The sequence below is a fragment of the Microcoleus sp. MON2_D5 genome, from assembly GCF_036701905.1.
Lineage (GTDB): Bacteria > Cyanobacteriota > Cyanobacteriia > Cyanobacteriales > Microcoleaceae > Microcoleus.
In genome coordinates, this window is the sequence record NZ_JAUBRM010000037.1 from 1 (window position 1) to 57,671 (window position 57,671).

A 57,671-nucleotide genomic window follows, 5' to 3' on the forward strand; every position below is an offset into this window, starting at 1 on the left:
TGCACCTTACTTGCTCTCCATTTTTGGACACCATACCTAATTTACCACTATTTGAGCCTTAACTGAACCGTATTGATCTAAAATCTAAAATCTAAAATCTAAAATCACTCGATCGCGCCCTTTGTCTTTAGCTTGATAAAGCGCGCGGTCTGCCGCTGCAATCAAGTTTTTTTGTGCAGTGGACGATCGAGGAACCGTACTCGCTACCCCCATACTCAGCGTCACGGAAGAACACACCTCCGAATTAATGTGTTCTATTTCTAGTTCTTTTATCCACAGTCGAATTTTCTCTGCAATCGAGACAGCTATTTCAGGTGAAGTCCGAGGCAAAATCACTGCAAATTCTTCGCCTCCGTAACGAGCTACCAGAGTCTCCCCCGAAACTTCGCCTGTTGAGTAATTTACAGCCTCAACAATAGTTTTCGCTACCTGTTGCAAACAAGCGTCTCCCGCTTGATGTCCGTAAGTATCGTTGTATTGTTTAAAAAAGGCAATATCGCATAAAATTAAAGATAGTTCTGCTGCTTCTTGTCCCAATTCCTGCCATTTTTTCTCGAAGTATTCGTTAAAACAGCGGCGGTTCGCCACCTGAGTTAACCCATCTGAGTTCGCAAGGCGATACAATTCGGAATTAGCTGATTTTAATTGAGAATTAGCTGCTTCTAACTCGGCTTGTGTTACCGATAAATTGTAATACAGTTGCCTAATATACCCAGTAGCTTGTTGGTGAATTTCGGATAAAGCTACCAATACTTGATGCACGTCTAACAGTCGGTAAACTTGAGGTTCTAACTGCACAACAATCGGCTCGTAAAGCAGTTCGGGCTGCCGCTGCATGGCTCGCTGAGCTGCCACGACAATTAAGGCTACTCCTGGTAAAATCAAAATATCAGTTTGAGCTATTTGATACAAAGCCATAATTGGTCGGCCAGCAAATGTATCTAGTCCGTAAGGGCGGCTCATGCGTTCCATAAATCGCCTGCGCGATATCATCCCTAAAAATTCGCCATTTACGGTCAAGATAACTCCCGGAAGCAGCGGGTGAGCTTGAAAAAACCGGGCTACTTCTTTGGCTAGGGATGAAGCTTCAACTTGAAAATTTAATACAGCCAAATCCTTAAGAGTAGACTCTAAAGATAGATTTTTTGGTAGTTTTTCTTGTGAGTTAGATGGCGGGAGAAATTCAACAGACACAGCGCAGATCCGAATAAACAATAAAGCAGCAACAAAGCTAGTTTCAACTATTAACTTATCTTAGTATTTGTTTCGTACCATTGGCTGTATTTACTACACTATATAATATTTAAGGGAATAAACTAACGCCTGACTTTATTCCCTGCCTGCATTGCATTGATTCATCATTACTACATTAGAGATTTATTGAATTATTACTTGATTTTTTACTGTTGATTTTTGCGGTCTAAAAAAACGATTTGAGCGCCATTCCTTAACTCATTCACGCGGCAAACAAACTCAAGAAACCTGGTTGTTAAAAAGGGGTCGATGCTTGTAACAAGGTTTTGCGTAAAAAAACGTGGTTTCTGCCCCTGTTTTAAACTCAAAACTCAAAACTCAACATTCCCTCACCACCCCCAAGTTCCTGGCCCTCCCTTAAACGGGCCGACAATATCTTTGGTAATCCAGCCGCCGTAAAAATCCCCTGGTTGAGATTGCACTAATTCCCCGTCCACATAACAGGCATCCATTTTGCTCGGATAAAAAGCCACATAATCTTTAATAGCTGCAAAAACCTGATTAGGATTGGGATAAAACCAAGCCGCATTTACTACTTCTTTCGACTCTACCCTCACAGTGTAATAACCGGCTTGTCCCTTCCACTCGCACCAAGAACCCTGTAAAGTTTTGTGCAAATATTCCATTTTGATGTCTTCGGGGCAGATATAGTAAACCGGAGGGTGGCTTGTCTCCAATACCCGCTGAGGGCGGCGCGTGTCTGCGATCGTCACTCCATTAAAAATTATCTGTACGTGTTTGGTCGATTCCTCAAGGCGAGGGGGACGCGGGTAATCCCAAACAGACTCTTCACCAGGGCCGGGCTCTATTCGATCGAAGTTCATTTGCACAATCTCCCCTGAAAACAAACAATTAGCGACTTAGCATTACAATTTAATGTACCCTTAATCGAGTCGCTGCTTCAGACCAAACCAGCTTTTCTCAACTCTTCGTAATATGAGTATTCGCGGTATAGATGTTTCCGACTACCAGCCCAATATCAATTGGCAAGCAGTTGCCCGGGATGGTATTGCCTTCAGTTTTGTCAAATCGACCGAGGGTGCAACGTTCGTTGCCCAAAGTTTCGCCCGCAATTGGGCGGCTATGAAAGCAGCGGGGATTCAACGCGGTGCTTACCACTTTTTTCGACCTGCAAGCAGCATTCAAGGACAAATAGATTTGTTCTTGAAAACTGTAAAACTCGAACCGGGGGATTTGCCGGCAGTCTTGGATTTGGAAACTACAGGCGGTTTGAGTGTGGGTGAATTCTGCGATCGAGCCGCAATTTGGTTACAAGCAGTCGAAAAAGCCACCTTGATGCGGCCGATTATCTACACCTACCCCGGTTTCTGGGACAACCTGGGGACAAAACGGTTTGCGGATTACCCGCTGTGGATTGCTCACTATACCAGTGCTGAAGAACCTTGGGTTCCCGGCGGCTGGAAAACTTGGACTTTTTGGCAGTACAGCGACACCGGCAGCGTGTCCGGCATCTCGGGCAATGTAGACACCAATATTTTTGAAAGCGTCCGAGAAGGCGCCCAAAGTTATAAAGTTGCAGACATCCAGAGGGAATTAAGAATTAAAGGTTTTTATCAAGGCGCGATGGATGGTAAATTTGGAGCCACCACCACAGCGGCGCTCATCTCGTTTCAGAAATCTCAAGGTCTCAATCCAGACGGCATTGCCAGCCTCAAAACCTGGGCCGCTTTGATGCGAAAATCTCCCAAAGTAGTTGTCCCCCCTCCAACCCCGACTCCCGCTCCGACTCCCACTCCCATATCAGGCGTGCGACTGACTCAGGTATTCTCGTCTTATAAAGCTAGCGCTAGCCAAGATACTGCCTTAATTTGGCTGCAAAGTCAGGTTCCTACCTCTGTTTTAGGGGAATTTGCTCAAAAATGGCGGGCAACTCCCTTACCTCAAGACAGTAATTTGCGGTTGATAGATGTCGGCAAATATTATCGCGGTTTAGCACAACAAGACCAAGCTTTAGATTGGCTGCAAAAACAAATTTCTCCGGCTATTATTACCGAGTTTGCACAAAAATGGCGATCTCAATCTATTGTCACTAATTCTCCGATTCGGCTGATTGATGCGTGCAAATTTTATCGGGCCGCACCCCAGCAAAACCAGGCTTTAGATTGGCTGGAAGGGCGAATTTCGCCGGCAATTCTATCGGAGTTTTTTCGCAGGTGGCAGGATGCCAATCGATGATTGATTTTAGATTTTAGAGAGACTATACAGATGAATCTTGTGATTTTAGAGTTTTTTAGATAGGAGATTGACTCCACAAATGAATCTGGGGGTTTGAGCGCTCTGTAATTGAAAAGCCACCAAATCTTGCTATTGGAGATTTGAGAGTGCTCCACATCAAAACTGGTCAAATCCTCTCCCTCTCTCCCCGCCTCTCCATTAGACTCTCGAACATAACAGACAATATCTCGCTTAGCTACAGCTTGCTGCCATCTTTGACGCCAAGAGAATTATCTGATAAAGTTATAGCGACTATCAAGGTTTTTTAATCTTATTGGGAAAAATGCAGGGCCGTGCCGAGTTTGTAAGCTGCGCCGAAAATAGCGCCTGCACTCCAATTACCCGCGATCGAACATTTAAAACTAAGCGGGCAGCCTGTAACAATTATATCTATGGAAATCCCCTTTAACATCACCCAGTTGATGGTCATGACCGTCATCTGTGGTATCAGCGCTCAAGTTATCGCCGCCTATCTGAAAGTTCCGGCGATCGTCTTTTTGCTGTTGTTTGGAATTTTAGCCGGCCCAGACTGCTTGGGAGTGCTGCACCCGAATCTGCTGGGCAGCGGTTTGGAAGTTATGGTATCGCTTTGCGTAGCGTTAATTCTGTTTGAAGGCGGCTTGAATTTGGAATTGCGAGATTTAGGAAAACTTTCCGGCAGCATCCGCAATTTAGTTACCGTAGGCACTTTAATTACGCTAATTGGCGGCGGAATGGCCGCACACTGGTTGGGGGAATTTCCCTGGCCGATCGCATTTCTGTATGCTTCTCTAGTAGTCGTCACAGGCCCGACAGTAATCGGCCCTTTGCTCAAACAAGTATCTGTTGACAAACAAGTCGCCTCGTTGCTAGAAGCAGAAGGCGTTTTAATCGATCCTGTCGGGGCAATTCTGGCAGTATTGGTGCTGAATATTATTTTGAACGGCAATCCTGATTTGCTGGTTTTGTTCCGAGATTTAATCGTGCGACTCTTCGTTGGCACCGTCATCGGAGTTGCGGGAGGTTGGCTGCTGGGATTCATTCTCAAGCGATCGCAATTTCTCTCAGAAGACCTCAAAAACTTAGTAGTTTTAGCAGGTTTGTGGGGGTTTTTCGGCTTAGCAGAAGAAATCCGCAGCGAATCGGGACTGCTGGCAACAGTCCTATCTGGCATCGTCCTCAGAGCCGCTGCTGTGCCGGAAGAAAGGCTACTGAGGAGGTTTAAAGGTCAACTGACAGTCCTGGCTATTTCCATGCTGTTCGTGCTGCTGGCGGCCGATTTGTCCCTCGCTAGTGTGGTCGCCCTCGGTTGGGGAAGTTTGTTTACAGTTTTAGCTTTAATGTGGGTAGTGCGGCCGATCAACGTTTGGCTGTGTACTTGGAACAGCGGACTGAATTGGCGGCAGAAATTATTTGTTTGTTGGGTAGCGCCGAGGGGAATTGTCTCAGCGTCGATCGCATCTTTATTTGCAATTTTGCTCACCCAGCGGGGAATCAACGGCGGCGACTCGATTAAAGCCTTAGTTTTCCTAACAATTATTATGACAGTTTTCGTCCAGGGACTAACGGCCGGACGGATCGCTCAACTTTTGGGCATCACCTCAAAATCCGCAACCGGTGCTGCAATTGTGGGGTCAAATCCTTTAAGCAGGTTAATTGCTCGCTTGTTTCAAGAACGCGGAGAATCGGTGGCAATTATTGACACCGACCCGGAAGCTTGTGCACAAGCAGAACGAGAAGGTTTGCGGGTGTTTTTGAGCAGTGCTCTCGACCACAGCGTGTTAGAAGAAGCCGGACTGGAATCGATGGGAACTTTTCTGGCAATGACTAACAACGGCGAGGTAAACTTAGTGTTAGCTCAGCGAGCAGCCGAAGAGTTTGCACCGCCGAGGGTTTTGGCAATATTCCCCAAAGATCCGCAAGCAAATACGCCTGCAAATCCGACTAAAATTAATCAAGCTTTTGTCTCGGATTTGTCGCTGAAGGATTGGAACGAATATTTGAATGACAGCGAAGTGAAATTGGGGGAAACTGAGTTAAAAACAGAGGGATTGCAGTTTCAGATTGCTCACTTACAAGCTTTGGTTAAAGCCGGGGAGTTAGTGCCGCTGCTGCTAGAAAGGCAAGGATACTTGCAAGTAGTGTCGGCGACTCAGATTTGGCAAGCAGGCGATCGAATTATTTATTTGTTGTACGATCCGAAACCGAAATTGTTGAAAAGATTGTCTGGTTCGTCGCAGTCTCGTTTGACTTTGGAAAAGCATCAGGTAGTTGAAGAAGTGCCGATTCCTTCTCCGGTTTTAGAGCCGATTTTGGAGGAAGCTAAAATCGAGAAGGAAGCAGAAGTTTTGCTACCGCCAGTTTCGCGATAGGGGCAGTAAGCTGTCGTGCATATAGATTGTCTATGGTATTAGAGGGGAAGAGGGGGAGAGAGGGAGAATGGGAGACGGGGAGAGGATTTGACAAGTTTTGATATGGGATTGAAATATACAATTTCAATGCACAACATATATCAGATCGATCGCGACAAGCAGATTAGAGCGATCGTCCTTACTCTGCCTCCCCAATTAACGTGAACGCTGCCCAATTTCGCGGCTGGGGATGAGTTTTCATCGTAGTTAACATTGCCTGCCGCAATGCCTGTGCTTTGTCGGGATTATTTTGCAAGTTTTGATAAAACGACTGCATCAATTCCGATGTCGGCGCATCGGGAACCGCCCATAAAGAAACAATTACACTCGGCACTCCTGCCGAAATCAAAGCGCGCGACAAACCAATCACCCCATCCCCGGTAATTCTGCCTTCTCCAGTGTTGCAAGCACTCAAAACGACTAAGTTTGCTTGCAGTTTCATATCGAAAATCTCTTCAGCAGTCAATAAGCCGTCATCGCTACCAGAAGGAGCCAGGGCGATCGCACTTGCCAATCCGCGCACATTATCCAGCAATCCATGCGTTGCCAAGTGAATAATTGATGCTTGGGGCATTTTTTGAACGATCGCAGCTTTTGTCCCTTGTGCGCCTGTGATGGCTTGGGTGTTGAGCAGAGGGGCGATCGCTCTAGCTTCAGCTTCGGCTCCAGGTAGAGGAGACAATTGCTGCTTGGGCACTCCGGGAGAGAGAGACACGCTTGGCATCGTGGGATTGCCCAATACTAGAGCCCTGCCGCGACCGTTGGCTGGCTGATTGCCTAACTTCTGTCGTTGCTGTCGAGTCAAATCCAACACTTGAATCGAGGGGGCGGTGAGAATAGTGTGTTTTTGGATTAAGTAAGTGCCGTTGGCATCAAGGAGGGCCGGAAAAGGCACCTGGAAAAGCGATTTTTGGGGAATGAAAATCACATGGGCATTGGGGTCTTTGGGTAGAAGCGTTTGAATTGGGTCAATCAGCAGTTGATGCAGTGTTGGTAAGTCGGGTTGGGGTTGGGCAAAACCAGTGCTGCTGCGACTGCGAACAGCGAGGAATTCTTGATTGCCAATAATGAGATCGGCGAGAGAGGCTTTGTGTTTCTGCCAGAGGGGTTTGAGGTCTACCTGGCGGAACGTGATTTCGCCCGTGGGTTGAATCACCCAAATGTAAATCGCGGATTCTCGCCCTACTTGTTTGCCCTCAATCTGGAAGCTGTCATAGATGATGGAATACTGCACCAAAGTGGCATTCTGTGCTTTGGCGATTTGTGCGATTTGCTCCCGATCCGGAGCAGAGGCGATGACCGGATTGGCATCACCAGTTGATAAGCGCTCTGTCAGGAGATCGACAAAGGCACGAGCACGTCCCCGTTCGGCAATTTCTAAAGCGGCGATCGGGTTATTTTGAGCTACCCGGACTTGTTGTAAAGTCCGATAAGTCATAGCTTGTCCTTCAAAGATGGAGACTTTATTCGCGTCGTTGGAGCCGAGCATTTGACGCATCGATTCCCAAACTTGAATCCCATTGACGAGCATTTTCTCAGCTTCTGTTGGGTTGCCAGCCTTTAAGAACACCGCTCCGAGGTTGTTGAGCGCCGTACCTTCCCCGTCGCGGTCTTTAATTTCGCGGGCGATGGCTAACTGTTGCTGTGTATACTCAATGCTTTTAGTATAGTCGCCCAAATCGAGGTAAGCGACTCCCAAATTGCTCAGTGCGGCACCCTCCCCCTGGCGGTCTTTCATTTCGCGGGCGATGGTTAAACTCTGCTGCCCATACTCAATGGCTTTGGCATAGTTGCCCAGAGATTTGTAAGCGAGTCCCAAATTGCCCAGTGCCACACCTTCCCCAAGGCGGTGTTTAATTTCGCGGGCGATGGCTAAATATTGCTGTGAATACTCAATGGCTTTGGCCGAGTCGCCCAAATAGAGGTAAGCGGCTCCCAAATTGCCCAGCGCTGCACCTTCCCCAAGGCGGTGTTTAATTTCGCGGGCGATGGCTAACTGTTGCTGTGTATACTCAATGGCTTTGGCATAGTTGCCCAGAAAGCCGTAAGCACCTCCCAAATTGCCCAGTGCACTCGCTTCCCCGTTGCGGTCTTTAATGGAGCGGGCGATGGCTAAATATTGCTGTGAATATTCAATGGCTTTAGCATAGTTGCCCAGATAGAGGTAAGCACCTCCCAAGCCCCCGAGTGCTACACCTTCACTTTGGGGGTTTTTCATTTCGCGGGCGATGGCTAAGTGTTGCTGTGAATACTCAATGGCTTTGGCATAGTTGCCCAAAGAGAGGTAAGCGGCTCCCAAATTCCCCAGTGCATTACCCTCCCCAAGGCGGTCTTTAATTTCGCGGACGATGGCTAACTGTTGTTGTGTATACTCAATGGCTTTGGCATAGTTGCCCAGATTGAGGTAAGCAACTCCCAAATTGCCTAGTACCGCACCCTCCCCTTGGCGGTGTTTAATTTCGCGGGCGATGGCTAAACTCTGCTGTGAATACTCAATGGCTTGGGCATAGTTGCTCAGAGAGAGGTAAACACCTACCAAATTGCTCAGTGCCCTACCCTCCTCTGGGCGGTTTTTGATGGTGCGATAAATTTGCAGTGCCTGTTGCCAGGAATTCAGCGCGGCTGGGAATTGGCCAGTCTGAGACTGTTGCATCCCCTGCTGCATTAGCCGATCGGCCTCTGCTTCATGAGAATCGCTCGCGTAAGCACGTATCAAATTGGTCATTGCCCAAACTTCTATTTGAGGGTCTTTAATTTCGCGGGCGATGGCTAAACTTTGCTGCCCATACTCAATGGCTTTGGCATAGTTGCCCAGAGAGTGGTAAGCACCTCCCAAATTTCCCAGTGCCCGACTCTCCCCTTGGCGGTCTTTAATTTCACGGGCTATCGCTAACCACTGCTGTGAATACTCAATGGCTTTGGCCGAGTTGCCCAGAGATTCGTAAGCGACTCCCAAAGTCCCTAGTGCTGCCCCTTCCCCGTAGCGGTCTTTAATTTCGCGGGCGATGGCTAAAGTCTGCTGCCAATACTCAATGGCTTTGGCCGAGTTGCCCACAGAGCGGTAAGCATATCCCAAATAGCTTAGTATCGAAACCTGCCGTTGGCGGTTTTTGAGGGCGCGATAAATTTGCAGTGCCTGTTGCCAGGAATTCAGCGCTGCTCTTAATTGGCTAGTCTGATACTGTTGAAGCCCCTGCAGCAAGAGCCGATCGGCCTCGGTTTTACGAGCATCGGTAGTTTGAGCGATCGCTGGGAACAGAGAGTCAGGAGTAGTTAATAGGGGGATAGTGGCAAGCAGGAACAGGGAAATGGAACCTAGGAAAACATGAGTGAGCCTAGAGTGGGTTGATTTGAGCCGCTTAAATGGGGAATACAGCATAGGATTCTAGAGTTGGAATTTAGAGAATTAGCCCGATCGCTCTTTCTGCCGTCGTCGTGCGATCGCCTCAATCTGCCACAGGCGATCGACCTTCAGAGAAGTTTACTCTGCCTCCCCAATCTCGCCGCAGGGATGGGAACTCTAATCTGAATTAGACGACTATTTTAGCGATCGCCCGATCGGTTTGAATCAAACCATTACCCACTGGCATAGTCAAGTCCAAAATCAAAACCTGGCGTGTTTAGATCGTCCATATCCAGAGGCGTCTGCTCTAATGCTCGATTAATGTCCGCAGGACTTAAGTGGGGATTTGCAATGCTATCCTGTCAAGCCATTTCGATTAGCTGTTGTCGTCAAAATGGACTCAACTTGAGCTGGAGTTAAAGTCGGATTAGCATTCAAAACTAAAGCCGCTACACCCGCTACCTGTGGCGTGGCCATAGATGTGCCAGTTAGGGTGTCATACGTGCTATAGGGAGTTGTAGAATAGATGTCTACTCCCGGAGCAACTACGTAATCCAAAGCTGTGGAACCCGCACGGTTCGAGGTGTCAGCCATCCTGCCGTTTACATCAATGCTGCCCACTGCAATTCCCAAGCGATCGGCCTTACGAGCTGGATAACCTGGTTGGTCAACACCCGAGTTTCCGGCTGCCATAACCACAACAGAGCCTTTATTATTTGCATACTCAATTGCGTCATTCACCTGAGTGGAATGGTAAGAACCACTGAGGTTAATTACATTTGCTCCCTTATCAGCAGCATAGCGGATTCCAGCAGCAACATTATTCGGCGAGCCGGGACTAGAGGCGGGCCATACTCTCACAGGCATAATCTTTGCATTGTACGCAACTCCTGTGATGCCAAAATCATTTCGCTCTGCCGCGATCGAACCTGCTATGTGAGTGCCGTGACCATAAAAATTCTTACCTATTGGGTTATTATCGATCTGATCTCTTGGGTCGTTGTCGCTAGACACAAAATCCCAACCCCGAATATCATCAATAAATCCGTTGCGATCGTCATCGATACCATTTCCAGCAATTTCATCATTATTCTGCCAAATATTGCCATCCAAATCGGGATGGGTGTAGTCAACACCAGTATCCACGACAGCTACAACAATGCCCTTTCCTGTAATGTTTTGATTCCAAACTTCCGGCGCATTTATCACATCTAGCGCCCAGTTATTCCCACCCAGGTCGGGAAGAGCGGGGAAAAGACTTGAACGATTTAAGGTGTGGGAAACTGCGGCATTTGCATTCACTAAACCGTAGCCGTAGTTAGTATTATAAACACCATTAGGTGTGGTAATATCTGGCACTACAGGAATAGAGGTTGCAGAAAAATTCACGTTGTAATTAGTAGAGTTGTTGTTGAAGAAGCTAGAGACTTGAACATAGTATGTTCCTGGAACCAGATTGGGTACATTAATCACGTCCGGGATGGTGCCAATCTCAATAGAGCTGGCAATAGTTTCACCACGATCGACACCACCGTTGCGGTTTCTATCGTGAATTAACCTGACATTAGCATCCCTGGTTAAACCATCCAGACGCAGGTTAAAATTGCTCTTAGTGTTGATATCGAAGCGGTAGAAATCGTCGCGATCGCCTGTGCCCACCAAATCAGTTAAGCTGATGCTACCATTTTCAACACCAACAATATTACGAGCTGTCGAAAGAGAGTTACCTGGATCGGCGACATTCAACTGGGAAGCAGATATCGTTCCTGTTAGCGGATCTGCGTTTGCGACCGCCGATTGTGACTGCGGTTTGAGTTGAGAATCGGCGAGATCGCCAGTAACTCGATCGCTCGCAGAGAAACTGAGGCGATCGCCTGCATGAGCTACAATAAAATCTGCGATCTGTGTCTGTTGGTCGATGCTGGATGCTGTGAGATTAATCAAGCTAGATTCAGCACTATAACCAGGAATATTCAATGGCTCGATCGCTCCGTTGAGCAAGTCGCTGTTAGCCGGAAATATTGATGTGGCGAGATCGTTTGGCTGTTGATTTAAATAAAGGCGATCGTTAGGATTGGTTTTGATGTCTAACATAATTTAAAAACCCCGATGTTTCGATTCATTCTTTAGTTAAATCTTAAGCAGCCCAAATGGAAAAATCATTCGTTCTACCCACAGACTTCATGAAGTACCGGGTGCAAAATAGATTGCGGGAAAGTGCAAAGTATGTGAATATGTAGAGTAGATGGTTCACTTCCATCAGTTTTGAGATTGAGACGCGAGCGCGAACAAAGATTCATTCCACAGTCCGCCAGGGAATTAATTCCCTGTCTCATAGCACAAGTCCTCTAAAAGAGGACTGAAGAATATAATTCATTAGTCCTCTTTCAGATATAAATGAATTCAACTATCAAATAGAAATATCGCTCTTCCTGAGAGCGAGCTAACAGTTCCGGTATGCGATCGTGCTTGCCCAATTTTCACAATACTCGCGCTTCCCGCTCGAACAACTTGGTTGTTTCGATCGACTGACTTTTCCAACGTTTGACTGCACATAAAGGGCGATCGGGCAAATCTTCATCTCCCGCAAGATAAGTATCGCTAAACTCGGTACTTACCAAATGTTCGGTAATTCGGTAACGCATTCGCAGTTTTCTGTCCAGCATCGGATCTGGCGGTACGGGGGGTTGACTTTTTTGTACAGATTCCGACTGCACGCTTTGCTGTGCCACTCTCATCGCGGACTCCCACAAATTTTTGTTGCGGACTCTTTCGTCCGGGTCGATAATTCCTGCATCTTTCAATACCTCTGTCAGCAATTTCCACAAATGATAAGCAACGTATCGCGCTAAGTAGCATATTTGATAGTTCCGCGCGATCGCATAATTATTCTTGATTTCTTGGTATGTCAAACCATCTAACACTCCTTGAATAATTGCTCGCTGTAAGCGGTTCAAGGGTTCGCCTCTCTTTTCCTGTACTAGGTTATCTAGAATGTTTGTAGCTAATTCTGCATTCATAAAGTTACGCAGTAAGTTGACAGTTGACAGTTGACCTGTGGTAGGGGCGGTGCCAAAAAAGCCCGCCCTCTTAGTTGATAGTTGACAGTTGACAGTTGATAGAGCAATCCTAAATGAGTCGTAAAGTTTTTACCCCGATCGACAAAGTAACAAATTCGGATGTATTGTCGCCCATTAATCGTCGAGATTCTGAGGGATAGGCTTGTAAAGCCATAAAAAAATCCTCTTAACACTTGACTTAAATCTTAAGCAACCCAGATGGGAAAATCATTCGTTCTACCCACAGACTTGATGAAGTACCGGGTGCAAAATAGATTGCGGGAAAGTGCAATGTATGTGAATATGTAGAGTAGATGGTTCACTGCCATCAGTTTTGAGATTGAGACGCACAGATAACTCGGCGGTTGAAACCGCGTCTACACAAACAAAGTCTGCCTGCGCCGACTAAAGAATAAAGATCGTTTCCGATTGCATGGGAATTATTAGTATCCGAAAAGGAGACGGCAGTGCCGTTTCCCTACAATGTTATTTTGGGTAGGGAAACCGCACTGCCGCCTCCTCTATCATTCCGGTACAACCGGAATTGATATAATTTAGGATAAAAATTAGGAGAAAAACATTGAGCCAATTCGCTATTAATAAAAACTTACTGGGCCTCCCCAATTAACGTGAACGCTGCCCAATTTCGCGGCTGAGGATGAGTTTTCATCGTGGTTAACATTGCCTGCCGAAGTGCCTGTGCTTTGTCGGGATTATTTTGCAAGTTTTGATAAAATACCTGCATCAATTCCGATGTCGGCGCATCGGGAACCGCCCATAAAGAAACAATTACACTCGGCACTCCTGCCGAAATCAAAGCGCGCGACAAACCAATCACCCCATCCCCGGTAATTCTGCCTTCTCCAGTGTTGCAAGCACTCAAAACGACTAAGTTTGCTTGCAGTTTCATATCGAAAATCTCTTCAGCAGTCAATAAGCCGTCATCGCTACCAGAAGGAGCCAGGGCGATCGCACTTGCCAATCCGCGCACATTATCCAGCAATCCATGCGTTGCCAAGTGAATAATTGATGCTTGGGGCATTTTTTGAACGATCGCAGCTTTTGTCCCTTGTGCGCCTGTGATGGCTTGGGTATTGAGCAGAGGGGCGATCGCTCTAGCTTCGGCTTCAGCCCCTGGTAGAGGAGACAATTGCCGTTTGGGTTCTCCTGGAGAGGGAGACACGCTCGGCATCGTGGGATTGCCCAATACTAGAGCCCTGCCGCTGTTGGATTGCTTCTGTGCTAGCTTCTGTCGTTGTTGTCGAGTCAAATCCAATACTTGAATCGAAGGGGCGGTAAGAATGGTGTGTTTTTCGATTAAGTAAGTGCCGCTGGCATCTTGCAGGGCGGGAAAGGGCACCTGGAACAGTGACTCTTGGGGAATGAAAATGACGCGGGCATCGGGATCTTTGGGTAAGAGGCTGGCAATCGGATCGATCAGCAGTTGATGCAGCGTCGGTAAGTCGGGTTGGGGTTGGGTAAAACCAGTGCTGCTGCGACTGCGGACAGCCAGGAATTCTTGATTGCCAACGATTAAGCTGTCTAGAGAGGCGGTGTGATTCTGCCACAGGGGTTTGAGGTCTACCTCGCGAAACGCGATCTCGCCCGTGGGTTGAATCACCCAAATGTAAAGCGCGGATTCTAGCCATACTTGTTTGCCCTGAATCTGGAATTGGTCGTAGATGATGGAATACTGCACCAAAGTGGCGTTCTGTGCTTTGGCGATTTGGCGGATTTGATCCTGGTTGGGAGCAGAGGCGATGACCGGATTGGCATCACCAGTTGATAAGCGTTGTGTGAGTAGATCGACAAAGGCACGAGCACGTCCCCGTTCGGCAATTTCTAAGGCTGCATTGGGGTTATTCTGAGTCACCCGGACTTGTTGCAGATGGCGATAGGTGCGAGCTTGTCCTTCAAAGATGGAGACTTTATTCGCGTCGTTGGAGCCGAGCATTTGACGCATTGATTCCCAAACTTGAATCCCATTGAGGAGCATTTTCTCAGCTTCTATCAGGTTGCCAGCCTTTAAGAATGCTGCTCCGAGGTTGTTGAGCGCCATACCTTCCCCCTGGCGGTTTTTAATTTCGCGGGCGATGGCTAAATGTTGCTGTGTATACTCAATGGCTTTGGCATAGTTGCCCAGAGAGTGGTAAGCGATTCCCAAATTGCCCAGTGCCCCACCCTCCCCTCGGCGGTCTTTAATTTCGCGGGCGATGGCTAAACTCTGCTGTGTATACTCAATGGCTTTGGCCGAGTTGCCCCAATAGACGTAAGCGACTCCCAAATTGGCCAGTGCCCCACCCTCCAGGTGGCGGTCTTTAAATTCGCGGAAGATGGTTAAACTCTGCTGTATATACTCAATGCCTTTGGCATAGTTGCCCAGAGAAATGTAAGCGCCTCCCAAATTGCTCAGTGCTCCACCCTCCCCTCGGCGGTTTTTAATTTCGCGGAAGATGGTTAAACTCTGCTGTGTATACTCAATGGCTTTGGCATAGTTGCCCAGAGAGCGGTAAGTATCTCCCAAATTGCCCAGTGCTGCCCCTTCCCCTCGGCGGTTTTTAATTTCGCGGGCGATGACTAACCTTTGCTCCCAATACTCAATGGCTTTGGCATAGTTGCCCAAAGAGAGGTAAGCGAGTCCCAAATTGTGCAGTGCCCCACCCTCTCTTGGACGGTTTTTGAGGGCGCGATAAATTTGCAGTGCCTGTTGCCAGGAATTCAACGCTGCTGGGAATTGGCCGGTCTGATACTGTTGGTTGCCCTGCAGCAAGAGCCGATCGCCCTCTGCTTGACGGGCATCGATCACCTGAGCAACAACCGGGAGTTGAGAGTGCCGAGGAATGTAAAAGGCAACAGACAACAGGCAAAAGGCGAGGGGAAAGAGGAAGCCCGATCGCACTTTACGATCGCGGGATTTAAGCAGTTTTAGCGAGAAAGATTTCATAGGATTTAGTCTTTGGAGTGCGAGGCTTAGCGCTGTCCTTGGCGTTGTTGTTCGATCGCTCTAATCTGCTTCAATCGATCGCTCCAATCTTTCAAAGGTTCGGCTTCCGAACTAGCGAGAGAATCTAGCAGTTCCAGCACCGCCGCTTGGCTTTGAGAAGTCTCAGAGGCTTTGCGCGCTTCTGCGATCGCGTCATACCACAGCCCCGCCCCCGCATACAGGTCGATCCGCTGCTGGGGAGTTTGGGCGGCTGCAAGTTGAGACTGCAACGACGCCGCAGGCTGGACTACTTGGATTTCTCCCGTCGCCACCACATTCCTCGAAGGAACCATCGGATCGCAGACCAACACCACTTGCCACTGATAGGATTGCCCGATCGACAGTTGGGGCAGATTTGAGGGCAAAGCAACCGACATAATCCCTTGCTGACTCTGCATCTCGGTTCTGTAGAGCAGTTGTCCCGTGCGAGTAAAGAGCCTCAATTGCAGCGGACGAGGAGTGCGATCGGGTACAAACCAGGTAAAGGTCGGATGCCCAGAAATCGTCTCTCCCACATGGCTAAACGGCACCAAGACAGTCAATCTCGCCGATGAATTAGCTTCGCAACTGCCGCCGCGAGTGGTATTCGTCCCGGTGTCTTTCGGTTTAGAAGGGTTTTCAGGAGGAGTATATTTTGCCAGCGCTACAGGAGCGATCCAGAACGAAACACTCAGCATTAAACTCGCAATGCCGGCAGAGTAAACGGTTCGACGCTTCAACTCGTGAGTCATCATCTGAATCCTCATCTGTAACTATCTTCTAGAGTAATCACGAATACACAAACACAATAGAGGACTTTCCGCAAGCTTCGTTTGCGGGAAGGTGCAAAGATATTGGTATCAGCTTAAGGGCAAACCCTCAGTCCGGCAGTCCGGCAGGGGTTTAAACCCCTGCCTCAAAGCGAAAGTCGTCTGAAGACGACTAATGAGTTCTTCAGTCCTCTTTGAGAGGACTTTCGCTCTGAGACAGGGAATTCATTCCCTGGCGGACTGCTGGGTGGGCGGGAGGACTGGGTGGACTGACAGCTTAAGTTGACACTAATGGGCATTGCCCTATCCAGAGTTGCCGTGTTGTCGATCGTTATATCTAAGCTCTTGGACCATTCTCAAGAACGGGCAAGATGCCCGTTCCACAAAGAGTGAATTTCTTGTGGAACGGGCAGGATGCCCGTTCATAAACGCCTTATTGAAAATGGTGCAATATCTCATCTCAATTAGCTCCGATATAACAAGCGTGAGCCACACCAATCACCAGAACCACCGCCGTTTTGCTGGCCAGGTTAACTCGCACACTGTCCCCTTCGGTTGATTCGGGTAGCGCCGAAATGCTCCGCCTAACTGTTTGGCTAAGTTCTTTGCAAGCTGGGTTCCTAATCCTGAAGGTTGAAGTTTAGGGTTTGGATCTTCGGTTATTTCCCTCTCTCGCTCCCTTGCAGCCAAGCTAAGCGTTTCTGACTGAGACTGTTTCCCCCTACCATTATCCGCCACCCGAATCACCTGCCGATCGCCTTCCTGAGTGCAAATTACAGTCAAGCGAGTGGCTTCGATCGCGTGTTTCCCGACATTGCAGAGCGCTTCTTCCAGAAAGCGGCAGAGTGCTCGCTTGTGTTCCAACCGCAGATGCGAGGTGTTCAAGGGATCGAACTGCACAATTTTGAATTTGATGGTTTTGAGGTAGGGCAATTCTTGTTCGAGCGTGTTGGAATAGACCTTGTAGAGCAATTCATGCAATGGAGCCTGCAGGGCCAATTCGATCGCACTCCCCATGCGGAGATGCGGTTCATCCGCGATCGCGTCTCGTTGCACAGAGCCGTAAACTGCCCGCAATTCTTCATTCAAGCGTTGCAACTCCGGTAGAAATAACGGCGGTGTGGCTTGTTCTTGAGCAGTTCTCAAAATCCCAACCAATGTTTGTAACGGGCCGCTATGAATTGCATTAAAGGTCTGCTCGATCGCAAACTGACGTTCCTCCAACCGCAGTCGGAGTTCCTGTTCGTGGCGATAAAATAACGCTGCCATCAAGCCAGCCCCATTCAACACCAGCACCAACAATACAGGTACGATCGGCACCCACCATCCCAAAAGAATCAGCCAGTAACAGAGCGCGATCGAGCTGACACTGGCGACTAAGAGCCCCAACAAAATTTTCCAGGGCGATCGCAAAAACCGTCCCAGACTTATCCCCAAAAGTCCCCATGCCACAATCCAGAGATATTCCCATGCGTCTGCCGAAACCCGAAGCAACGATCGGCGATCGAGCACCGCACTAACGAGCTGGCTAGTGGCGTGCGCCTGGATTTCGACTCCGTAAATCCGTCCCGGATTGATGCCAACGATCGCACCTGAACTTGCCAAATCCTTCGCGCTAAAAGACATCATCCCAATCAGCACAATCCTGCCTCGAATCCAATCCGGGTTGACCTTTCCCGATTTGATTTGCGAGAGAGAAAGCACGCGAAACGGCATTTTCCCGCTGCGAACATTCAGCAAAATCTGGTTGCCGCCTGCATCCGCCCCCACATATCCGCCAGAGTTTGACTGCACTCTGGTCAATTCAATGCTGTCAAAGCGCATCGCGTCTGGATCGCGAATTCCATTGCCCAACTTAATTCCTCGGGCTGCTAAATAGCGTTCCGCCAGCCGGATCGCCAACGAAAAACGGTATTCCTGCTGGGGGTTGTGAGCGCCCAACAAACTGCGGCGCTGGTAGCCATCCGCATCGAGAACGGCATCTGCAAAGCCAACCTGTTCCGGTGGCAGCGCGGGCGGAGGTGCCACGGTAAAGCCACTGCGATCGGGCAGGGCAATCTCCACTCCGATCGTACTCTTGCTGCTGCGAAACACCGATGTTAGTTCAGCATTACCCGGCTCAACCGGAATATCGCGTACAATATCCAGCCCGATCGCGATCGGTTGATACGTCTGCAAAGATTTGACAAGTTCAGCAATTTCACGATCGGGAATCGGATAAGTTTTGGCGCGTTGAATATCTTCCTCGGTGATACTTACGATTACAATCCTTTCATCCATTGGCTCAGGGGGACGCAGCAGCAGAAATCGATCGAACGTCACCAACTCCAAAAACTGAAGCGCACCGGTCAATCGAGCCATCATCACAGCGCCAATCACCATCACCCCTGGAAGCGCTCCTCGTCCCCAAGTCGTGACGCCCGCTTTCACTGCTTGCCATCGATCGGGCTTCATAATAATGTCCGGTTGAATAGTTATCATACTTTTGTACGACTGTTTGGCCGATGCCCGATGCCCGATGCCCGATGCCCGATACCCGATGCCCCTACAGGATTTATAAGTAATTAACCAGACTTGATACCACTAATCAATCAATCCTTGTTCCCTAGCTCGCACTTCCGTTTGAATCCGCAGATTCTTCTCATCATCAGGATACACCTCTAGCACATCTCGAATCTTAGTCCAGTAATGCTGCACAGTGCGTTCAGAAACATTCATCCGTTTGGCGATCGCAGTATCCTGTAAGCTCTCTTGAAAAGCAAATTGCAACACCTGCATCCAGGCGGGTTTGAGTTGCAGCCCGTTGCGGATCTCTCTGGGTGTATAAATCCGCTCGTGCAGCGCCCAATCAACCATTGCTAGCAAGTCTTTCATCGGCTGGCTCTTATCGACAACTGTGAAGCCACCCATGTGATTGTCGATCGACGGTTTCAGCCAAACTAAAGTCCGAACATGGGCACTCTGCACCACAATATTTAGACTCGGATACTGCTCCATCAAGGTTTTGAGGAGTTGAAGCCCTGAATTCGCTTGAGCTGTTTCGCCGCTCGTCTCTGGCATCACCAGATCCACAATCACCAAATCCGGGGTCGTCTGCGCTATTTGCTGAAGGGCTGCCTGAGCCGTCGGAGCCGTCAGAATGTCTGCCTCTGGATATTCTTGCTTCAGAATGTTAAGCGTGCCACCTAACACCATCGCATGGTCATCCACGACTAAAAATGTTCGTTTCTCTGGTTGAGGTAAAGTCTGGGGCATAATTGATTCGTTACCACACAACATCGTCAGTTTAGGTAATCCGTCAACCCATTTTAGATTTGGAATTTACGATTTTCGATTTGTGACCTAGTTGAAACTAGGGGCTTTAAACCGCTGAAATTCTCATTCAAAATCCCAAATCTAAAATCGTCTCGGTCATCTTCTTACAATAGAGGAATTACCTGGCTCCCGTCCTGCATCTGTCCGCCAACTGGCGTTGGGGATGTCCGCAACGAGAATTGCGCTAAAGCGCAGTTCTATTATAATCTAGGTGTCCCAGTAGGAAAAAGGATGATTTTATGGCAGCAGAAGGTTCGTATCAAGCCAGCACGTACAATCTGGAACTTGACGCAGAAATCCAGCGGTTAAAAGGTCAAGTTCTCCTCAGTTGGGAAAAGGAGGCGCGCAATTTAACTTGGTTCGGTTTAGCTGACGGGATGAATGTTTTGGAAGCGGGTAGCGGGCCGGGATTTTTCACTGAAAAACTGTTAGAATTGCTGCCAAACAGTTCGGTAACAGCGGTAGAAATCGACCCGGTACTGCACGAAAAAGCAGTAGCATATTTGCAGGACAAAGGGGGCGATCGAGTAAATCGCATTCAAGCATCGGTGGCGGATACTGGTTTGGATGATAACACGTTGGACTTTGCGATCGCCCGTTTGCTGTTCGTTCACCTTCCCGATCCCGTCGCCGCAGCTAGAGAAATATTCCGCATCTTGAAACCGGGCGGCAAACTGGTAATTATTGATAACGATGCGGATCTGTTTTGGCTGACAAATCCGCCTTGGTCAGTCGAGATTGTCCGCGAGAAATTCAAGCAGGTGATAGCATCGCGGGGCGGCAATTTATGCGTCGGGCGAAATCTGTGCCGCATTCTCAAAGAAGCTGGGTTTGGTAGCGTTGATTTAGAAGCGGTTGTCAGCCACAGCGATATAATAGGAATTGAAGCGTTTGAACCTTTGCTGGACTCCGGGCCTATTTTGCAAATGGTCAAACAAGGGTTGATTTCCGAGTCGGAAATAGAAAGCTATCTGGTTTCGCGGGATGAGTTTGTAGCTGCGGGCGATCGATCGATGATGAGTTTTTGGTTGATGGCTTGCGGGGAAAAAATGAATAAAATTAAGACAAATTTATTCACAAAACTTTGATATTCCGCCACAGCAAAACTTCTAGCACTATCGCTAAATTCGCAGCTAACAAAGCCAACTTATTTAACAGTAAAACAGGAAAAATTTCTCCCCTCAGCATTAGGTTAAAGCTGCAGGTATAGCTCTAGAATCGGAGCAGATAAAATCCGGTAGCATCGTCGGGCTTCAAATCTAGTCAACAGTCAAAAATCACGGACGGTGCAACCGGAATAGAGATAATTCATCTGCGTTAATCTGTGTTTATCTGCCTCTACCTGCGGTTAAAAAAAGAGAATTTATTAACCGGAGATGACAAGGGATGGACGCTGATTCACACAGATGAAGAGCAGAGAGATAGGAATAATTCCGATTCTAAAAGATTTCATATAAAAGCTATAAGTTTTCATATTTTTGAGCTTAGTAACTTTACACCTACCAGTCTAACAAATCCTTGGAGCCGATCCCACAAACATTGTTTGTGAGAGCTAATGGTTGTCGGTGTCGGCTCAAGTATGCCCTTATGGTCGAGCGTACATCTGGTTGTATCGGTAATTCAATGTGAAATCAACTAAATGCGGGCCTTGGCGATTGTACATCAGCGACTAAGCTTCAAACCACTATAAAAAAATAACTTATCTAAGGTAAATTTCGCATAAAATCCTGATTAACAGCAGCATTTTGAATCTGATTGCTGAATATATCAAGCATTCCCATAATTGCTGTATGTAACTCTATATACTCTTCTGTGTCAACGGTCAAATAGTTACCATGTGCAATTTCATTTCTTGTTTTCAAAAGCTTAATATCGATTAATACCGACTTAGTAGAGTAGAATGAATAGTCTATTCCCAGAGTATAAGTTATTTCTTTCAAAATGTCAGAAGACAGATTGGATGCAGTCGAAATTGCATCTTTGTCTTTGTATGGCAAAGAGCATTTAGTATGTAAGTTAGAAAGGAAGAAATCACAAACAGGTATATATAATGAGGGTTTATTTGTATCTCTAGCTTCGTTCAATTTTGTCTTCATTGCCAGAGCTAGAAAATTGCTACTAAGCTGATCGTAGCGAAGCTTTTGCATCGCAACATACTCTAGGTAACTATTTGATGCTAATTTGACAAAACCTTCCCAATGGGCATAGAGAATACATATTCCACTCCGAATCGACGCATTATGCCTTGGAGGAGAAACATTTCTCGCTTCTACCAAGGATTTGACTTCTGAAAGTTCCTTCTTTCGCCAAGCAAGATCATTTGAAAGTTTATCACTTAATTCTTCAGCAGTTCGGATACTCATTAGGGGGAAAATACTTCTCTACCAAGCGGAATCAGGTAAGGTAAACGTCTTGCAGCATTCAACCCTCCTCCTGACCATTTTTGATAAGTCGGATGTGACCAAATACCTTTTATCTTATCAGATATCAGGTTTCTCTGAGGTAGATTTTTATAGTTATATCCGATTCCCAATGCTACCACTTCGTAAGCCGATAATGAAAAACCACCAAGGAACCTATCTTGTTCACATTTATATTTCTTGAAACTATCATCACTTGTAATTTCATTAAGAAGATCGAATGTTGTTTTGAATGCGGTTTCTATATGGTGATAATCTAAATCTTTATCAGAAGCCATTTCGCGCATTTTTTCTGTTAGGAAAACGTGAACATCACGACCCAACTTTTTAATGTTTTCCTCATCCTTGTCAAATAGAAGTATGAAACGTAATACTAATTCTATATCATACTGTTCTTCATAGAGCCTATCGCTTAAAGCTGTACATTTTTTGAAGGGTTCATAATCTGCCAACGCTCGCATCAATTGATATAAATCTTTATTCAACATCAAAAGAATGCAATTTCTCACTTCTTGATGTGTAGCAATTGAACCGCCTGTGTTTAGTCGTTGAAACAACTCATATTTAATCATTTCATCGCTTTCTTTTTCAACAATATTGACAGCAATTTTTGAGCGTTTAATCAATAAACGCTGTGCTTGAGTGAAAGAATTATCTTTATCGTTTGGATCGTCCCATTTTTTACCTTCTAAAGAAGCTAAATATGTAGTTTTTTGTAAGGCTACTGGATATCCATTATTGTCTGATTCATTTTTTTCTGATTCATCTTTTTCTGATTCATCTTTTTTCAAAAGACCGACAAATTCATATATTGTTGATAGTCTCTGAACACCATCTACAACATCCCAAACACCATCATCTCTTTGGCTAACAAAGATTGGTGGAATAGGTATACCTAGTAAAATTGATTCTATGAAGGTTGATTTTTGATGATCAGACCAACGAAAAAACCTCTGAAAATTTGGATGAATATCAATCTCACTCCTCTCATAAAGGCTGATCCACTCCCCAATAGACATTGAGTAGCCATCAGTCCGAATTTCTTGCCTTGTTTTGTCAATTTCATCTTGCAGGGACATAGTTCAAGGTGTGTTAAATTTTGTTATGTATAACCATTTATGTAGAATAGGAATACTTAGCTATTCTACAGTGTTGCGTTACGCTTGACAAAAAGTCAGTGTTTAACCCTGCAATTATAGCAGATCAAGCAATTTGTTGCGTAAGTTTTATTAATCGACCAAATTACTGTTGCCTAATTCCCTGAATAAACTCCGTTTTTGCCTCAATCCTTGAAGGCCTTAAAACGCAACCTACCAACAATTCTAAATCCAATTCCGGCAGCAACTCACTTCTTGAAACTTGCTCATAATTATCCTCGCGCAGCCCATAAACAGAAAGCCGATTATTCTCCCAAAACCAAACTTCTGGAATGCGAAGTCGCAGATATTTAGCTAGTTTATTGGTGCTACCGCTAGTCATTGTTACCTCCACGGCTAGATCGGGATGCTCTTTTCTTGAACCTATATAATAAGACTCATCTGGTTCAAATGATACATCTCTTGCCCGGTCTCTGCGAGTCGCACTACCTACAGGAATATATTCAATTCCCATTTCACAAAAGTAGAGTTGTAGCAAAAAATTAAGAATACAACTGATTGTCTCATGTGCTTCGCCCAGTGTCATAAACTCGATCCACCCATCAAGATAAGTTATCCGCAAACCAGAAGAGTCTGCCATCAAAGATTCGATAGCCTCAAATTGCTCCCAAGTATAATAACCGGGGAGAATCAATCGCTGTTCTGCAAGCGTACCTATTTCTTCTAAAATTTTTGCTGTCATAGGTATCACAATCCTACTTGAATATTACTAGCCCCTACCCAGCACAAACCAGGCAGGGGCATTCACTCACATTCTAGCTTAATGAACTAGCTCGATCGCTCTTTTAGTCAACGCCTCAGCAGTCAACCCATTAAACGCCATCAACTGACCAGCACTAGCAGTAGTTTCCCCCCGCTTCCAAGCGAAAGTATCCCGCTTGCAATTGCTGCGGAGCATCACAGGTTCCAACATCCCAGAAGCACCGCCTGTCACGCCAATCAAGGCATCTCCGCCAAACAATTCAGCAAATTTCTCATCGCTCAAAAAGCCGCCGTCAGCTTCCGAACAAGTATCCCAAGCAACATCGCTAGCACGATACAAACGCCGGGGATTCACAATAGAAACAATCCGCACTCCAATCCCTTCTGTTTCCAAAAATGCCGCCGCTTCAAACACTGGCATTAACGTCATGTCGCCGACAACTGCAAACACAACTTTCTTGCTCCCCCCTTGATTGTGGGGAGCTTGCGGGGAATCGACTTCGTGCAGCACTATTGCACCGTCTTGCAAACCTTGGCGAGTCTGTTCAAAAGTAGTGCGAATTGGCAGTGGCGACTTGCTCGCAGTAATCACAACTCCCTTATTTTTAGCAGCCAAAGCCCACTCGTAACAAGCTTGAATGCTGTTAGCATCCGGTGGAAACAAAGGAAACACATTTCCGTTCCGCATCATCGCCGCAAAATAAGCCTCAATTTCCGGCCGCTGGTGCGTCCAACCGTTGCGGCCTTGTTCCAATGCGCCCGCTGTAAATAAGGTGACAGTTGCCGGAGCTGGACGGCGCAATTCTGCCATTGCTTGGGTTACAGTTTGCCAAATTGGTAAACCGTTGATGGCAAAAGATTCGTAGGAACACCACAAACTCCGCGCTCCAAATAGCGATAAACCTACGGCTAAACCAGCGCAAGCATCTTCGCTCAAAGGTTCGTAAACTTGACCGTTTGGCGATTGATTGTACAGGTCATCTGTCGTCGGGTGAATAATCTTAAGAGCTTGGTTGATATTGGCAATTGCCGATGCTTCATTGCCGTCAGCATTAGTGACAATAAAAGTACGATCGCGCTCGCCAACTTTCCCTACCAAAACCCCCATTGCTGTGGTCGAAATCTTCGGTTCTCCCCCAACTGCAAATTCTTCCAAAGGCAATTCGCCTAAATCTGCCAGCGGCAATGTAAACTCAGTAACCACTGTTTTCGCCGCAGGCCCGCCGCCCGCACGCTCGCAATTTGTCCGCACCAACTCCCAAGCAGCAGCAGTCAAAGCGCGCTCTTTTAAAGCACTGATAATGTGCGGAGCATCCAGCGTATCTTTCGGATAAAGGTTGTGAGATTTTGCTCCGCGCGCGTGGACGCCGGCACCTTTCAACTGTTTGATAATAAACACAGTTAATTTGCCGCCGAGAGCAGATTTTGCCGCTTTGTCAACTCCTTGTAAAACAGCTTTGGTAAATGCCATGCGCTGTTCGAGCGAAAAAGCAGTGCTGTCAACATAATCTTCCGGTTGATTTTTATCGTCAAATTCCTTAGCATCAACTAAGATAACTTCTTCAAAACCGTTGCCTTGCCAATAAGCAATCATTTCAGCATTAGTTTTAGTCGAAACCATGCTGTGATGTTCCTGAGAATATCCGTTCCAAACCAACACAGGCAAAAAGTTAGTAACGCTGGGATAAGCAGTGTGGAAATGCGCCATGCTGCTCATCGGATAGGGTTCGCCCATGCCACCGTCGCCCATTGTGAAAGCAAACAGTTTTTCGCGGTGCAAAAGCGCTCCAGCCATTGCGAAATGCTGCCCTTGTCCGAGGGGACCGGCCGGTGCTAAAAGACCGGGAATGAAACCGGAAAGATGTCCTAACAAACCGTCTTTTTCTCGGAATTTATCGCGCACTTGCTGCACGTTAACAATTCCCATATCCTCCAAAGATCGATCGAGAAACATGGCGCTGTAAAATCCTGGCGCGTGATGGCCGACTTCGGTGACAATGTTCTTGTGTCCGAGCATCACCAAAGCGGCATAAGCCTCAGCTTGGCTAGCGAAACCCCCTGGATGTCCCGATGCCTTGCTGGCGGTAACTTGCAGCGTCAGGTAGCGCAGGGCGTCTGCTCCCAGCATCGTTTGAAAGACGGCGACGGGATCGGCAGGATCGGCAATTGCCCCAGTACCCTCGGCGATCGCAGGTGCTTTCCCGTAAGTCTCAAAACCCGGCACACTCTCGGAGAAATACTGGATTCCTTCGCAAAAACTGGGAATTGCTGACGTTGCCTTCGGCGTAGTTGCAGTCATGCTTTATACCTGAAAAATTTAGATTGGATTAATGTAACAGTAATTTTATAGCTTCCGTGTTCCAAAAAATCATGAGTTCTATTATGTCAGTGATAAATAAGTAAAATATCTCCATTTTTAAGCTAATAAGTAGTTATTTGAGAACCCCGACTTATTAAAAAAGTTGGGGTTCTGTGTTTACCCATTACTAATCCATCTCAAATCCCAAATCTAAAATTGTTCCAGCCGTTCCCGGACATCGATATAAAGCGCAGTACCGCTTTCAGAAAGAGAAGGCACAGCCTTTTGATTCCCCAGCCAAACAAAAAAACTGCTAAGTGCAGGAGTCGGATCTTGATCGCGGCGCAGCGTGTAGATCAAACCTTCGCAAGGCCCATTAACGCGGCTAGTCGTGCAAATCGCTTTCTGGTTATTTACAATACCCACCGTGACATAATTTAGCTGTTTATTTCGGTTATAATTTTCAAGGCGCTGAGTCACTTGTTGGCAGCGAGTTAGAGGATCGTAGCCCGAACTAGAAAAGAAATTAGAATTCCAGCGAATCCAAGGCTCCCGGAACCCTTGCGGATTTTGATACACAGTTACCGGCTCGCCCGTCGAGGTATCGCACACAAATCCTCCATAACCCAAACTCGGCTGGTTTTGACCAGATGCGCTGCTGATAGAAAGATTGCTGAGAATATCAAAGCCGTTATGCTTATTTTGTGATAGCAACTCCCTAAAAGCATCGATCGGGATTGCCGCGTTCAACCCCGTTTTTATCTCCTCAATCTGACCGTTCCACTGACTTCTAATTGTACCAACAGTATCCCCCTGGCCGTGAATTCCTACCACCCTGCCATCAGCATCAAATACAGGCCCGCCGCTCATCCCGCGCCTGGTTACAGCTTGGTAGCGCAGACGATACCCCGATGAGGCGCTGCCCAAGCGAGAAGAGATGATACCAGCAGTAAACTCAAGTTTTCGTTCAAATCCCGAAATAGGCAGCGGATAGCCAGAAACGTAAATAGCAGAACCGACAACAGCACGTTCTGACTCGCCCATTGGTGCTACTGGATACTGTTCTCGGCTCTGAAACTGTATCAAAGCCAAGTCTATATCCCTGTCATCTTTCGGTAGTCGCTGTATTCTAATTGCAGCATAATCCTTCTCTAAATGAGTGCGAATGCTGTATTTTTGAGCGAGGCTTGCCACCACATGATTAGCTGTCAGAACAGTGTAAATATTACCCTGTTTGGCAATAATTACTCCCGATCCACTAGCCAAAAAACCCAGCGTATTGTTGACTTCCACCGTTGTCAACGTCGCTAGCTGGGCAATTTCTTCTGCTGTTTTGGCACAGGCAGCATATTGTTGGCTGACAAAGGCCGTCACTGTTAATGCGCCTGTCAAGATGATTGTCAGCGCGTCAAACCGCAAACTCCACACATTCATCGATAACTCCCTAGATGAAACGAGGCGAACTGCAAATATATACTAATCGGAATTCCCCAACTGGATTTAACCATTTTCTCCAATAATTCCGCTGTTGGTTCACTTCCATCTTCAAAAGCATAGACGCCAAAATTTGGCTCTCGATACTTGCCCCTACCGTTAATCCCAACCAAGAAACCTTTGGCATTAAAAATCGGGCCGCCACTCGTACCGATTTTAACCTCATTTGTATAGCGCAATATAACCTTGAGGCAAAGATTTCGGTAGCAGCACCGAAACGAAGCCCGCGTCACCGCCCAAGCCCCAACCTCAGCACCCGCAGGAAAGTCGGCTGCCAACACTGGCTCAGACACCGCTCCTCGCTCAAAGCTGAATAGTGCTATTTTATACTCGCTGGCGCTGCGAAACTGAACGATCGCCAGATCGCTATTGCCCAGCCGCCTCAGAACTCCTAGCAGTGGGTGGAGGAGACCGTCGTCGGTGACCATTGTCCGATCGCCACAACGTGCTAGTTAGTCAGCACCGTACAGGTTTGGCCCTGCTGCCGGACGATCGTCCCAGAACCAGAAGATATTCCCGTCGGGATGCGTACCGCTGTTTGACGCGCCAACTTTTCGACCTCAATCCTGGGAATTGGTGATGGGATGGAGGAAAATTTGCCAATCTTTAAGGCTGTCCGAACGGTGAGGAAAAGGGGGCAGTTGCGCCCCATCGGCAGTGTTTTCCCCTAGCTTTTCGCTGACATCAATGTAAGGAATTTTACTGGTTTCATCAAAAGACGGCATCCCGACATATCCTTGGCGCCAAGCCAACAAATTATACAAAGAGCCGATCGGGTCTTGGCCGGGTCGGAGGGTATAAATCAAATTTTGACACAGCCCATTGACTTGATTCGCCGTGCAGATGACGTTCTGGCCGTTCATCTGGCCTGCAGTAATGTACTTAAGCATTCGTCGGCGGCGATAGGTTTCGAGGCGTTGACTCACTAATTGACACCGAGTTGCCGGATCGTACCCAGAACCGGAGAAATAATCGGAAGTCCACTCAATCCAAGGCTCTACGGCACCTTGAGCGTTTTGGTACACCGTCACCGGCGCACCGGTCGAGGTACTGCACCAAAATCCACTTTCCCCCTGTGCTCGCCGACCGTAACTCGGTTGAGAAGCAACCGTCAGGCCGCTAAGGGCGATCGCGGTTGCCACCAAAACTTTTGTCAATAATTGCTGTTTCATGATTTTTTCACTGTGTTTTATGAGATTTGGCACAAAATCAGCGAACGCTGCGATAACACCCTTGACACGCCTGTTCGTTACAGATCGGCTGACTGGGGAATTATGTGATTCACGACTTGACCAGAAAGCAGTTTTTTTTACGAAAACACTTCGTTGCAGCTCTTATGCCTGGTTAAAAAACCCGGTTTCTTTGCTCTTGATTCGTAAGTTTTGATATTGTTCGCGACTTGCACATTCCCTCTAACGGCGATTTCGGCGCTGTTAAAAAAGCGCTCCGAAGGCGAGCTTAAAATGCGCCCGCCAGTCTGAATTATGTTGTCATTACTACTAATCCAACTCAGGCTGTCGCAAACCGGAAAGAGGCTCTTGGTCTCAGACATTGGGATGGCTCGAATTGCAACGGTACATCAGACCACGGACACGGTATTTGGTATCACTTACGCTCTAGGTCGCTAGCTTTATCTGCTGAGATACGGAGACGCCAGGGTTGCACATATGAGGGGTATTACCCTATGTGCCTGATCGAACACTAAATTGAACGTATTAACCAGAACTCTTAACTTGTTTTCATCTCCGCATTAGGGATACCTAGAAATACTTCTAAGTGAGTGTAATCAGGGAGTAAGTGCTTTCTACCACCAAAGTTCATCTTCGGTACACTAACGTTTAGTTGAGTATTAAAAACTATGAACCGTATCTGCAAACAGTTCGGGTATTTAGCGACTGGATTAATTCTGACCGGCGCTAGCAGTTGTTCTAGCTATGATGCAGCTAACTCGGCCGAAAACCAGAGGCAATTCCCAGCAAGCGCGCCTCAGTTCCCACACTTGCAACTAATGGGAAATCAAATTGAGGCTCGATCGAGTCAATTAACGCAGTCCTCTAACTCTGTTGCCTCAGTTTTAGGCAGTGTGCCAGTCTCAGAGAATACTGGCACCGTTACGGTTTATAAGGTAGACAATCTGTGTCAAACTCTGAAGCCGGAAACAGTTACAGGCCCAGACAACCAGTTAATGTCATCGGCGGTTAATGAAGTGTTAAAGCAGCAGATTTTCGATAGTCTTGGTTTGGCTGGTTATCGCCTCAAGATCGATCGCGACCTCGGAATAGCTACCGTGGATCTGCGAGCCTCCGGAAATTCGCGGCAGAAATTGCAAAATTTGTCCAGTTGTCAAATGTTAGGTTTGTTCGGGGGCGTGCGCCAAACTTTAACCAGTTATGCTCCTTGGCAAATCAAAACTGTTCGTTTTACAGAGCTTGGAGAGGATATTTTGAGCACCGTTCGAGAATAAGCTATTAAAATTATTGGAGATGGGACTTACGCAATTCTCCCCTTAAAAACAAGGGTTGGGAGAGATTGAACAAACCTTCATATCCTTTGAGATTTGTTGATACTGCTAAGTCCTGTGACCCAAACCCCGGTAATTCCTATGACGCTACCTAACGGCCCCAAAGCTCCACCCTTTGTGCAGCTAATTCAATGGATCGGCGATCCGCTGACATACATGGATAAATGTGCCAAACAATACGGCGACATTTTCACAGCTCAAGTGAACAACGGGAAACCATTGGTGATGATCCACCACCCGCAAGCTGTCCAGGAGATGCTCAATAGCAGCGCGTTTCACGCTCCAGGGACGCTGAATAGTATTCTCAAACCGCTCGTGGGAGAACAATCCATGTTTATCCTCTCAGGAGAAAGGCACAAACGCGAGCGCCAATTATTGATGCCACCTTTTCACGGGGAACGGATGCGGAATTACGGCCAACTAATTTGCGATATCGCTCAAGATGTTGCCAGCAAGTGGTCGGTCGATCGACCTTTTGTGGCCCGCAGCGCGATGCAGGAAGTCACCATGCGGGTAATCCTGCAAGCTGTCTTCGGCCTGGATGACGGGCCGCGGTTGGAAGAGATCAAGCCCCTACTTGCCTCAGTCGTGGATATGACTGGTTCTCCGTTGCGATCGAGTATGCTGTTTTTCGGCTGGATGCAGCAAGATTGGGGCTCTTGGAGTCCTTGGGGACGCATGAAACAGCGGAAGCAGAAACTTGACGATCTGGTATATGCCGAAATTGAAGAACGCAGGCTGCAACCAGACGCCAACCGCACCGACATTCTCAGCTTAATGATGGCCGCCCGCGACGAAAACGGGCAACCAATGACCAATGAAGAATTGCGCGACGAGTTGATGACGCTGCTGCTTGCAGGCCACGAAACCACAGCAACGGCCCTAGCTTGGGCGTTTTACTGGATTCACAACTTGCCCTCGGTGCGCCAGAAGTTGCTGCAAGAATTGGACAGTTTGGGGGAAAATCCCGACCCGATGGAGATTTTCCGCTTACCTTACCTTAGTGCAGTTTGTCAGGAGACGCTGCGAATTTACCCGGTCGCAATGCTGACGTTTTCGCGAGAAGTTCTCACGCCCGTGGAACTGATGGGATATCAACTCGAACCGGGCACGGTTGTCATCGGCTCGATTTATTTGACCCACAGACGGGAGGATTTGTATCCAGAACCGCTGCAATTTAAACCGGAACGGTTTTTGGAGAGGCAATTCTCGCCTTACGAGTATTTGCCCTTTGGAGGTGGCAGCCGCCGCTGTATCGGCTTGGCGCTGGCGCAGTTGGAGATGAAACTCGTGCTGGCAACCATTTTGCGCGATTTCGACCTTGTATTGGCCGAGAAAAAGCCCGTACAGGCCAAACGCCGAGGGGTGACTTTAGGGCCGGCCGGCGGCGTGCGGATGGCCCTGCTGGGGCGGCGGACGCCGCAGCAGAAGCCTGAACCTGTTGCTAGTGGGGTTTGAAGTCGCAGCGGTTACAGCGGGCGATCGAACTTTCTGCTTTGAGTGCCCACCATTTAGGGAGAAGGTGCGATCGTCCGCCAAGGCCACCATTTTTTGTAGCACCCGCTACAGATAAATAGCTAGAATCCTTAACCTGTAACCCTCGCCCCCTCTTACTTTTCAAATTTTCAGTCTAAAATGATATGAACCTTGCAAACACAGCCTAAAAGCAAAAGTGGGTGATTGCAATAGTCCTCTTGATATCTCAAAAGCCTGCCTGCCATACTTTAAAAACATATGCATACCCTGTTATTCAGCAAGGTCGGAAGCGCGTTGGCATTGCCAGCAATCTTCCGGCCTCTTTATTTTTTGGGCTACTTAAGGCATTGGAGACAAGATGCAGAAGGCAAGGCAAAAGTATAAATTCTCCCCCTGTCCTCGTTTCCCCCTGTCCCCAATCTAGAGCTTCTGCCTCTAATTCCAATAGAATCCGACAGCAAGTTTAAGGAATCACTAAGGAATAATTAATAACTTGTTAAATTATCTCCTTCTGCCCTTCTCTCAATCTTCTGTTTTCAGAAATTCCGATACCGAGACAGACTTCGGGAGACTCTCCAAATCTTGAATTTCGCTTTCGTGGGCAAAAAACTCGACTTCTTTGTCGTCAATCTGGATCTGATAGCTAGCGGTAGCTGTCACAACCCGTCGCTTTTTTTTATCTTCTATTAAAACCCAACACACGACAGGTCTTACCCATCTCTCAACGTGCTGGCTTTGCTTCGTGCTCCCAAAGGCATACCAGCCTTTAGCTTCAATAATTTGAAGCACTTTAAAATCGTTATTGGCCATATATCTCTATCGCGTTAACTTCAGTATTCTTCTTAGATAGAACAGCTAGCTTGCTAAGCAGGGCAAAGGTTTGATCGTTCCAGCCCGCACTTGATAACCTGATTTTTTGTCAGGAGAAGCGGGTTGACAAGGCCTTGTCTGCGTTGTTGCCTGCTAAATGTAGTGCGAGCTTTTTGTACTCTCCCACAATTACCGTAAAGTATCTATACCGCATCCTCAAAAATTATTCTCGCATTAGCCTCAACAGCAGCATACTAGACCTTAGCTAGCTGCATCTAACTGGATGCCAACTGGTTCTAACGCCTGGTTGGTGAGAGCGATCGGCATACAATCTTGTTAAGACTTTTTGCTGCAATCAACTATCATCTTTACCCGATGGGGTAAAACTTAACTAGAGGTTGCTGCTTTCAATTCTAAGCCTCGGCGCGCCTAATTCCTAATTAATTGTATGGTGTAGTTGATAATTGCCAAACCGTCGATCGCACTAAACTACCGTGTCTGACTCTTCAATTACCGTCACAGTTAAACTGTTCGCCGCCTTCGGTGAAGCCTACGGCGTTTCGGAACTTACATTAGAACTTCCTCCCGAAACCCCAGTGTCTCAAGTGCTCGAAAGCTCGATCGCCCAATATCCTCAATTAGAACAATGGCGCGATCGCACCCGCTTCGGCCTCAACCTGGAATTCGTCTCCCCCGACACCATCCTCCAAGACGGCGACGAGGTTGTACTCATCCCCCCCGTCAGCGGCGGGTAGGCTAAGTTGGTTAATCAAAAATTCGAGGTTTTGTAGTTGTGTTCGATCGCACGACTGCCCAAATTGTTAGCCCAAAAAAGATTTATTAAGTTTTGTAACAATTCCGTCGGCAAATCATCCTTGAGCTCGATCGGGCTCGCGTGCCAGCCTGACAATCTCGATTCCCAGCCCGCTCCTGAAAACAAGTCAAATCCTTGTGGGGTGGGCGTCTCGCCCGCCCAAACATCCAAGTTAAATACATTATTGTTTAACTCAAAAGTAACTGAAAAATCAATCCCGACTAAAAAAATCGGGTATGGTTGACGGGGTAAATTGACCGTGCTAATCTTGCACAAGACTAAGAAAACATCGCAAAACTAGAGAGTTGAGCTATGACCCAGGCGACCAGAACCCAATCCACAGCAGCAACCTTCACAGCCCTCAAATGTAAAGAATGCGGCGAAGAGTACGAACTCCAAGCCAAGCACGTCTGCGATTGCTGTTTTGGCCCGCTTGAAGTCAAGTACGACTACGACGCCATCCGCCGCAGCGTCACTCGCCAAACCATCGCAGCCGGCCCAAACTCGATCTGGCGCTACCGCGCATTTTTACCAGTCGCTACAGATAACGTCATCGATGTCGGCACTGGGATGACTCCTCTATTAAAATCCCACCGCTTGGCGCGCCGCCTCGGTCTAAAAAATCTTTATATTAAAAACGATGCCGTCAATATGCCCACTCTCAGCTTCAAAGACAGAGTGGTGTCAGTCGCCCTCAGCAGAGCCAGAGAATTGGGTTTCACAACGGTATCCTGTGCCAGCACCGGCAATTTAGCTAACTCTACGGCTGCGATCGCCGCCCACGCCGGACTCGACTGCGTAGTCTTCATCCCCTCAGACTTAGAAGCAGGCAAAGTCCTCGGCACTCTGATTTACAATCCAACTGTCATGGCAGTTCACGGCAACTACGACCAAGTTAACCGCCTCTGTTGCGAAGTCGCCAATACACATGGCTGGGGATTTGTGAATATCAACTTGCGTCCCTACTATTCTGAAGGCTCAAAAACCCTGGGTTACGAAGTTGCCGAACAGCTAGGCTGGCAATTGCCAGATCACATCGTCGCTCCCCTCGCCTCCGGCTCTTTGTTCACAAAAATTTACAAAGGTTTTCAAGAATTCATCGAAGTCGGTTTAGTTGACGAAAAGAAAGTTCGGTTCAGCGGCGCCCAAGCTGACGGCTGTTCCCCCATCGCTCAAGCATTCCGCGAAGACCGTGATTTCGTAAAACCGGTGAAACCGAATACAATTGCTAAGTCGATCGCGATCGGCAATCCAGCCGACGGTATGTACGCCTTGGAAATCGCCCGCAAAACCAACGGCAACATTGAATCCGTCAGCGACACCGAAATCATCGAAGGCATGAAACTGCTAGCAGAAACTGAAGGCATATTCACAGAAACTGCAGGTGGCACGACAATCGCAGTCTTGAAGAAACTCGTAGAAGCAGGTAAAATCAATCCCGATGAAACCACCGTCGCTTACATCACCGGCAACGGTTTGAAAACGCAAGAAGCAGTTCAAGGTTACATCGGCGAACCCATCACCCTCGAACCGAAACTAGAAGCGTTCGAGCGCGCCCTAGAACGCGCCCGCACGCTCGAACGCTTAGAATGGCAACAAGTTTCGGTTTAACAGCTATTAGCCAGTAGTCGGCAGTCATTAGTCATTGCTTGTTAAGCTGTTGACTGATGACTACTGGCTGATTACTGAGGACTAATGACTGAGGACTAATAACTAATAAATGACTACTGACTAAGGACTAAAAAAATGACCGTCAAAGTTTTAATTCCCACTCCCCTGCAAAAATTTACCAACAATCAAGCCACCATCGAATGCGCCGGCGATAACATTTCCGAACTAATTGAATCGCTGGAAACAAATTGTCCCGGCATCAAAAAAAGCCTGTGCGACGAAAAGGGAGAACCCCGGAGATTTCTCAACTTCTACGTCAACAGCGAAGACATCCGCTTTTTAGATGGCTCAAAAACAGCCCTCCAAGATGGCGATGAAGTCAGCATTGTTCCTGCTGTTGCTGGTGGCTGATTAATTTTAAAATAAACGCAAGTGAACGCAGATAGTTATTTAAATCTATCTGCGTTCACTTGCGTTTATTTACGGTTTAAAAACTACTCCTTCCCTAACCGAGAAAATCCTACAAATCCCGGATTTGGTAAGTAGCTGTCATCATGTTTCCATTCCGCTTAAAAGGTTTGGGAAAGAGACTCGCAGAGTAAACCGTGCCCAAACACAGCATTAAAAATAATCCCAAAAACACCAAAATCCACCGGCTTTTTCCTGTGGGCATTCCAAAAACTTGTAGCGATTGAGGGCTTTCTCTAAGACTGCTTCCTAAAATACATCGAGTCGCAACTCTTCAATCTTGACAAGTTTAAATGTCTTAGCAAGATAGATCTCATATCAAATCCGTTGGCATCGGAATGATTCATCTCTCTCTTCCCTTTCTCTGTATCCTCTGCGCCCTCTGCGGTTTAATTATTCCAATACAACCGGAATTCATATCAGGAGTTACGTCAATCTATACTGACATTTTTTGAGGTGCAGGTACTTATGAAATCAAATCTAGGTTTGTAGTTGCGCTTGGGTACCCAAGCGCAACTACAAAACCTAAAACTCCTTTCTTGGTTCGCAGTGCGTCGGAGAATTATCGCCCTAAGAAGCTGCCCTTGCAGCAGTCCGGGGACGGCGTCGGCCCGTCACCTGATTGGCAGGAGATGGCAAGGATGGGGATGATGGCGATGATGGGGAGGGCGATGAAGGCGAGGATAATAGCTTAGGTGCTTCCAAGGAACCTGGAGATACTGCTGCCTTTTCAGATCGCACTGCTTCTTCAGGAATTTGCATCAGGAATACCAGCATAGGATTGCTTTGCAGTTCGCGGCGCATTACCCGCTGAATTGCTTTTTCTATTTGGGTTTGCACTCCTACCCAGTCAATGTCAACTTGCGAGTCAGCAGTGGCGGGTTTGACAAATTCTGACCAGCGATCGCTCAAAACTGTTTCAATGGTTTGAGTGATTAATTTGATCACCTCCGCGCGATCGGCTGATGTCACCACACCTTTCAAGTGTACTTCCGGCTTAGCAACTAATTTGCCTTCCCAATTCAAAGCCGCCGCTACAGTTACAACGCCATCTCCGGCCAACTGCTGACGTTCCTTGAGGACGCTCGCTTTGACAACGCCCGATCGAGAAGAATCTACTAATTCAATTCCTGAAGGCACTTGACCAGCGACTCGGATTGAATTTTCGGTCAACTCTACGACATCGCCGTTGTCAATAATCACCATATTGCTAGCGGGAATGCCCATGCTTTGAGCCGTCTTGGAGTGCTGGATCAGCATCCGGTGTTCCCCGTGCACTGGCAAGAAGAACTTGGGACGAGTCATGTTAATCATTAACTTTTGGTCTTCTTGACAACCGTGACCCGAAACGTGAATGCCTTTGTCGCGGCCGTAAACCACGTGTGCTCCCAGCATCATCAGTTTATCGATCGTGTTTACCACTGCGATCGTATTTCCCGGAATCGGATTAGCTGAGAAAATGACTGTATCGCCCTTTCTGATTTTCAGTTCGTGATGTTCGCCGTTAGCAATGCGAGTCATCGCCGCCATCGGTTCGCCTTGGGAACCTGTAGTTAAAATCAGTACCTTGTCTTCAGCCAAATTGCGGATTTCTTTGAGCGGTTTGAAAATACTATCTTCGCATTTGATGTAGCCGAGATTGCGGCAGTGAGCGATGACGTTAAGCATCGATCGGCCAACCACTCCGACATACCGATTGTTTTTCTTAGCCAAGTCCAAAACAATTTGCAATCGGTGTACCGACGAAGCAAAAGTCGTCAGCATCACTCGTCCCGGTGCTTGAGCGATAATTCTATCTAAATTGGGCGCCACAGAACTTTCCGAAGCGGTAAAACCGGGAACTTCCGAGTTAGTAGAATCGCTGATCAAGCACAGCACGCCTTTCTCGCCGTACTCGGCCAGCTTTTGCAAATCAAAATGCTCGCCGTCTACAGGAGTGTGGTCAATTTTAAAGTCTCCCGTGTGGATCACAATTCCCACGGGAGTGTGAATTGCCACAGTAAAACTGTCGGCCATCGAGTGAGTGTTGCGAATGTATTCGACTAAGAAATTCTTGCCAATTCTGACAGTATCCCTCGGTCGAACCGTTCTCAATTCAGTGCGGTGAGACACTCCGGCTTCTTCGATTTTTCCCGCTAGCAAAGCCATCGCCAAACGGGGGCCGTAGATGACCGGAATTTCAAATTGTTTGAGGTGATAAGGGATGCCGCCTATGTGGTCTTCGTGACCGTGAGTCACGATCATACCTTTAATTTTGTGGCTGTTCTCCCGCAGGTAAGTCATGTCTGGGAGGACAATATTTACCCCGTGCATTCCATCTGTAGGGAACGCTAAACCGGCATCTAAAAGAATGATTTCGTCGCCGTACTCGAACACACAAGTGTTTTTACCGATTTCGTGCAGCCCGCCGAGGGGAATAACTTTTAGAGCAGATGCAGTTGTATTTTTGTTGATCATGCGTATCCTTTGTTAGTTATTTTTGTTATTGGTCTGTGGTCTGTGGTCTGTCGTCTGTCGTCTTTCGTCTACTGTTCGTTGGTAGGGCGATATTTTTCCAAATATTTATGGAAAACTCCCGGGCGGGTTTTACTATCCCGTACAGTCAGTTGTCTTAGGCCTTCATTCTTCTATCTTCAGTCTTTAATCCTTGACTGTTAGCTACTTACTAACACTTAATTACTAATGACTGATGACTAAGAACTAATGACTGATAACAACCAATATTCAGTTGTCTGAAAACTCGTTCTCGCTCGTCTTGCTAGCTGATACTGCGGCTAGCTGATTCAGTACGTCCTTTAACTTTTGAGTTACCTCAACGGGCGGATCGCACAGTGGCGGACGGGTGGAGCCTACATCCCAGCCTTGAAGTTTGAGAGCTGTCTTGACGGGAATGGGATTTGTGGTGAGAAAAAGAGCTTTAAACAGGTCAAAAAGTTGCAAGTGAATCTGGGTAGCGACTTGAACTTGACCGGCCTCGAAAGCTTCGATCATCTGTTGCAGTTGCTCTCCTACCAGATGGCTGGCTACGCTAACTACACCAGATCCTCCTACCGCCAACATTGGCAAAGTTAGGGAATCATCTCCAGAATAGATGGCAAATTCAGGGGATGTCAAGCACCGAATTTGACTTGCTTGATCCAAGTTGCCACTTGCTTCTTTTACGGCCACAATGTTGGGGATTTCTGCCAATCGAGCCACCGTCTCCGGCAACATATTCTGACCTGTGCGACCGGGGATGTTATATAACATTATAGGCAATTCTGGAGCAGATTGCGCGATCGCCCGGAAATGATTATATAAACCTTCTTGCGGGGGTTTGTTGTAATAAGGAACCACCTGCAAACAGCCGTCTAACCCGAGTTTAGCTGCTTTTTGGGTAGCTGCGACTGCTTCTGAAGTAGAATTCGATCCGGCTCCTGCGATTACCAACGCCTTACCGGCCACCGCCTTTTGTACCACCTGAAATAATTCGTACTCTTCATCCCAGGTCATAGTGGGAGACTCGCCAGTAGTGCCGCATACTACCAAGCTATCTGTACCGCGATCGGCTAAATGAACTGCCAATTGTTCTGCTACCGCATAGTTCACGCTGCCGTCTTCCTTAAACGGCGTAATCATTGCAGTCAGAACCCGTCCAAACTTTACCACACTTTCTCCGATTTTAGACTGTTGATTTTTGATTTTAAATTTTAGATTTCAGATGAAAGGTTTATCTAAAATCCCCAATTTCAATTTCCCAATTGCCAGAATTTCCGCTAATTAGAAGCCGCGGCCACTTGGGTTCGCAACAAATTTTTTTCTACCAGCAACTCAGCTATCTGCACCGCATTTAAAGCCGCCCCTTTGCGGATTTGATCGCCAGAGAGCCACATTTCCAACCCGCAGGGGTGAGAAATATCTTGACGAATCCTGCCAACTAACACCTCATCCTTACCGCTAGCTTCTGCTGGCATCGGGAAATAATTAGCTTGCCAGTCTTCTACCAGCTTAACCCCGCTTGCCTGCTTTAAGATTTCCCTGGCCTCGATCGCGCTAAAAGGCTCTGCAAACTCTAGATTAATCGCTTCCGAATGAGCCCGCAGTACGGGAACCCGCACACAAGTTGCCGTAATTTTAATCTCGTCCGTACCAAATATCTTCCGAGTTTCGTTTACCATTTTCATCTCTTCTTCACAATACCCCAAATCATTAATCGGGGTGTTGTGCGGAAACAAATTAAATGCTAATGGGTAGGGAAATATATCTGTTTTGGGCGTTTCCCCCTGCAAAATTGCTCTTGCTTGAGCTTTCATTTCCTCCATTGCCCTTGCCCCCGCCCCGCTGGCAGACTGGTAAGTCGCTACAACGATGCGCTGTATCGGCCTAACTTTGTGAAGTGGCCAAACGGCAACTGCCATCAAAATAGTCGTGCAGTTGGGATTAGCAATTATACCTCGGTGAGCTGCAGCCGCTTGGGGATTGACTTCTGGAACCACTAGCGGTACGGTCGCATCCATGCGGAAAGCGCTAGAATTGTCAATTACCACTGCCCCGGCTGCCACCGCTTGCGGAGCCCATAACTTAGAAGTAGAGCCGCCGGCAGAGGCGAGCACCAGATCTACATTATCAAAAGATCGCGCCGAAACTGCTTCGACCGGCAGCATCTCACCGCCTAAAGGCAAAGTTGTGCCTGCTGAACGTTCCGAAGCCAGCAGCTTCAAGTTAGAAATCGGAAAACTCCGGCTGTGCAATAGTTCTAGCAACTCGGCACCGACTGCGCCGGTAGCTCCTAAAATGGCAACTCGATAGGATTGAGACAAATTAGTTTCCTCCACAAAATAAAGTCTAAACGATCGAAATCAAAAATTTAAATAACTGCAATTCTCAATATCAAACTTAATTAATGTTATGCGACATCAGGAGCATGAGAGGATAGCAATGGTGCAGTTAAGCGAAAAGGGCGATCGAACTTCCCGATCGATCCGTGCGATCGCACCCAATGCCAGTTTAGCATCTTTTGCCAATCGCCCACGCCCAATCCGCATCCGGTTAAGTTTTGCGATATATCTGCATTTTCGCAGGCGCATCCATTGACTTTGACTGGCCGCAGAGGCCGGCAAGATTGACATCACAGGGCGATATGTGCTATGGTGCATCGGCAATTAGTGGACTTAACCTCCACATTCCTAGCAGCAAAAGCTAGTATCCTCAAACCAAAACTATTTGGCAAGAGCCAAAAAAGTAGCCGGAAATGACTTACAGTCTCATCCGGTAAAGGTGTTGTAGTTGTGCCGTTACGAGTCAAAGCGTACAAAATTAAAATGCAGGCAAAGTCAGATTTGTATGTATTTTATCAAGGAAATTGGGTCTAAAACCCTGTCCTTCTAGGACGGCTTTAATTTCTTAAATCCCTTCCTAAAAGTCAGGAAATTTCTAGTAGACTACAGTAGTCAAGGTTAAACTCCTGCGCCATAGTGCATAAAAACAGTTAACGACACACTTTTAGGCGTAAACCGGGGGACAAAGAGCGGCGAAAACTCTATAAACAGCTAGGGGCTTAACACAGTTCCTTTAACCAGAGAAACCAACTATTTAGTCTTGTTAAGTAGGGTAGGGCATACCCGAACTCTAGGTAAATATCCTAGTACGCTTTTGGAGATAGACCCTCTGGGATGACTGCGAATCAGGCTCGTTAATTGGTAGGATTTCTACGGTTAAAAAGTTTGAGTATTGCCGAAAGGACGCAACATTTTAAGGTCAGTCGCTGAATTAAGAATCCCTGTCCTTTAGGTCAGGGAGTGTCAATACACTATTGTTAAATATCAAAAAAGCCGATGAAAGTAACCCAGGAAAAACTTCCAGCTAGCCAAATTGGTCTGGAAATCGAAGTACCGTCAGAAAAGTCAAAACAAGCTTACGAGCAAGTAATTAAACAATTTGCTCGCGAGGTTAATATTCCTGGGTTCCGCAAAGGCAAAGTTCCCCGTCAAGTTTTGCTACAGCGCCTAGGCCAGACTCGCTTGAAGGCGACGGCGTTGGAAAATTTGATTAATGATTCCCTGCAAAAAGCCCTCGAACAAGAAAAAATTGCCGCAATTGGCAGTTTTGAACTTCGCACCGAGTTTGAAGAATTACTAGCTAAGTTCGATCCAGAACAGCCTCTGATTTTTTCGGCAAAGGTTGATGTACAACCAGAAGTGAAAATGGGTCAGTACACAGGTTTGCAGCTTCAAGCAGAAGAAGCTAAGTATGATGAGGCTCAGGTAGATGAGGTTCTGGCAAAATATCGATCGGACAAAGCTGCTTTAATCCCCGTAGAAGGCCGGCCGGCTCAGTTGGGAGACATGGCTTTGGTTGATTTCTCCGGTAGATTTGCCGAAGCACCTGAAGGCGAAACTCCCGCAGAAATTCCCGGCGGTCAAGCAGAAGACTTCCAAGTAGAATTATCGGAAAATCAGTTTGTACCGGGCTTTATCCAAGGCATGATCGGGATGAATCCAGGAGAAACTAGAGAAGTTTCCGTGCAGTTCCCAGATGAGTATAGCAGTGAAGAACTAGCAGGAAAACCGGCAGTCTTTACGATTACTCTCAAAGAACTTAAGGAAAAAGAATTGCCGGAGTTGGACGACGACTTCGCCCAAGAAGTCAGTGAGTTTGAAACTTTAGCAGAACTGCGCGAATCGCTCGAAACTAGGTTTAAAGCAGACCAAGAAAACAAGACATCAGCAAATAAGGAAAAAGCTATATCAGCAGCCCTCGTGCAGCTAATAGAAGTGGAAATTCCCGAAACAATGGTCGATCGCGAAATCGATTATTTGTTGAATCAACAAGCCGTCCAATTGAAAAATTACGGCATAGATATCAACCAACTGTTTACGGAAGAAAATATGGGCCCGATGCGGGAACGCTCGCGCCCGGAAGCAATCGAGCGCCTCAAGCAGAATTTAGCTCTGGCAGAAATAGCCAAGCTGGAATCCTTATCTGTTGAACCAGCAGAAGTAGCAGCCGAAGTAGCCAAAATCAGAAAGCAGTTTCCCAAAGGAGATTTTGACCCCCAAAGGTTGCAGGAATTTGTAGCAGAAGACTTGCTAAAACAAAAAACCCTGAAATGGTTGGAAGAAAAAGGGACAATCGAACTCGTACCTGAAGGCTCTCTGACTCCTGCAGCTGCAGAATCAGAAGAATCAGACGCTGAAGATTCAGCAGAAGCAGCCACGAGCGTCGAAGTGGAAGTCGTAGGCGAAGAATAGAACTTAACTCAATTGGCTTATATCCCAACGCTGTAATGGTACTCAATTCAGCGTTGGGATATAAGTGAAGCAAGGTCTATGAAATAATCAAAAATTTCCTGATTTTTCACAAAAAGATGGTAAGATATAAGTGGTTGCGACCCACCCACTCGGCTGCAAACAACAGGTCACAGTAGCAGTAGTATGCTTACCAAGGATAACTGCGAGAGAAAGGGGGAAAAGACAGACCGCTGGTGATTGGGATACGTCAAACATGTGAAATACAATCCAAGTTTGTCATACGGAATAGTTTTTTGCCTTGGGAAACAGGGTTTCTGCGTGGGTTCCCTACGAAGGGATAAAGGCTGCAAAGCCAGAGATGCTGTGTAAGACTTGGATCGTCTTGAGTGACGAATATTCAGCAATGGATATCCCCAACAGAGCAACGGCAAATGAGACACGAAGCCTACACGCTCACCGCAAGGTTAGTGTTAGGTATTTCCCTGTGTTCAAATGTCCTAATTGGGGACATGAAATCAACCGTGATTTTAACGGCGCACCTAGATCCTTAACTACAAGCTCCGGGTGCGCCCGATCCTTACTAAAAGCTCGCGGTGTCCACTAGAAGCAGCGATGATTTACCAGTAAGTATTTTAACTCATTCACCCCGCGAGCCTTGCGAGTCACTCCAGCGTTGCGCCCAGCGCAGAAAGCACTTTCAAAACTCAAAACTCCCCATCCCCCCGATATCCGTTCAGAAGAGGCATAATAGTTAAAAGCTGGCGGCTTAATTTAAAGCTTTCATCAGCAGCAGCAAATTGTCTAGAATCCTTGACTGGTGTCTTATGGTTGTATCTCAATCTTCCAATTACCTAATTACAAGCTATAACGATTTTGATGTCAGTTCCAGCCCCAGCAATGTAGTGCCGATGGTACTAGAACAGTCGGGGATGGGCGAGCGGGCCTTTGACATTTACTCGCGCTTGCTGCGGGAGCGAATTGTGTTTTTAGGAACTCCCGTAACCGACGAAGTTGCTGACTCAATAGTGGCTCAGCTATTGTATCTAGATGCCGAAGACCCAGAAAAAGATGTCCAAATGTACATAAATTCCCCCGGCGGCTCGGTGACGGCCGGCATGGCAATTTATGACACAATGCAGCAAATCCGCCCGGATGTGGTGACGATTTGTTACGGTTTGGCAGCCAGTATGGGCGCATTTCTGCTGACAGCAGGAGCCCACGGTAAGCGGATGTCTCTTCCGAGTTCCCGGATTATGATCCACCAGCCGCTTGGAGGCGCTCAAGGTCAAGCAGTTGATATTGAGATTCAAGCCAAAGAAATCCTTTATCATAAGCGTAAGCTGAATCAACTGCTAGCGCACCACACGGGTCAACCGATCGAGAAATTAGAGGCTGATACAGAGCGCGACTTTTTTATGTCAGCCGAGGAAGCCAAAAATTACGGTTTGGTCGATCGAGTTATCGCTAAAGAAAACCTTCCGGCGGCGGGAGAGAATGTCACTGCACTGAATTAAGAGGCTGTTATGTCTAAGTACGACTCCCATCTAAAATGTTCGTTTTGTGGCAAGTCTCAAGAGCAAGTACGCAAGTTGATCGCAGGGCCCGGGGTGTATATCTGCGACGAATGCGTAGACTTGTGCAATGAAATTTTAGATGAGGAGTTGTTTGATTCGAGTGCAGTGCCTGCAACGGCGGTGCCCCCGAAGCAGGAAACGACGCAAAAGCGCCGCGCTACCTCGGGCAAAAGTATGTTGATGAGCCAAATTCCGAAGCCGAGGGAAATTAAAAATTACCTCGACGAAAACGCGATCGGGCAAGATGAGGCGAAAAAGGTGCTCTCGGTGGCAGTTTACAACCACTATAAGCGCCTGAGCTTTATCCATGCCAAAAATAGCGGCAAGCACCCGCCGGAAGAAGTAGAACTGCAAAAATCGAATATTTTGTTAATCGGGCCGACGGGCTGCGGAAAAACTCTGCTGGCTCAGACGTTGGCGGATATGCTGGACGTACCGTTTGCGGTGGCTGACGCGACGACGCTGACGGAAGCAGGCTATGTCGGGGAAGATGTGGAAAATATTTTGCTGCGGCTGCTGCAAGTGGCAGATATGGACGTGGAAGAGGCGCAGCGCGGAATTATTTATATTGATGAAATTGACAAAATTGCCCGCAAGAGCGAAAATCCTTCGATTACGCGGGATGTGTCGGGTGAAGGCGTGCAGCAGGCGCTGCTGAAAATGCTGGAGGGGACGATCGCGAACGTACCTCCCCAAGGCGGGCGCAAGCATCCCTACCAAGACTGCATCCAAATTGATACTAGCAATATCATGTTTATCTGCGGCGGTGCTTTTGTCGGTCTGGAAAAAGTGATAGAGCAGAGAACTGGCAAAAAGTCAATGGGTTTTATTCAGCCCGGAGAAGCTCAGCCGAAGGAAAAGCGGGCTGCTGATGTACTCAAGCAACTGGAACCCGAGGATTTGGTGAAGTTTGGGATGATTCCTGAGTTTATCGGGCGGGTGCCGGTGGCGGCGGTGTTGGAACCGCTGGATGAGGAAACGCTGATGGCGATTTTGACGGAGCCCCGAAATGCTTTGGTTAAGCAGTATCAAAAGCTGCTGAAGATGGATAATGTGCAGTTGGACTTTAAGCCAGAGGCGATTCGGGCGATCGCCCAGGAAGCATACCGCCGCAAAACTGGAGCGCGGGCGCTGCGGGGAATTGTCGAAGAATTGATGTTGGATGTGATGTACGAGTTGCCGTCGCGCAAGGATGTTGCCCGGTGTACGATTACTAAGGAAATGGTCGAGAAGCGATCGACGGCTGAGTTGTTGGTACTTCCGTCTTCGCTGCCCAAGCCAGAGTCAGCTTAAAAGTAGATATTCACAATCACTAGGTGACTCTAATTAAACCTAAAACTTTTAGGGTATTAAGAAACCTGGAAGGGCGGCCACTCTTAGCACCGCCCCTACTACAAAAACCGGGTTTCTCGGTTTTTTTTAGTGATCTATAGCAATCCTCGCATCATTTGTGATTTCTTACTCCCTCCCCGCGGGTTCGGGGAGGGTTGGGGTGGGGTAAAAAATTTACGACTCCTGCAAGGATTGCTATACTTACCAATCTATAAAATCATCCTCACCTAACTCAGAAGATAACTCGGGAAAATCCGGTTCAGATTCCAATCTAAAAGTTTCCGACTCCCAAATCTCCAAGTCATCCGACAAATCGACTACTTCCCCGTCAAACATATCAGCCAATTGCCTAGCCGTATTCGCGACATATTGAGCGTCATAACGCACCGCTATAGCCTGAGCGTTAAAGTCATTTTGAGAGTCTGTAGAACCGTTTGTGGGCGATCGCGATTCGGAAATTGCCGGCACATTAACGGCGGTATTTTCAGGCGCAGGCGGGTGCTTTTGTTCTTCTCCACCATTCCCCAAAAAATCATCTGTAATCTCAGAATCCGCCGACTTCTGCACCTGTTGGCCCGCATCACTCACAGGATGAGAATTCCTGGGATTTTCGCCAACACGTCCGTTAGAACTAGGCAAATCCTTGGCGCGGGAACTATTAGTTTCAGCGGGATTTGTCAAGCCCACTTTTACTGTTACTCGACGGTTAAAAATTTGCAAAAAAGCTTCTTCAATATTAGCTACTTTGTCTTTAACCATATTGAGCAACGGCTGCGAACTAATCTTAACATGAGCAGTATTATTGCTGAAAATTACTAGCTGTCCATGTTGGCGAAGCAGCGATTGAGTTCCATGCGGCCGCACGCGCTCAAGTACCTGTTCCCACACTCGATTTAAATCGATTTCATCGGCTGAATTAGTCGGTGAATAATTTGTTTGATTCGTTTCAGGAGTTGGTACAGGTGCGGGAATCGCTGCAGGAGGTGGACTTTCTGTTCGATTAGTCACAGGCTGCGACTGAGGTGGATGATTTTGCGAATTGGAAACTGAAGATTGTTCAATATTAGATATCTGACTCCCCCCCTTAGCAAGGGGGGGTTGGGGGGGGTGAATTTGTGATGGAGCAATATTTTTAGCTGGTTCGGCTGTTGGTTGCTGCTGAGTTCTAATTGCTGAGGGCCGCAATCCCAACAGCGTTACTTCCAGCCACAAACGCGGCTGAGTTGTGTTTTTAATTTGCACTTCGTGGGTTTGCAAATGTTTCTGACCTGCTAAAATTAACTCGGCATCCCAATTGCGGGCAAAATTGCAAAGTTTTTCCCAAGTTGCCGATGTTAAAGCTACTAAATCAGACCGTTTCGGGGCAGCTTTGGCTATTAGCAAATCTCGGTAAAAGCTCGCGAGACTTTGCAGCACGATTAGCGGTTCCCGACCGCGATCCATGAGATGGCGGGTCATGTCTATTAATGCTGTAGCGTTATCTGTATCAATAGCTTGCAGCAACTCCATTAAGTCATTCTCGGGGACTGCACCGACTAAATCCCAAACTTTTTCAACTGTTACTTCACCCTGAAATAAGCTTAGTTGGTCGAGCAAACTTTCGGCATCTCGCAGACCTCCTTGGGCGATTTGAGCAACCATTTGTACTGCAGCGCTGGCAATATTGATGTTTTCTAATTTGGCAATTTTGTGCAAATGAGCAATCATTGCATCGAGGGGGATGCGGCGGAAGTCGAACTTTTGGCAACGAGAAATAATAGTTGGTAATACTCTTTGTGGGTCGGTTGTGGCGAGAACGAATACAACGCGATCGGGCGGTTCTTCTAGGGTTTTGAGTAGAGAGTTGAATGCCTGGGTGCTTAGCATATGGCAATTATGAACCAGAAGACCGTTAGCGACAAAATTGTGGTTGTCTTCTACTTCAATATCATAAACTTTCTCGACCCCAGCGACTTTTACAGATTCGACTGTCTCCAAACTTGTAATCCATTGAAGGGATTGAATACTTTTTAAAGTCTGATACCCATTTTCTACTGGTTTCAGCACCCATGTGTATGTAGTCGTAGGTTTTACAGGTGTTAGACCTTCTGTAAAATTTAGTTGTTGTTGGGTATCCCAAACCTGTAAGCCAATTGGCAAGGAGTTGATTTTCTGCCCTAGAATATCCTTCTGTATGAATTTGGATACTTGGACTTCCTTCGGGGGAAATGCTGAGCGAGCCATCATCCATGTACCACCAAGCAAGTCCTTCTGGAGTGACGCGATCGAGCCAATCCATTGTGACGTATTTTCCGTTTCCGTTGGGTTTAACAGCGTCAAAGACATCTCTAAGTTGGGGATGGCAGACTGTGTTGCAACAGACTGATATATTTCCGTATCCTCGGTTAGGTGTAACTCGTAACTTTGGTCGCAGTGTCGAAAGGCAAAAAGCTTTGTATTCCAACCATTCCCGCTGCTTTTCTCCGTGTGTCCAGCCCAATCTTGGAAATCGGCTATATTTATTTGGGTAGGTGATAAAACCGTCTCCAAGCAATGTTCCGTAGATGAGTCCGAGTGTTTCTGGTTGCAAAACTTCGGCATTTGCCAAGAACTTTTCCGTTCTTGCATCCCAAAGTCCATGTCCTTTTTTATACGGATGTCGCTGCCAATGAGACTGAATGCTCTTAATCCCTTTGCCTTTTTTTTGTAAAAAGTCTGGTATTTCGAGTTGTTCTCCACAGCCACACGCACAGAGAGGTCGGATGGCTTGAGCCTGTTCGAGAATAGAGGCAAAGTCGTAGGATTTTTGTCCGTAGGTATTCCCGTAAAATTGATGTCCTCTGGCAAATCTCCGCAAGCGTCAATCTGTTCCAATTTTGTGAATGAGGGTGCCGCACCCACATTCACAGGGGATAGTATCTTCACTCCTTCTTTTACGTCTTTTGCTCGTATCCATCCCTGTTCTGTCCTGATTAGATGATTGCCCGTACATCTGATTTCTCGGTTGGCGGTTTTAATCACCAGTATTTGTTTCTCCCCTCGGTCTAACCACCTCAAAACTTTTTTAAATTCCCAAACTTCAGAAGTTTCGTTATAGCTGAGAACTTGTTTTCCTTGGATGTTGGGATTGTCGATCCGCATCAGACCTTCGCTAGTTTTTACCTGAGAATCACCCGTCAAACACTCGTCTATTACATATACTTTATAGCGGCATTGTACGGGAGCAAATTGAGCTCGTTCGATCAAATCCCGAATGTTATCTACTCCGGTGTTGCTGGCGGCGTCAATTTCGATGACATCTAGTGTGGAACCTCGGGCAATTTCTTGGCAAACGTTGCATTTGCCACAGGGTGTGGGGGTGGGGGCAACCGTAGAAATACAGTTAAGGGATTTGGCGAAAATTCTGGCACTAGAGGTTTTACCGGTGCCTCTGGGGCCGGTGAATAGATATGCTGGTGCTATGCGCTCTTGTAGGATGGCGCTGGTGAGGGTTTGGGCGATCGCCTCTTGACCGACTAATTCGGCAAATGTCTGAGGGCGATATTTGTGGTGCAGGGGTTCGTAGGTCACGATCGAATATTGGTGGTATTAGCTGTAATCTTAGCTAAGGAGACGTTGTTCGATCGCACCATAGCCAGACTCTCACAGCAAGCCGCCCGGTGGGCTTGCACGGCGGGAGTCAGCCAACAGTAGGAATTAGCACTCTCCCAACGTCCGCCCCTCGATCGTCCGGGCGATCGTCGGCTGTTCTCCTTGATGTTTTCCGCTGCTGGCTCCCAGAGTTACTATTAATTTATGTGTATTTCTTTTTATTTTTCTAGAAACGGAGACCGCCGAACAAACATTTTTTTTAGATATATTGGTATAATATATTACAGACAATTCACCATTTCTATTTGCCAGTGCCAGCGCGCGATTTTCCGATATTTCGGAAACCTGCTTGCAGTTAAAGATAAAGTATTAATTAGAGGGTGCGTGCTCCAGTTGCAGAAATCCAGTTGTACCAAGATGATGGTGGAATGATGTCAATGTTGGTTGATCCAGTTGCACTACCAGCTCTACTCTGGAGTTTTGTATAAATCTAGCGTCAAATTTTACCCTTTAAAAGCCCATGTCAACCCAAATAATCCTTGTAGAACCAAGGTTGGCAGTAGCCTCTCCCAAACCTAAACAGGCTAAACCCGGAGATCCGTCCTCAGACCAACTCTTCATGGGAGCGTCGGGATTACTGTTATTATTGCTTATCGGTTTAGCGGTGTTTACCAAGCTAAAACTCGACGATTTGAGCAAAAAGCTCAAATTTGAGGAGTTTAGAAATCGAGAACTCCAGAAAAAATACAAAATGGCTCTGGAAACCATGTTAAAGATGGAAAAGAATCCCGACCTTATCCACTCGCGAGACTTTAATTTAGACTACCTGAGAATGCGGATGGCGGAAGAAGTCTTTCACTTTGCCATTGTGAACCAGATCAAGGTAAAAGTTAAAGAAAAAATTAGTATTGCCCTGCGTCCGACTCAGGGGGCAGTGGGAGATAAAAATGGGAATGCGGGCAGCGGCAGGCAAGTGGATTCGATGTTTGATATCGAATACGAAACTGGCGATCCGGCAATAAAAATAGAAAAACGCGTGCTGTTTCGGATTCAAATTAAGTTGATGAAACTGCCGACTCAGGCAACATCAGCGACAATTAATCAAATTATTGACTGTTTGGAAACTTATCTGAGTCCTTCAGACGACCACGACAGTTGGCAGCCCACAATTCAAGGTCGCATCGTTCATATTGAGTGGGATCAAAAAGCCAAGCCGACGCCGATGTTGGTGCTGGAACAGTCGAATGAAGGGGTGAATGTTACCTTTAGGACTACGAGAACGCCTGCCGGCAGACCTGCAAATGCCACTGAGGGCCAATTGGTAGGAGCTAAGGGTCAAAAAAGTAGCAAAAGTAGTTCTAAAAGTCCAGCCAAAGGTGGGACAAAAAGTCCTGCTAAGGTAGGAGGAAAGCGTCCCGTTTCTCGGAAATAAGTGTAGGTGGGTTAATATTATTTTGCCGAAAGAACGCCGGTTGCCACCGTTGTTGATGTGTCTTGTGCGAGGTAGCCGTCTTCCATGTGAATAATGCGATCGGCTATGTCTAAAATGCGGTTGTCGTGCGTGACAAGCAAAATAGTGCAGTGCTGTTCTTTTGCCAAACCTCGCATAATTTCTACCACATCTCGACCTGATTTACTGTCTAGTGCTGCTGTGGGTTCGTCTGCTAATACTAATTTCGGCTGGCTGACTAATGCGCGGGCGATCGCAACTCTTTGTTTCTGGCCGCCAGAAAGGCTGTCCGGGTAATAATCTATTCTTTCTCCCAAGCCTACAGCTTGCAGCATTTCCTCTATTTTATCATTAGTTTCTTGGGGAGAAAGATGACTGTGCAGTTCTAAAGACATTTGCACATTTTGCCTAGCTGTCAAGCATTTGAGCAAATTGTGAGCTTGGAAAATATAGCCGATGTCGCGGCGGATTTTAACTAATTTATTTTTCGGCGTTCCCCGCAATTCTTGGCCAAGAATTTTAAGACTACCTTCTTGGATCGATCGCAAAGCTCCAATCAAGGTTAACAATGTTGTTTTACCAGACCCAGAAGGCCCAGTCATCAGCACGATTTCGCCCGGATAAATTTCGAGGTTGATGTCAAATAATGTTTGTTTGCGAAGTTGTCCTTCGCCGAAGGAATGATTGAGATTTTTAATCGAGACAACTGGTAAAGTATTCATTGGTAATTGGTAATTGGTAATTCCTTCTTCCTTCTTCCTTCTTCCTTCTTCCTTCTTCCTTCCTTAAAAAATATCCGCCGGGTCAGCCGCCTGCAACTTCCTAACTGCGATCGCCCCCGACACAGCACACATGACCACTGTCATAATAAAAACAGTCATAGCTTTCGCCAAAGTCATATACATCGGCAAACTCGTAGCACTTCTCCCTAAATTGTACAGCACCAAAGAAACTCCAAACCCTGGCAAATAGCCAAGAATTGCCAAAATCAAAGCCTCTTGAAACACCACACCCAAAAAGTAAACATCCTTATATCCCATCGCCTTGAGCGTAGCGTATTCTGGTAAATGATCGGTAACATCAGTATAAAGAATTTGATAAACAATCACTATCCCAACGATAAATCCCATTGCCGCGCCGAGTGTGAAAACAAATCCGATTGAGGTACTTTCCTGCCAATATTTTTTTTCAAAATCTACAAACTCTTCTTTAGTAGAAATTCTCACATCGTTCGGCAAAGCTGCCCTCATTTTATCAACAACAGCCTTAACATCTGTTCCCGGCTGCAAGTGAACAATACCTATATCGATTAAACCTCTTGTTCTCCGCGTCGAAAAAATCCGTATAAAGTTCAAATCGCTGGTGACAAGATTTCCGTCTGCACCGAAAGAGGCCCCTATAGTAAATAAACCATTTACCCTAACGCGGCGATTGTCAACTTCAGTTTCAACAACTTTTCCCTGTTTGAAATATTCTGCTACCGGCCCAAACTCCGGCCGGGAAGCTTGGTCAAATAAAACCACATCCGACATTTTGATTTTGTCCAAATTATTTTGGATTTCAGGCAGATCAAAGATGGGATGAGCGGGGTCAAAACCGATTACCATCAATTGGCGGGTATTGCGCTGGTTGGGGTCGGGATTTTTCCACAATCCAAAGCCTAAATATACGGGACTAATTGCTGTAACGCCGTCAAAACTCAAAGCTTGATACAAGCGACGCTGGGGAAAACTTTTCATGGCTATTAAAGCCGTAGACTGGGTGCTGCTGATAAAAATATCTCCTTTTAACTTCGAGTGAAAGGTGATGGAGCTTTCAAATAGCGCGTCTCTAAATCCAAACTGCATAAACATTAGCAAGTCAGCAAATCCTATGCCGGCTAGCGCGATTACTAAGCGCATTTTTTCGCGGGTTAATTGTGCCCAAGCTAGTGGTATTTTTGCCATAATAGTCTATTTTAGATTTTAGATTTTAAATTTTAGATTTAGAATTTGAGAGTGAATAATTTTAAGAGTTAAGCACGGGTGTTGAGAAACCGATTTTTTTGCCCTTATATTTGATTCAAACCCTTAATATCGGTAAAACACCCGGTTGCTTGAGTCCCCATCCGTAAGTCTTATCAACGTAAAATTTAGATATTTATTTTGACTTCAACCTGCAAGTTTGTTAGGGTTGCAACTTTCTTGCTCGATTCCGGATCGAGGCGAATTCTAACTTCGATAACTCTCGCGTCGGTGTCGGCGGCGGGGTCTGTATTAAGGACATCTTTTTTGCTGATTTGTTTGCCGATGCGAGCGACTGTTCCTTCCACAGTGCCTGTAAAAACCGGGCTGGTGACTGTTGCGCGCTGACCGTTTCGCACTTTGGCGATGTCGGTTTCGTAAACTTCTGCTACGGCGTACATTTGGTCGGTGCCGCCTAGTTCTACGATGCCGTCTTGAGTGTTGACACCTTCTCCTTGTCGGCTGTGAACTTTGAGGATGTAGCCGGATACGGGTGCTTTGACGTAACTTAGGTTTAAGTCTACTTGAGCTTTTTGTTTGGTGGCGATCGCACTTTCGACGGCGGCTTGGGCGGCTTGCACGTCTTCGGGACGTACTTCGGCAATTTGGTCTAGATTGGCTTTGGCTTGATTGATTTGTTCTTGGCCAGTTTCTGCTTTTTGTTTGAGTATTGCTTCGGCTTGATTGATTTGTTCTCTACCAGTTTCTATCTTTTGATTTAAGGTGGCTCGGGCTTGGTTAATTTCCTGCCTGCCTGTTTCTAACTTGCGTCGGAGATTGGCTCGGGATTGATTGATTTCCTGCTTGCCTGTTTCTACTGTTTGTTTGATTGTTGCTTTCGTTTCGACTATTTGCTCTTGCAGTGTTTGCACTGTTTTTTCTAATACAGCTTGCGCTTCTTTTACTCTCTGGCGAGCCGTCTCTGCTGCTAAGCGTTTGGTGTCGTAGGCGGAAGCAGAAATTGCGCCTGTTTGGGAGAGTTCTTTATTGCGTTGTTCCTCGGCTTCGGCGTTGGTTAATTCGGCTTTTAGCCGATCGACTGTAGCGTTTTGAGAGGCAATTTCGCCGCGCAATTGAGCTTCTAACCTAGCCAATTTGGACTGCTGCACCTCTGTTTCTCTTTCGAGTTGTGCCTCCAATTTGGCAAGATTAGCTTGTTCGGCTTCGGTTTCTCTTTGAAGTTGTGCCTCGAATTTGGCGACGTTAGCTTGTTCGGCTTCGGTTTCTCTTCGCAGTTGAGCTTCTAAGCGGGCGATATTGGCTGCTTCGCCTTCGGTTTCTCTTTGCACTTGTGCTTCAAACTTGGCAACTTCTGCTTTTTGAGCGCCGACAACGCCTGTTTTTGCGCCTGCTTGAATTTTCGCTAATTCTGCTTGTTTGACTTTGACTTCTTTGTCGGCTTGTTGGAGGATTGCTTGGAGTCGATCGCGCGTATCGAGAACTGCTATGATTTGTCCTTGACTGACTCGATCGCCCTCTTCCACCTGCAACTGTTCAATTCTTGCTCCCTCCGACGCAGAAGGGGCCGACAATTTGATAACTTCCCCCTGGGGAGTCAACCTACCCAAAGCTGTGACGCTGTTGCGGGTGGCGACGGAAGTTGCAGCCGCCGCTGCAGCCGCCGCTGCCTTTAACTCTTCGGCTTTTCTAATTTGAGATACTTGCCAAAAACCGACTCCTGTGGTAACGACCGTGGCGGCGATCGCTAAACCGATGATTCGTCGTCCTGGGGGTTTTAAAAATGATTTATCCTTGACCCGTGATTCCTTTCCCATGACTTATAAAGTAGGTGATTTCCTGATTAAGTTTTTTTCACCCACTGTGAAGTATTGTAAACCAATTTCAGCTATTTAGGGATATCAAAAAGCACCTCGGTCATGTAATGTTCGGCCCAATCTTTACCGAAAGCTTTTTCGAGTATGCGACGGGTTTTGTCGTTTTGCTGCTGCTGGGTGCAGTAGTAAATTTGAGCGTCGAGAATTTTCGAGGCTTCGGCGGCAGAGACTGGTTCGGAAGCGACTGCCTGTTTGCAGTGAATTTCAACGTAGGATTCAACTATGTCCAGAAATCTGCTTTCTTCTTCGATCGACTCTGGCCGCACAAACAGACAAAATTCTGAGAAAATATCCCCCCATTCGGGAATTTGGCGGGGACAAGAAAATTGATCGATCGGCAATATTGCCAGTTGGGTTCGGTAGGTTTCCGACAAAGTTCGATCGGGATTGAGGGGAGAAAGGTCTGCGATCGCGGCGCTAACTTGACCTTTGCCTGCTACTATATCCGTACCGAACATCGGCAAAGCATAATTCGGTCTGGGAAACATCACGCAGTGCAGAATGTCAAGCAAGGGCCCGACTTTAGCGAGTTCGAGGTGTATTTTGCGGAACTGGGGCGTTTGATAGCAGCGGTTTTCAATGATCAGTTTTTCTCCTTCCAAGCGGCCTTCTACATATCCCAACTCAGCGGGCAGGTGGTAGGGTTCGAGGTCGAGATAGCGGTGCCATACTGCTTCCATCCGATCGGCTAAATCGCGGATGAGATGGTGCTGTTGGTCGCGCAGGGAAGGCTGGGATATTTCTAACATTCCTATTTATCGGGGGATAGCTTAATAAAACTTGATTCTACTGTTGCAGGATGCAGGAAAAAAGGTAGATACTTTAACAATATCAGTAGATTGACTTACGATCGAGCAAGTTTTACAGGAGATTTTGTATGTTTGGTCTGGGATTGCCCGAAATGGGCATTGTTGCGGTGGTGGCTATTCTAATTTTCGGCCCCAAGAAGATTCCTGAGTTGGGAAATGCTTTGGGCAAAACGCTGCGGAGTTTTAAGGAAGGGGTTGGTCAATCTGAGGATGAAGCTGTTGAGAAGGAGAAAGAGGAAGAGGGCCAGCCGAAAGTGTAAGTTAGGTTTGTAGTGAGGATTTTAGTCCTTTTTTTTAAGGGCTCAAGCCCTCACTAAGAACCTATTCGGGAAATTTGCCTTCTCTAACTTCGAGGGAATAATCTTTTACAGCTTGGGTAATTGTTTCTCGCAAATTGGCGTAAGCTTTGGCAAAAGGCGGCTGTTTTTCAGAAAGTCCCAACAAATCTGAAGTAACTAAAACTTGACCGTCGCAGTGCGGCCCGGCGCCGATACCAATGGTGGGAATAGTTAATTTTTGGGTAATTTGAGCAGCTAAGTCGGCGGGAATGTGTTCTAAGACGATCGCAAAGGCACCTGCTTCTTGAAGCGCGATCGACTCTGCTATGATGCGATCGGCTGCTTCGGCCGTTTTTCCTTGTTTTTTGTAGCCGAGTTGGTGTACCGACTGCGGAGTTAAACCAACGTGCCCCATCACCGGAATTCCGGCGGATGTTAGCTGCGAAACTGTGGCGGCCATTGCTGGATATCCACCTTCTAATTTTACAGCTTGAGCGCCAGTTTCTTTCAAAGCTCTCCCGGCAGAGTGCATGGCTTGCTGGGGACTTTCTTGGTAAGTCAAAAACGGCAAATCTACCACAATTAATGCTTGTTTAACTCCACGGCGCACAGCTTTAGCGTGGTGCAGCATTTCATCGAGGGTTATGGGTAGGGTTGTGTCGTAGCCTAAGACTGTCATGGCGAGGGAATCGCCGACTAGGATGATATCTACGCCTGCTTGATCGATGAGTTGGGCGATCGCATAATCATAAGCTGTCAGGGCAACAATTGACCGCCCTTGTTGTTTCCACTGAATTAATTGATGAGTAGTGACTGACATTTTAGTGCAAAAATATAATATTATCTCCTGCTATTACTTATAATATCAAATATAATAAATTATATACAATCCATATTGTAGGGTGTGTGAGGCGCGGCGATTAAGAATTGTCACAAAAAATTGAGCAGATTAATTCAGCGCCTCACGCACCAGCAAAAACTCAATGCACGCCTGCAATGGTGCGCCTCAGCACTATGTATAAGCTGCGAGTGATCAACTAAATAATTTACTATTTAGGCTGCATATTGTACATTTTAACAATATTTATAACTGAGCGATATCTTTATTTATTCCTGAATTTCTGCTAATAACTGTTCCCCGAAAGGATGTTTTTGCAATTGCTCAAATGTCCAATGCCATTTACTGATTCCTTCCCGCCACAGCCCAACATAATTTTCCCACACAATCTGAATGTTGGGGTGGTTTTCTGGTAATTTGCTGCGAAGAATTTCCACAGCTTGCAAACACAGCGGTTCTGCTTCCGAGTACCTGCCTTGGGAACGATAAAGTCCGGCTAAATTGTTGAGGTGAGTTGCTAAACTGGGATGGTCTTCTGGGAGCGATCGCCTGTCTATTTCCACTACTTGCAAATACAGCGGTTCTGCTTCCGAGTACCTGCCTTGGGAACGATAAAGTCCGGCTAAATTGTTGAGGCGAATAGCTAAACTTGGATGGTCTTTAGGGAGCGATCGCCTGTCTATTTCCACTGCTTGCAAATACAGCGGTTCCGCTTCCGAGTACCTGCCTTGGTGACGATAAAGTTCCGCTAAATTGTTGAGGTGAGTGGCTAAACCCGGATGGTCTTCTGGGAGCGAGCGCCTGTCTATTTCTAATGCTTGCAAATACAGCGGTTCTGCTTCCGAGTACCTTCCTTGGGATTTATAAAGTTCGGCAAGGTAACTTAAACTACTTGATAATTCCAGTTCCACATCTAACTCTTGTTGAAGGGCGATCGCCTTTTTAAAATACTCGATCGCCAATTCATACTCTTGCTGAAAGTTTTCGCACTCTCCAGACTCTATCCTTCTGTCATAAATCTTCCCCATACTGGCATAAAGACTTGCCAAACAGGGGTCTTCGAGTCCTTTTTTCTGTTCCGTTCGCGCGATTAAATCCTGCAAATCTTCGAGCGGAATCAAACTCGGCGGTTCGCGATCGTCCTCTTCAACTAGCGATCGAAACGGTTCAAATTCAGTTTTGGGAACAGCCGCAGTTTTTTTCGTATCAAAGCGAAACACACCTTTGCGCCAACTCCAAAAATCAGGAGATTCATTGCTAATCAGAATTTCAATTTGTCGCGTCACCCACAAGACAATCGAAAACGGAAACTCCCGCAATGCTTCCCGCGTCCATTGCAAATAGCCAAAAAACACTTCTTGTTCCGATCGACTTTCGCCAAGTTGTTTAAAAAACCGCAGTTTTTCCACACCCGTCACGGTGATCACGGCTTTTCCCCGCTGCTGCAAATATGCTTCTTGTTCGACTAAATTGGCGATCGCCGATCGCAAACTGGGTTCACCCCTCGCCAATTCTACGCGATAGCGGCGGATATCCGGTTCGAGTTCTGCTTCATAATCCGAAATCAGGCGATCGCGACAGTCGCTATCATCGCAAACTGCGATTAGCAAGTTGAGAATATCTTTACCCGCTTCAATTGACACGAGTAAATCT

Annotated in this window: 46 protein-coding genes (1 of these 46 running past the window's edge); 16 read left to right on the top strand and 30 right to left on the bottom strand. The window is 46.9% G+C overall.

Annotated features, from left to right (window positions below):
- Positions 1-84: 84 nt before the first annotated feature.
- Both QUA47_RS15210 and QUA47_RS15215 read right to left on the bottom strand, forming a co-directional pair.
- Positions 85-1,194 (bottom strand): diguanylate cyclase, encoded by a 1,110-nt coding sequence (locus tag QUA47_RS15210; RefSeq protein WP_333431338.1) that lies wholly within the window; start codon positions 1,192-1,194, stop codon positions 85-87.
- A gap of 389 nt (positions 1,195-1,583) precedes the next feature.
- Positions 1,584-2,078, bottom strand: coding sequence for a DUF427 domain-containing protein (locus QUA47_RS15215; RefSeq protein WP_333431339.1), 495 nt, complete (start codon positions 2,076-2,078; stop codon positions 1,584-1,586).
- Between the two features lie 112 nt (positions 2,079-2,190).
- Here QUA47_RS15215 and QUA47_RS15220 point away from each other — a divergent pair, with 112 nt between their 5' ends.
- A complete protein-coding gene (locus QUA47_RS15220; RefSeq protein WP_333431340.1) occupies positions 2,191-3,450 on the top strand; it encodes a GH25 family lysozyme in 1,260 nt (419 codons plus the stop codon).
- 310 nt (positions 3,451-3,760) lie between these two features.
- On the opposite strand, the gene QUA47_RS15225 is transcribed toward QUA47_RS15220, so the two are convergent.
- A complete protein-coding gene (locus QUA47_RS15225) occupies positions 3,761-3,919 on the bottom strand; it encodes a hypothetical protein (RefSeq protein ID WP_333431381.1) in 159 nt (52 codons plus the stop codon).
- Here QUA47_RS15225 and QUA47_RS15230 point away from each other — a divergent pair.
- Positions 3,882-5,840 (top strand): cation:proton antiporter domain-containing protein, encoded by a 1,959-nt coding sequence (locus tag QUA47_RS15230; RefSeq protein ID WP_333431341.1) that lies wholly within the window; start codon positions 3,882-3,884, stop codon positions 5,838-5,840. The two genes, QUA47_RS15225 and QUA47_RS15230, sit on opposite strands and share 38 nt — an antisense overlap.
- Before the next feature lie 178 nt (positions 5,841-6,018).
- On the opposite strand, the gene QUA47_RS15235 is transcribed toward QUA47_RS15230, so the two are convergent.
- Positions 6,019-9,258, bottom strand: coding sequence for a tetratricopeptide repeat protein (locus QUA47_RS15235; protein ID WP_333431342.1), 3,240 nt, complete (start codon positions 9,256-9,258; stop codon positions 6,019-6,021).
- A 12-nt stretch (positions 9,259-9,270) separates the two neighbouring features.
- Here QUA47_RS15235 and QUA47_RS15240 point away from each other — a divergent pair, with 12 nt between their 5' ends.
- On the top strand, positions 9,271-9,408 hold the full coding sequence (locus QUA47_RS15240) for a hypothetical protein (RefSeq protein ID WP_333431343.1): 138 nt from the start codon (positions 9,271-9,273) through the stop codon (positions 9,406-9,408).
- A gap of 168 nt (positions 9,409-9,576) precedes the next feature.
- Here the strand turns inward: QUA47_RS15240 and QUA47_RS15245 are convergent, their stop codons facing one another.
- The 6 genes from QUA47_RS15245 to QUA47_RS15270 form a co-directional block, all read right to left on the bottom strand.
- Entirely contained in the window at positions 9,577-11,316 is a 1,740-nt protein-coding gene (locus tag QUA47_RS15245; protein ID WP_333431344.1) for a S8 family serine peptidase, read from the bottom strand.
- Between the two features lie 386 nt (positions 11,317-11,702).
- Positions 11,703-12,242, bottom strand: coding sequence for a hypothetical protein (locus QUA47_RS15250; RefSeq protein ID WP_333431345.1), 540 nt, complete (start codon positions 12,240-12,242; stop codon positions 11,703-11,705).
- Positions 12,243-12,888: 646 nt separating this feature from the next.
- Positions 12,889-15,225 carry a CHAT domain-containing protein gene (locus tag QUA47_RS15255; protein WP_333431346.1) on the bottom strand — a complete coding sequence of 779 codons (2,337 nt, stop codon included), beginning with the start codon at positions 15,223-15,225 and terminating at the stop codon, positions 12,889-12,891.
- Positions 15,226-15,251: 26 nt separating this feature from the next.
- Positions 15,252-15,998, bottom strand: a complete 747-nt coding sequence (locus tag QUA47_RS15260) for a DUF928 domain-containing protein (protein ID WP_333431347.1) — start codon at positions 15,996-15,998, stop codon at positions 15,252-15,254.
- 513 nt (positions 15,999-16,511) lie between these two features.
- A complete protein-coding gene (locus QUA47_RS15265; protein WP_333431348.1) occupies positions 16,512-18,494 on the bottom strand; it encodes a CHASE2 domain-containing protein in 1,983 nt (660 codons plus the stop codon).
- Positions 18,495-18,596: 102 nt separating this feature from the next.
- The gene (locus tag QUA47_RS15270) at positions 18,597-19,268 is read right to left on the bottom strand and encodes a response regulator transcription factor (protein WP_333431349.1); all 672 of its coding nucleotides are present in this window, start codon (positions 19,266-19,268) and stop codon (positions 18,597-18,599) included.
- A 299-nt stretch (positions 19,269-19,567) separates the two neighbouring features.
- Between QUA47_RS15270 and QUA47_RS15275 the strand changes: the two genes are divergently transcribed.
- The gene (locus tag QUA47_RS15275; RefSeq protein WP_333431350.1) at positions 19,568-20,416 is read left to right on the top strand and encodes a class I SAM-dependent methyltransferase; all 849 of its coding nucleotides are present in this window, start codon (positions 19,568-19,570) and stop codon (positions 20,414-20,416) included.
- A 615-nt stretch (positions 20,417-21,031) separates the two neighbouring features.
- On the opposite strand, the gene QUA47_RS15280 is transcribed toward QUA47_RS15275, so the two are convergent.
- From QUA47_RS15280 to QUA47_RS15310, 7 genes are all read right to left on the bottom strand, one after another.
- Positions 21,032-21,691 (bottom strand): MAE_28990/MAE_18760 family HEPN-like nuclease, encoded by a 660-nt coding sequence (locus QUA47_RS15280; RefSeq protein ID WP_333431351.1) that lies wholly within the window; start codon positions 21,689-21,691, stop codon positions 21,032-21,034.
- Positions 21,691-22,827 carry a DUF262 domain-containing protein gene (locus QUA47_RS15285; RefSeq protein ID WP_333431352.1) on the bottom strand — a complete coding sequence of 379 codons (1,137 nt, stop codon included), beginning with the start codon at positions 22,825-22,827 and terminating at the stop codon, positions 21,691-21,693. Before QUA47_RS15285 ends, QUA47_RS15280 begins: the two co-directional genes overlap by 1 nt.
- A 163-nt stretch (positions 22,828-22,990) precedes the next feature.
- Positions 22,991-23,587 (bottom strand): Uma2 family endonuclease, encoded by a 597-nt coding sequence (locus QUA47_RS15290; RefSeq protein WP_333431353.1) that lies wholly within the window; start codon positions 23,585-23,587, stop codon positions 22,991-22,993.
- 78 nt (positions 23,588-23,665) lie between these two features.
- Positions 23,666-25,906, bottom strand: coding sequence for a phosphoketolase (locus tag QUA47_RS15295; RefSeq protein ID WP_333431354.1), 2,241 nt, complete (start codon positions 25,904-25,906; stop codon positions 23,666-23,668).
- A 210-nt stretch (positions 25,907-26,116) separates the two neighbouring features.
- On the bottom strand, positions 26,117-27,340 hold the full coding sequence (locus QUA47_RS15300) for a COP23 domain-containing protein (RefSeq protein ID WP_333431355.1): 1,224 nt from the start codon (positions 27,338-27,340) through the stop codon (positions 26,117-26,119).
- Positions 27,337-27,828, bottom strand: coding sequence for a trypsin-like peptidase domain-containing protein (locus tag QUA47_RS15305; protein ID WP_333431356.1), 492 nt, complete (start codon positions 27,826-27,828; stop codon positions 27,337-27,339). The genes QUA47_RS15300 and QUA47_RS15305 overlap by 4 nt, the downstream gene beginning before the upstream one ends.
- Before the next feature lie 132 nt (positions 27,829-27,960).
- Complete coding sequence (locus QUA47_RS15310; RefSeq protein ID WP_333431357.1) at positions 27,961-28,572, bottom strand: COP23 domain-containing protein; 612 nt, start codon at positions 28,570-28,572, stop codon at positions 27,961-27,963.
- 686 nt (positions 28,573-29,258) lie between these two features.
- Between QUA47_RS15310 and QUA47_RS15315 the strand changes: the two genes are divergently transcribed.
- Together QUA47_RS15315 and QUA47_RS15320 are read left to right on the top strand one after the other, a co-directional pair.
- Positions 29,259-29,864 carry a hypothetical protein gene (locus QUA47_RS15315; protein ID WP_333431358.1) on the top strand — a complete coding sequence of 202 codons (606 nt, stop codon included), beginning with the start codon at positions 29,259-29,261 and terminating at the stop codon, positions 29,862-29,864.
- Between the two features lie 138 nt (positions 29,865-30,002).
- Positions 30,003-31,379, top strand: coding sequence for a cytochrome P450 (locus QUA47_RS15320; RefSeq protein ID WP_333431380.1), 1,377 nt, complete (start codon positions 30,003-30,005; stop codon positions 31,377-31,379).
- 540 nt (positions 31,380-31,919) lie between these two features.
- Here the strand turns inward: QUA47_RS15320 and QUA47_RS15325 are convergent.
- The gene (locus QUA47_RS15325; protein ID WP_006632921.1) at positions 31,920-32,207 is read right to left on the bottom strand and encodes a hypothetical protein; all 288 of its coding nucleotides are present in this window, start codon (positions 32,205-32,207) and stop codon (positions 31,920-31,922) included.
- Between the two features lie 494 nt (positions 32,208-32,701).
- Here QUA47_RS15325 and QUA47_RS15330 point away from each other — a divergent pair, with 494 nt between their 5' ends.
- Positions 32,702-32,962, top strand: a complete 261-nt coding sequence (locus QUA47_RS15330; RefSeq protein ID WP_190734652.1) for a MoaD/ThiS family protein — start codon at positions 32,702-32,704, stop codon at positions 32,960-32,962.
- A 14-nt stretch (positions 32,963-32,976) separates the two neighbouring features.
- Here QUA47_RS15330 and QUA47_RS15335 read toward each other — a convergent pair whose 3' ends face one another.
- Positions 32,977-33,297: a hypothetical protein gene (locus tag QUA47_RS15335; protein ID WP_333431359.1), complete on the bottom strand. Its 321-nt coding sequence runs from the start codon at positions 33,295-33,297 to the stop codon at positions 32,977-32,979.
- A gap of 36 nt (positions 33,298-33,333) precedes the next feature.
- Here QUA47_RS15335 and thrC point away from each other — a divergent pair, with 36 nt between their 5' ends.
- Positions 33,334-34,632: a threonine synthase gene (thrC, locus tag QUA47_RS15340; protein WP_333431360.1), complete on the top strand. Its 1,299-nt coding sequence runs from the start codon at positions 33,334-33,336 to the stop codon at positions 34,630-34,632.
- Between the two features lie 135 nt (positions 34,633-34,767).
- A complete protein-coding gene (locus QUA47_RS15345; RefSeq protein WP_006632924.1) occupies positions 34,768-35,043 on the top strand; it encodes a MoaD/ThiS family protein in 276 nt (91 codons plus the stop codon).
- 109 nt (positions 35,044-35,152) lie between these two features.
- Here QUA47_RS15345 and QUA47_RS15350 read toward each other — a convergent pair whose 3' ends face one another.
- From QUA47_RS15350 to QUA47_RS15365, 4 genes are all read right to left on the bottom strand, one after another.
- Complete coding sequence (locus QUA47_RS15350; protein ID WP_333287121.1) at positions 35,153-35,305, bottom strand: hypothetical protein; 153 nt, start codon at positions 35,303-35,305, stop codon at positions 35,153-35,155.
- A gap of 365 nt (positions 35,306-35,670) precedes the next feature.
- Positions 35,671-37,557, bottom strand: coding sequence for a ribonuclease J (locus QUA47_RS15355; RefSeq protein ID WP_333216612.1), 1,887 nt, complete (start codon positions 37,555-37,557; stop codon positions 35,671-35,673).
- 267 nt (positions 37,558-37,824) lie between these two features.
- Entirely contained in the window at positions 37,825-38,748 is a 924-nt protein-coding gene (gene dapA, locus QUA47_RS15360) for a 4-hydroxy-tetrahydrodipicolinate synthase (protein WP_333431361.1), read from the bottom strand.
- A 107-nt stretch (positions 38,749-38,855) separates the two neighbouring features.
- Positions 38,856-39,899, bottom strand: coding sequence for an aspartate-semialdehyde dehydrogenase (locus QUA47_RS15365; RefSeq protein ID WP_333431362.1), 1,044 nt, complete (start codon positions 39,897-39,899; stop codon positions 38,856-38,858).
- 118 nt (positions 39,900-40,017) lie between these two features.
- On the opposite strand from QUA47_RS15365, the gene QUA47_RS15370 reads away from it, so the two are divergent.
- The 4 genes from QUA47_RS15370 (at position 40,018) to clpX (ending at position 45,196) form a co-directional block, all read left to right on the top strand.
- A complete protein-coding gene (locus QUA47_RS15370; protein ID WP_190660536.1) occupies positions 40,018-40,173 on the top strand; it encodes a hypothetical protein in 156 nt (51 codons plus the stop codon).
- A 740-nt stretch (positions 40,174-40,913) separates the two neighbouring features.
- Positions 40,914-42,329: a trigger factor gene (gene tig / locus QUA47_RS15375; protein ID WP_333431363.1), complete on the top strand. Its 1,416-nt coding sequence runs from the start codon at positions 40,914-40,916 to the stop codon at positions 42,327-42,329.
- A gap of 824 nt (positions 42,330-43,153) precedes the next feature.
- A complete protein-coding gene (gene clpP, locus QUA47_RS15380; protein ID WP_015179195.1) occupies positions 43,154-43,843 on the top strand; it encodes an ATP-dependent Clp endopeptidase proteolytic subunit ClpP in 690 nt (229 codons plus the stop codon).
- 9 nt (positions 43,844-43,852) lie between these two features.
- Positions 43,853-45,196 (top strand): ATP-dependent protease ATP-binding subunit ClpX, encoded by a 1,344-nt coding sequence (gene clpX, locus QUA47_RS15385; protein ID WP_333431364.1) that lies wholly within the window; start codon positions 43,853-43,855, stop codon positions 45,194-45,196.
- 240 nt (positions 45,197-45,436) lie between these two features.
- Here the strand turns inward: clpX and dnaX are convergent, their stop codons facing one another.
- Positions 45,437-48,784: a DNA polymerase III subunit gamma/tau gene (gene dnaX / locus QUA47_RS15390; RefSeq protein WP_333431365.1), complete on the bottom strand. Its 3,348-nt coding sequence runs from the start codon at positions 48,782-48,784 to the stop codon at positions 45,437-45,439.
- Here dnaX and QUA47_RS15395 point away from each other — a divergent pair.
- Together QUA47_RS15395 and QUA47_RS15400 are read left to right on the top strand one after the other, a co-directional pair.
- Positions 48,764-48,907, top strand: a complete 144-nt coding sequence (locus QUA47_RS15395; protein ID WP_333431366.1) for a hypothetical protein — start codon at positions 48,764-48,766, stop codon at positions 48,905-48,907. The genes dnaX and QUA47_RS15395 overlap by 21 nt on opposite strands.
- Positions 48,908-49,325: 418 nt before the next feature.
- On the top strand, positions 49,326-50,237 hold the full coding sequence (locus QUA47_RS15400) for a hypothetical protein (RefSeq protein WP_190660546.1): 912 nt from the start codon (positions 49,326-49,328) through the stop codon (positions 50,235-50,237).
- A gap of 17 nt (positions 50,238-50,254) precedes the next feature.
- Here QUA47_RS15400 and QUA47_RS15405 read toward each other — a convergent pair whose 3' ends face one another.
- From QUA47_RS15405 to QUA47_RS15420, 4 genes are all read right to left on the bottom strand, one after another.
- Positions 50,255-50,977: a DevA family ABC transporter ATP-binding protein gene (locus tag QUA47_RS15405; RefSeq protein WP_333431367.1), complete on the bottom strand. Its 723-nt coding sequence runs from the start codon at positions 50,975-50,977 to the stop codon at positions 50,255-50,257.
- Positions 50,978-51,040: 63 nt separating this feature from the next.
- Positions 51,041-52,201 carry an ABC transporter permease DevC gene (gene devC, locus QUA47_RS15410; protein WP_333431368.1) on the bottom strand — a complete coding sequence of 387 codons (1,161 nt, stop codon included), beginning with the start codon at positions 52,199-52,201 and terminating at the stop codon, positions 51,041-51,043.
- A gap of 185 nt (positions 52,202-52,386) precedes the next feature.
- Entirely contained in the window at positions 52,387-54,033 is a 1,647-nt protein-coding gene (locus QUA47_RS15415) for an HlyD family efflux transporter periplasmic adaptor subunit (RefSeq protein WP_333431369.1), read from the bottom strand.
- Between the two features lie 71 nt (positions 54,034-54,104).
- Positions 54,105-54,842 (bottom strand): phycocyanobilin:ferredoxin oxidoreductase, encoded by a 738-nt coding sequence (locus QUA47_RS15420; protein WP_333431370.1) that lies wholly within the window; start codon positions 54,840-54,842, stop codon positions 54,105-54,107.
- A 128-nt stretch (positions 54,843-54,970) separates the two neighbouring features.
- On the opposite strand from QUA47_RS15420, the gene tatA reads away from it, so the two are divergent.
- Positions 54,971-55,162 carry a twin-arginine translocase TatA/TatE family subunit gene (tatA, locus tag QUA47_RS15425; RefSeq protein ID WP_333431371.1) on the top strand — a complete coding sequence of 64 codons (192 nt, stop codon included), beginning with the start codon at positions 54,971-54,973 and terminating at the stop codon, positions 55,160-55,162.
- A 61-nt stretch (positions 55,163-55,223) separates the two neighbouring features.
- Here tatA and panB read toward each other — a convergent pair whose 3' ends face one another.
- Entirely contained in the window at positions 55,224-56,000 is a 777-nt protein-coding gene (gene panB, locus QUA47_RS15430) for a 3-methyl-2-oxobutanoate hydroxymethyltransferase (protein WP_333431372.1), read from the bottom strand.
- A gap of 287 nt (positions 56,001-56,287) precedes the next feature.
- On the bottom strand, positions 56,288-57,671 hold the 3' portion of the coding sequence (locus QUA47_RS15435; protein WP_333431373.1) for a tetratricopeptide repeat protein. The gene runs 38 nt beyond the window's last position; only the last 1,384 of its 1,422 coding nucleotides appear in the window; its start codon lies beyond the right edge, outside the window — the gene reads right to left on this strand; it ends in the stop codon at positions 56,288-56,290.

What these genes read in the sequence shown, in the direction of transcription:
- QUA47_RS15420 (WP_333431370.1), bottom strand. Translation starts at nt 54,842, where the DNA reads ATGTTAGAAATATCCCAGCCTTCCCTGCGCGACCAACAGCACCATCTC.
- QUA47_RS15250 (WP_333431345.1), bottom strand. Translation starts at nt 12,242, where the DNA reads ATGAATGCAGAATTAGCTACAAACATTCTAGATAACCTAGTACAGGAA.
- QUA47_RS15230 (WP_333431341.1), top strand. Translation starts at nt 3,882, where the DNA reads ATGGAAATCCCCTTTAACATCACCCAGTTGATGGTCATGACCGTCATC.
- thrC (WP_333431360.1), top strand. Translation starts at nt 33,334, where the DNA reads ATGACCCAGGCGACCAGAACCCAATCCACAGCAGCAACCTTCACAGCC.
- QUA47_RS15370 (WP_190660536.1), top strand. Translation starts at nt 40,018, where the DNA reads ATGGTGCAGTTAAGCGAAAAGGGCGATCGAACTTCCCGATCGATCCGT.
- QUA47_RS15310 (WP_333431357.1), bottom strand. Translation starts at nt 28,572, where the DNA reads ATGAAACAGCAATTATTGACAAAAGTTTTGGTGGCAACCGCGATCGCC.
- QUA47_RS15355 (WP_333216612.1), bottom strand. Translation starts at nt 37,557, where the DNA reads ATGATCAACAAAAATACAACTGCATCTGCTCTAAAAGTTATTCCCCTC.
- QUA47_RS15290 (WP_333431353.1), bottom strand. Translation starts at nt 23,587, where the DNA reads ATGACAGCAAAAATTTTAGAAGAAATAGGTACGCTTGCAGAACAGCGA.
- QUA47_RS15315 (WP_333431358.1), top strand. Translation starts at nt 29,259, where the DNA reads ATGAACCGTATCTGCAAACAGTTCGGGTATTTAGCGACTGGATTAATT.
- QUA47_RS15320 (WP_333431380.1), top strand. Translation starts at nt 30,003, where the DNA reads ATGACGCTACCTAACGGCCCCAAAGCTCCACCCTTTGTGCAGCTAATT.
- QUA47_RS15270 (WP_333431349.1), bottom strand. Translation starts at nt 19,268, where the DNA reads ATGCCCCAGACTTTACCTCAACCAGAGAAACGAACATTTTTAGTCGTG.
- QUA47_RS15415 (WP_333431369.1), bottom strand. Translation starts at nt 54,033, where the DNA reads ATGGGAAAGGAATCACGGGTCAAGGATAAATCATTTTTAAAACCCCCA.
- QUA47_RS15220 (WP_333431340.1), top strand. Translation starts at nt 2,191, where the DNA reads ATGAGTATTCGCGGTATAGATGTTTCCGACTACCAGCCCAATATCAAT.
- QUA47_RS15275 (WP_333431350.1), top strand. Translation starts at nt 19,568, where the DNA reads ATGGCAGCAGAAGGTTCGTATCAAGCCAGCACGTACAATCTGGAACTT.
- QUA47_RS15305 (WP_333431356.1), bottom strand. Translation starts at nt 27,828, where the DNA reads ATGGTCACCGACGACGGTCTCCTCCACCCACTGCTAGGAGTTCTGAGG.
- QUA47_RS15345 (WP_006632924.1), top strand. Translation starts at nt 34,768, where the DNA reads ATGACCGTCAAAGTTTTAATTCCCACTCCCCTGCAAAAATTTACCAAC.
- QUA47_RS15260 (WP_333431347.1), bottom strand. Translation starts at nt 15,998, where the DNA reads ATGATGACTCACGAGTTGAAGCGTCGAACCGTTTACTCTGCCGGCATT.
- clpX (WP_333431364.1), top strand. Translation starts at nt 43,853, where the DNA reads ATGTCTAAGTACGACTCCCATCTAAAATGTTCGTTTTGTGGCAAGTCT.
- QUA47_RS15245 (WP_333431344.1), bottom strand. Translation starts at nt 11,316, where the DNA reads ATGTTAGACATCAAAACCAATCCTAACGATCGCCTTTATTTAAATCAA.
- QUA47_RS15255 (WP_333431346.1), bottom strand. Translation starts at nt 15,225, where the DNA reads ATGAAATCTTTCTCGCTAAAACTGCTTAAATCCCGCGATCGTAAAGTG.
- tatA (WP_333431371.1), top strand. Translation starts at nt 54,971, where the DNA reads ATGTTTGGTCTGGGATTGCCCGAAATGGGCATTGTTGCGGTGGTGGCT.
- panB (WP_333431372.1), bottom strand. Translation starts at nt 56,000, where the DNA reads ATGTCAGTCACTACTCATCAATTAATTCAGTGGAAACAACAAGGGCGG.
- devC (WP_333431368.1), bottom strand. Translation starts at nt 52,201, where the DNA reads ATGGCAAAAATACCACTAGCTTGGGCACAATTAACCCGCGAAAAAATG.
- QUA47_RS15295 (WP_333431354.1), bottom strand. Translation starts at nt 25,906, where the DNA reads ATGACTGCAACTACGCCGAAGGCAACGTCAGCAATTCCCAGTTTTTGC.
- QUA47_RS15280 (WP_333431351.1), bottom strand. Translation starts at nt 21,691, where the DNA reads ATGAGTATCCGAACTGCTGAAGAATTAAGTGATAAACTTTCAAATGAT.
- QUA47_RS15215 (WP_333431339.1), bottom strand. Translation starts at nt 2,078, where the DNA reads ATGAACTTCGATCGAATAGAGCCCGGCCCTGGTGAAGAGTCTGTTTGG.
- clpP (WP_015179195.1), top strand. Translation starts at nt 43,154, where the DNA reads ATGGTTGTATCTCAATCTTCCAATTACCTAATTACAAGCTATAACGAT.
- QUA47_RS15235 (WP_333431342.1), bottom strand. Translation starts at nt 9,258, where the DNA reads ATGCTGTATTCCCCATTTAAGCGGCTCAAATCAACCCACTCTAGGCTC.
- tig (WP_333431363.1), top strand. Translation starts at nt 40,914, where the DNA reads ATGAAAGTAACCCAGGAAAAACTTCCAGCTAGCCAAATTGGTCTGGAA.
- QUA47_RS15300 (WP_333431355.1), bottom strand. Translation starts at nt 27,340, where the DNA reads ATGAATGTGTGGAGTTTGCGGTTTGACGCGCTGACAATCATCTTGACA.
- QUA47_RS15265 (WP_333431348.1), bottom strand. Translation starts at nt 18,494, where the DNA reads ATGATAACTATTCAACCGGACATTATTATGAAGCCCGATCGATGGCAA.
- QUA47_RS15400 (WP_190660546.1), top strand. Translation starts at nt 49,326, where the DNA reads ATGTCAACCCAAATAATCCTTGTAGAACCAAGGTTGGCAGTAGCCTCT.
- QUA47_RS15225 (WP_333431381.1), bottom strand. Translation starts at nt 3,919, where the DNA reads ATGACCATCAACTGGGTGATGTTAAAGGGGATTTCCATAGATATAATT.
- QUA47_RS15325 (WP_006632921.1), bottom strand. Translation starts at nt 32,207, where the DNA reads ATGGCCAATAACGATTTTAAAGTGCTTCAAATTATTGAAGCTAAAGGC.
- QUA47_RS15285 (WP_333431352.1), bottom strand. Translation starts at nt 22,827, where the DNA reads ATGTCCCTGCAAGATGAAATTGACAAAACAAGGCAAGAAATTCGGACT.
- QUA47_RS15405 (WP_333431367.1), bottom strand. Translation starts at nt 50,977, where the DNA reads ATGAATACTTTACCAGTTGTCTCGATTAAAAATCTCAATCATTCCTTC.
- QUA47_RS15350 (WP_333287121.1), bottom strand. Translation starts at nt 35,305, where the DNA reads ATGCCCACAGGAAAAAGCCGGTGGATTTTGGTGTTTTTGGGATTATTT.